Consider the following 57,671-nt stretch of genomic DNA (forward strand, 5'->3'; position numbering starts at 1 on the left):
CGGCCGACTGGTCGCCGTAGCGGATGTTCACGCCCGCTTTGGCGTAGGCGGTGCGGCGGTGTTCCAGGGCGGCGTTGTAGAGCTGCCGGTGGTCCTCCAGGCACGCGGCGAGCGCCGCCGCCTGTCGAGTGGTGGGGCGCAGCAGAAACTTGAACGACCTGCGCACACCCACCTCCCCTCACGTTCGGTAACGATAACACCACGATCTCGGCCGACGTCGGTAAAACCGGGAAGGGCATCCATGATGCGCGGACCTGACAGGTCAGGGCACGCTCGGGCCTGGGCGGCCCTCCCGCCCCCGATTCCCCCCTCGCCTGAAGGCGACGGTCCCCTGGGGAGGATCTGATGGACGCGGGCCGCGGTCCTGGCGGATCCGTCCGCCGGTGGTGCCCTGCGGCGCCTCCTGGCCGTAGGGTGTCGGCAGGTCGCACGGCGATATGCGTGCATAACGGGATGTACCGGATTCGATAGGGGTCAGCTCGATGCGTCGCGCCCGCCGACTGCTACTGATCATCGGCGCCGCCGTGGTCCTGATGGGCGTCTGCGGCGCCGGTGCGCTCTACGCGTTCCAGGTGAGCCTCGACGGCGACATCACCCGCCTGCCCAGCGCGCTGCCCACCGACGAGTCCGAACGGCCCCCGCCCGAGCCCGGCGTCGGGGAGAACTGGCTGCTGGTCGGGACCGACACCCGCTCCGAGGAGACCACGACCGGCGAGGACGCGCAGGGGGAACTCTGGCGGCCGGGGCAGCAGCGCACCGACACGATCATGCTGATCCACCTCTCCGAGGGCCGCAATCTCGTCTCCGTGGTCTCCATCCCCCGGGACTCGTGGGTCACCGTCCCGGGGAAGGGCAAGGCGAAGATCAACGCCGCCTTCTCCTGGGGCGGTCCCGCCCTGCTGATCAGAACCGTCGAGAAGCTCACCGGCGTCCGCATCGACCACTACGCCGCGATCGACTTCCGGGGGTTCGCCGCGGCCGTCGACGCGATCGGCGGGGTCGACGTCGACATCGCCGAGACGGTCCACGACCCCTACCGCAAGGTCACCTGGAAGGCCGGCAGCCAGCATCTCAACGGGGAGAAGGCACTGCTCTTCGTCCGCCAGCGCGCCAACCTCCCGGGAGGCGACCTCGACCGGATCAAGCGCCAGCAGGCGCTGCTGAACTCCATCGCCGACAAGGTGCTCAGCGCCGAGACGCTCACCAACCCCGTCAAGGTCAACGACCTGCTGCGCGCCCTGACCAAGGCCTTCAGCGTCGACGCGGGGGTCACCACGGGCATGCTCAGGTCCCGGATGCTCGACCTGGCCGGTCTCGACTCCCTCGACTACGTCACGATGCCGGTGGAGGGCACCGGCACGAGGAACCGCCAGAGCGTCGTCCTGCTGGACATGCCCGAGGTCCGCGCGCTCAGCGCGGCGATCCAGGACGACCGCATCGACGACTACGTCCGGGAGCACGACAGCGGCAACGCGGTGGACACGGTGCGCTGACCGCCCGCGCCCCGGACGGCCTTTCGGCGCGGCGGAACGCGGGCCGGGGGCGGACGCGGCTCCCGTCAGGACGCCGACCGGGTCGCGCTCCGACCGGGCCGCGAACCGGTCAGGCCCCGGACCCCGGCCCGTCATCGGACTCCGGATCCGCGTCGGTCGCCACGTAGCCGATCACCTCGCGCAGCTTCTCCACCGGTACGGCCCCGCGGCGCAGCAGCCTGGGCACGGCCGTGGTCAGGTCGAGGATCGTGGACGGGACCGAGTCCGCGCAGGGGCCCCCGTCGAGATAGACCGAGACCGCGTCGCCGAGCTGCTTCTCGGCCTCCTCCGCCGTGGTGGCGGCGGGGGCGCCGGAGCGGTTGGCGCTGGAGACGGCCATCGGGCCGGTGTCCTTGAGCAGGTCCAAGGCGACCGCGTGCAGCGGCATCCGGAGCGCGACGGTGCCCTTGGTCTCGCCCAGGTCCCACGAGAGCGACCGGTTCACCCGGCAGATCAGCGTGAGCGGGCCGGGCCAGAAGGAGTCGACGAGGTCCTGGCCGTACGGCCCCAGGTTCTCCACCAGCGCGTTCGCCGCGCGCACGGTGCCGACGAGGACGGGCACCGGCATGTCCCGGCCGCGTCCCTTCGCCTCCAGCAGGAGGTTCACCGCGGACGGGGTGAAGGCGTCGGCCCCGATGCCGTAGACGGTGTCCGTCGGGAGCACCACCAGCTCGCCGCGCCGTACGGCCGATGCCGCGTCGGTCAGGCCCGCCGCCCTCTGCTCGGCGTCGGCGCAGTCATAGCGTCTGCTCACGGCGTTCCTTCCTGTTCCCGGCCGGGATCCTACTCCTGGCCGAAACGAGCGGTGACGAAGCGGTCCCTGCGGGCGAGGTCCTGCCGGCTGCGCACGTCGCGCCAGCCGTTCTCCTCGGAGAAGATCAGATAGACCGGGGTGCCCTGCTCGTCGGCGTGCTCCACGGCGACGAACCCGCCCGGCCGGAGCAGCCTGCGCGCGGTCCGCTCCACCGCCCTGACCTCGTCGAGGCCGTCGCGGCCGGAGCCGAACAGGGCGCGGTGCGGGTCGTAGTCGCGCACCTCGGGGTCACGCGGGATCGCGCCCGGCGGGATGTAGGGCGGGTTGGACACCACCAGGTCCACCTGGCCGTCGAGCTCGGGCAGCGCGTCGGCGAGGTCCTCGGGGTGCAGGTGCACCCGGCCCTGTCCCTGCTCCAGGATGTTGCGCTTGGCCCACCGGTAGGCGTCCGGGTCGACCTCGACCGCGTGCACGGTGGCCAGGGCGACCTCCTGGGCGATGGACAGCGCGATCGCGCCGGAGCCGGTGCCGAGGTCCACCACGACCGGGGAGGCGACGTCCATCTCCTGCAGCCGCTCGATGGCCCAGCCCGTCATCACCTCGGTCTCCGGGCGCGGCACGAAGACGCCGGGCCCGACCTCCAGGGACAGGTAGCGGAAGTACGCCCGCCCGGTGATGTGCTGGAGCGGTTCGCGGGCCTCGCGCCGGGCGACGCCCTCCCAGAAGAGCGCGTCGAAGTCCGCGTCGGCCACGGTGTGCAGCTCGCTGCGCCGTACGCCGTGGACATAGGCGGCGATCTCCTCGGCGTCGGTGCGCGGCGACGGCACACCTGCCTCGGCGAGCCGGGCGGTGGCGAGGGCGATCTCGTCCAGCAGAAAGGTCATGGCGGGGGTTCTAGGCGTGGGCGGCGAGCTTCTCCGCCATCTCGGCGTCGAGCAGGGACTGGATGACGGCCGACAGGTCCCCGTCCAGCACCTGGTCGAGGTTGTAGGCCTTGAAGCCGGTGCGGTGGTCGGAGATGCGGTTCTCGGGGAAGTTGTAGGTGCGGATGCGCTCGGAGCGGTCGACCGTGCGGATCTGCGACTTGCGCTCGGCCATCGCCGCGGCGTTGGCCTCCTCCTCGGCGATGGCCTGCAGGCGGGCCCGGAGGATGCGCATGGCCGACTCCTTGTTCTGGAGCTGGCTCTTCTCGTTCTGGCAGGAGGCGACCACCCCGGTCGGGATGTGCGTGATGCGCACCGCCGAGTCGGTGGTGTTGACGCTCTGGCCGCCGGGGCCGCTGGAGCGGTAGACGTCGATGCGCAGGTCGTTCGGGTCGATCTGGACGTCGACCTCCTCGGCCTCCGGGTAGACCAGGACGCCCGCCGCGCTGGTGTGGATGCGGCCCTGCGACTCGGTGACCGGCACGCGCTGCACGCGGTGCACGCCGCCCTCGAACTTCAGCCTGGACCAGACGCCCTCGTCGCCCCTGGCCTTCACCGCGACCGTGACGTCCTTGTAGCCGCCGAGGTCGGAGTGGGTCATGTCGATGATCTCGGTCTTCCAGCCGACCCGCTCCGCGTAGCGGAGGTACATCCGCAGGAGGTCGCCGGCGAACAGCGCCGACTCCTCGCCGCCCTCACCCGCCTTGATCTCCATGATGATGTCCTTGTCATCGTTGGGATCGCGCGGGACGAGCAGGTGGCGGAGCCTCTCCTCCAGCTCGGGGATCCTCGCCTCGAGCTCCTTGGCCTCCTCGGCGAAGGCCTCGTCCTCGGACGCCAGCTCCCTGGCGGTGGCCAGGTCGCTCCGGACGCCCTCGAGCTCCCGGTGGGTGTTGATGATCGGGGTCAGTTCGGCGTAGCGCCTGCCGAACGTGCGCGCCTGCGTCGGGTGCGCGTGCACGGTGGGGTCGCCGAGCTTGAGTTCCAGCTCCGCATACTCACTGAGCAGCTCGTCGAGGTTCACCGCACGTCCTTCTTCCTTCTGGAAAACCCTCGGCCGCGGAAGGCCGCTGGCAGAGCCCGCCTCTTCACCACGAACGCCGACCCGGGCGCACCCTCCGCGAACGGTGGGTGGTTCCGAGCCGGCGTCGGGAGCTGGGCTACTTGCCCGTGGCCTTCTTGCCGAAGCGCTTCTCGAAGCGGGCGACCCGGCCGCCGGTGTCCAGGATCTTCTGCTTGCCCGTGTAGAACGGGTGGCAGGCCGAGCACACGTCGGCGTGGATCGCGCCGTTCTTGGCGGTGCTGCGGGTGGTGAAGGTGTTGCCGCAGGTGCAGGTCACCTGGGTGGTGACGTACTCCGGGTGAATGTCGGGCTTCATGACTGTCGTCCTCTCCAAGGCGCGGTCGCCGGGTCGCCAGGGTCCACCCCCGCGGAGGCGGGGAGAACACACTGAGGTGCGAGTGGGCGGGAACCGGAACCGCTGCGGTTCGGCTACCAGTGTGCCAGATCCTTCAACCATCCCAGGCCACAAGACATTCCCCCGCCCGTCCCGCCCCTCCCGGGGAGAGCGGGAGGGAGGAGGTCCTGCGACGCCGGACGCCCCGGCCCCCGCCTGCGGGAGGGATCCGGGGCGTCCGCCGTACGGCGCGCGGGGTCAGTCGCGGTCGGAGCTGACCGTCGTCTTCTGCACCTGGAGCAGGAACTCCGCGTTGGACTTGGTCTCCTTCATCTTCTCCAGGAGGAGCTCCAGAGCCTGCTGCATGTCCAGCGCGTGCAGCACCCGCCGCAGCTTCCAGACGATCTGCAGCTCGTCCTTGCCCATGAGGATCTCCTCCTTGCGGGTGCCGGACGCGTCGACGTCCACCGCGGGGAAGATCCGCTTGTCCGCGAGGGCCCGGTTGAGCTTGAGCTCGGCGTTGCCGGTGCCCTTGAACTCCTCGAAGATGACCTCGTCCATCTTGGAGCCGGTCTCGACCAGCGCCGTGGCGAGGATCGTCAGCGAGCCGCCGTTCTCGATGTTGCGGGCGGCGCCGAAGAAGCGCTTCGGCGGGTAGAGCGCCGTGGAGTCGACACCACCGGACAGGATCCGGCCCGAGGCCGGGGCCGCGAGGTTGTAGGCCCGGCCCAGACGGGTGATCGAGTCGAGCAGCACGACGACGTCGTGGCCCAGCTCCACCAGCCGCTTGGCGCGCTCGATGGCGAGCTCGGCGACCGTGGTGTGGTCCTCGGCGGGACGGTCGAAGGTCGAGTGGATGACCTCGCCCTTCACCGACCGCTGCATGTCGGTGACCTCTTCCGGACGCTCGTCGACGAGGACGACCATCAGGTGGCACTCGGGGTTGTTCCGGGTGATCGCGTTGGCGATCGCCTGGAGCACCATCGTCTTGCCGGCCTTGGGCGGGGAGACGATGAGACCGCGCTGGCCCTTGCCGATCGGGGCCACCATGTCGATGATCCGGGTCGTCAGGATGTTCGGCTCGGTCTCCAGGCGCAGGCGCTCCTGCGGGTAGAGCGGCGTGAGCTTGTTGAAGTCGGGCCGCTGGCGGGCCTGCTCCGGGTCCATGCCGTTGACCGTGTCGAGGCGGACGAGCGCGTTGAACTTCTCCCGGCGCTCGCCGTCGCGCGGCTGGCGGACGGCGCCGGTGACGACGTCGCCCTTGCGCAGGCCGTTGCGGCGGATCTGGGCCAGCGACACGTAGACGTCGTTGGAACCGGGCAGGTAGCCGCTGGTCCGGACGAACGCGTAGTTGTCGAGGATGTCCAGGATGCCGGCGATCGGGATGAGGACGTCGTCCTCGCCGACCACGGGCTCGCCGCCGCCCTCGAAGCGGTCGCGACCGCGGCGGTTGCGCTCCCGGAACCGGCCGCGGCGCCCGCGGCGGTCGTCGTCCTCGCCGATGCCGTGCTGGTCGGTGCGGCCCTGCGGGCCGCGGTTCTGGTCACCGCCGCGCTCACCGCGCTGCTCGCGGTCTCCACGCTCGACGCGGTCCCCGCGCTGCTCACGCTCGCCGCGCTCGCCGCGCTCTCCACGGCTCTGCCCCGCGTCGGCGGCGCGCTGGTCACCGCGGCCTTCACCGCGGCCTTCACTGCGCTCACGGCGGCTCTCACCGCGCTCGCCGCGCTCACGGCGACGCTCGCCGCGCTCACGGCGGCTCTCGCCGCGCTCGGCGCGGCCCTCGGTCTGACCGGTCTCGGCCGGCGCCTCCACCGCGGGAGCGGCGGCGGCCACCGGCTCGGGTGCGGTGACGGGCTGCTCGGCCACGGGCTCGGCCGGGGCGGCGGAGGCACGGGAACGTTCCCTGCGGCTGCGCGCGGGGCGCTCGGCGGCCGGTTCCGCGGCGGCGGGAGCCGGAGCCGCGGGGGCGGCGGGCGCGGCGGCGCTCTCCGCCGTCACGCCCTGCTTCTCCTGAATGGCCGCGATCAACTGGCTCTTGCGCATCCGCCCGGTCCCGCTGATGCCGAGGCCGGAGGCCATCGCCTGAAGCTCGGGCAGCACCATGGCGGACAGGCCGGTGCCGGAGCGACGACGCGGCGACTTCGCCGCGGCGCGGGTGGGGGTGTCGCCGGCCGCGGGCTGTGCGCCGTTCGCGTCGGAGAGGAGTTCGGTGGTGTCGCTCACTAATGGGTCCTTCCCAGGGGTCGGGCGTGGCCATGATCAGCCAATCGTCCCGGTGGTGCGATCGATCCGGTGGGACAGACCGGGTCAGGTTGCACGTTGTGGTCCTGTCGCGATCCTGTTGCGATCCTGTTGCGATCCTCGACGGCCCGGGAGGGCCGTCGCCACTGTCGGAGAAGGGCACATCCACGCACCCGCCATCGAGACCCGCCGACGGTGAGGCGCGGAGGACACCCCCCGGATTGCTACCGGCAACCAGATGTCGAGGTGTTTCGAACGCGCATGTCCCCTAAAACGCCGCCTCTCCTTGCCCCGCTCGAATGTGGACCATTCGGAGGCGGCGGATTCGGGGAAGCCACTGCGGCGTTCACGCCTCGTGGAACGGGACGTGAGGCAACGATGTGTGGCTGACAAGCACGCACCCAGCACGGGGGCATCTGGTGCGGCTATCAGCCTAACATCACCAGCGCACACAGCTATTCCCTGAAGGCCGAAGAGGCATCAACGTGTCTCGGGAGAAACAACGCACGCACCGCGGGTTTCGACATCCAGTGGCCGGATGTGCCAGTCATTACCCACTTCTGGTGCGATCAAATCCTGCTTATCCCCCGTGGAAAACGCAAGGACCGTGGGACCCGCGCCCGAGACGACCGCGGGGATCCCGAGCGCGCGCAGCCGCGCCACCAGCTCCGCCGTCCGCGGCATCGCGGGAGCCCGGTAGCCCTGGTGCAGCCGGTCCTCCGTCCCGGCCAGCAGCAGTTCGCGCTCCGGCCGCCCGGTCAGCGCCGCGACCAGCAGCGCGGCCCGCCCGGCGTTCGCCGACGCGTCGGCGTGCGGCACGCTCGCGGGCAGCAGTCCCCTCGCCGTCTCCGTGGCCAGGCGGTGCTCCGGGACGAGGACCACGGGCCGTACGCCGGCGTGCGGGAGCAGTTTCGCCATACGCGGAACACCCGACGGCTCCGTCCAGGCGACCGTGAGCCCGCCGGCCAGGCAGGGCCCCACGTTGTCGGGATGCCCCTCGATCTCGGTGGCGAGGGCGAACACGTCGTCGTCGGTGAACTCCGGGGGGCTCCCCGGCGGGGCCGGCGCCGTACCGTCCGGACGCGGAGCCGCGGCGTACGGCGCGGCGGCCAGGGCCCGGGCCGCGAGGATCCCGGCGCAGATCGCCGCGGAGGACGAGCCCAGCCCGCGCGCGTGCGGGATCCGGTTGACGCAGCGCAGCCGGATGCCGGCGGGGCGGGGCAGGCCCATCCTGTCGAAGGTCCTCCGCATCGTCGCGACGATGAGATGGCCGCCGTCGAGGGGGACCTCGCCCGCGCCCTCACCCTCGACGGAGACCTCGGCGGTCTCGGCCGCGCCGCCTGGGGAGGGTTCGTAGAGGGTGGCCTCCACCTCGTCGTGGAGGGCCAGGGCCAACCCCAGCGTGTCGAATCCGGGGCCGAGGTTGGCCGAGGTCGCCGGAACCCGGACGACCACCGTGCTGTCGGTCATGCGTTCCCTTGTCGAGGAGCCGGTGGGATCAGGCGAGTTCGAGGGCGCTCGCGGCGGCGTGGGCGTCGATCGGGATCGTGATCGGGGTCGGCGCGCCGGAGATGGCCCAGTCGGGGTCCTTGAGCCCGTTGCCCGTCACCGTGCAGACGATGCGCAGGCCGGGCTCGACCAGCCCCTGCTGGCAGGCCTGGAGCAGACCGGCCACGCTGGCCGCGGAGGCGAGCTCGACGAACACGCCCTCCTCCTGCGCCAGCAGCTTGTAGGCGGCCGCGATCTGGCGGTCCGTGACGGCCTGGATGACGCCGCCGGACTCGTCCCGCGCGGCCTCGGCGAGCTTCCAGGAGGCGGGGTTGCCGATGCGGATCGCGGTGGCGATCGTGTGCGGGTGGGTCACCGGGGCACCGTTGACGATCGGCGCCGAGCCGCTGGCCTGGAAGCCGAGCATCCGGGGCGTCCTGGTGGCGGTGCCGTCGGCGGCGTACTCGGTGTAGCCCATCCAGTAGGCGGAGATGTTGCCGGCGTTGCCGACCGGGATGCAGTGGACGTCGGGCGCGTCGCCGAGGGCGTCCACGATCTCGAAGGCCGCGGTCTTCTGTCCCTGCAGCCGGAACGGGTTCACCGAGTTGACCAGCGCGATCGGGTAGTTCTCCGAGAGCTTCCTGGTCATCTCCAGGCAGTCGTCGAAGGAGCCCTCGACCTGCAGCAGCCGCGCCCCGTGGACCAGCGCCTGCGCCAGCTTGCCCATGGCGATCTTGCCCCGGGGCACGAGCACCGCGCAGGTCAGGCCCGCGCGGACGGCGTAGGCCGCGGCGGAGGCGCTGGTGTTGCCGGTGGAGGCGCAGATGACGGCCTTCGCGCCGTCTTCGACGGCCTTGCTGATGGCCATGGTCATGCCGCGGTCCTTGAAGCTGCCCGTCGGGTTCAGCCCTTCGACCTTCAGGTAGACCTCGCAGCCGGTCAGCGCCGAGACCCTGTGCGCCGGGACGAGCGGCGTGCCGCCCTCCAGGAGCGTCACGACGGGCGTCTCCTCGGTGACCGGAAGACGGTCACGGTATTCCTCGATGAGGCCACGCCATGCCCTGGTCATGATTGCTCCTCCCGCACGCGGCTTCACCGCGCGCGCCCTACCTGCGGTGTTGGGCAACGAGTCTACGGGCAACCGCCTGACCCCCGGGATGCCGCGTCCACCAAGTGGACAACGGCCCCCCTCGATGCGGCCTCCCGCCAGGAGACACCGGGGAACGGCGGGTAGGGTCGACAGGGCTTGACAGACGGAACCCCGGACGATCTGACAAGGAGCGCAGCTGTCATGACGGGCGGAGCGGCGATCGGCCTGCCCCCGATCCGGCACAACGACTACTCGCCTCTGGACCCCCCCGGGCTCGGCGGCTGGGAGCCGTCCCTTCCGGTGAGCGTGGTCATCCCCGCGCGCGGCGGGCAGCACCGGCTGGACCTGGTCCTCGCAGCCCTGGCGGCGCAGAGCTACCCGGACCACCTCATGGAGGTGATCGTCGTCGACGACGGCAGCGAGCCGCCGCTGCGGCTGCCGGAGATCGCCCCCGCGGACACCCGGATCGTCGCGGCGGACCCCGGGGGGTGGGGCATCGCGCACGCGGTCAACTCCGGGGCGGCCAGGGCGGACGGCCTCGTGCTGCAGCGGCTGGACTCCGACATGGTCGTCTGCCGCGAGCACATCGAGGCGCTGGCCCGCTGGCACCACCTGAGCGACCACGTGGTCGCCATCGGCGCGAAGAAGTTCGTCGAGGAGCCGCCGGCGACGCCCGCGCGGGTCCACGAGGCGGTGCGCGGCGGCTCCCTGGGGGACGTCTTCGACCTGTCCGCGGCGGTGCCCAGCTCCACCGAGGAGACCATCGCCCGGCTCGACGGCCTGCGGGCCAGCCGCAACCCGTACCACGTGTGCACCGGTCCGACGGTGTCGATGCGGCGGGAGGTCTTCCACGCCGCGGGCGGGCTCGACCCCGCCGTGCCGAGGGGGGAGGACACCGAGTTCGCCTACCGGCTGGCCCAGCACGGCGTGGTGTTCGTCCCCGACATGGCCGCCCAGGCGGTGCACCTCGGGCTGCCCGCGCAGCGCCTCGACCGGGACCGGGCCCTGCGCCTGGTCTCCCCCTACCTCGCCCACCGGATCCCGCTCCGCCGGGATCTGCGCAAGGACCGGGAGAGGCGCTGGCTGGTGCCGTACGTCGAGGTGGTGCTGCACGTGGACGGCGCGGCCGAGGAGCAGGTGCGCCGGGCGGTGGGCGCGGTGCTGTCCGGGTCGGTCGGCGACGTGGCGGTCGCGCTGGTCGCCCCGTGGCCGGAGCCGGACGGGGAGCGCCGCCCGGTGCCCGACGGCCCGGACTTCGAGCTGCTGCTGATGCGCGAGCACTTCGCCCACGACGAGCGGGTGCGGACGGTCACCGGCGTCTCCCCCACTCCGGCGCCGGTCCCGTTCCGCTACACCGGTCCGGTCGCACTCCCGCCGGGCCCCCGGACCCTGGAGAAGATGATCGGCGCGCTCCAGCGGGACCGGCTGGGGATGCTCACCGTCGACCTGGGCGCCGACGGCACGGCGGTCCTGGAGCGGACCGAGGCGCTGGGCCGGGCCCTGCTGCTCGGGGCCGGCGACCCGGCCGCCGTGGCCGCCTCGGTGCGGGCGACCCACGGCGCGGGGCGGGGCGAGCGCACCGAGTTCTGGCCGCCTACGCAGGCGGACCCGGGCGGGGCCGGAGCCGCCCCGGCGAAGGCCCCGGCTCCGTCCCCGGCGAAGGCCCCGGCCCGGTCCCCGGCGGCGGCCCGGGAGAGACCGCTCCAGGGCCGGGACGGGGCGCGGAGGCCGGAGGCGGACGGCCGGAGGCCGGAGGCGGACGGCCGGAGGCCGGAGCCGGGCGGTCGCGGTCCCGCGGAGCCGTCCCTCCGGAAGGCGCGTGCGCTGCTCTCCCGCCTGCGCACCGTGATCGGCCAGGATTAGCGGTCGCGGGAACGCCCGGCCGGAGGCGGGTCGTGCGGGCTCCGGCCGGGTAGGCGGGCGGCGGCCGCCCGGGCGAGGACGACGACGCCCCGGCGGCCCCGTCACCGGCGGCGGATCGCCCGCTTCACCGACGTCAGCAGGCTGTACTGGACGACCTTCCGGGAGGCCGCCAGCTCCTTGCGGAGCGATCCGACCTCGCGTCTCAGCTCCACCGCGCTCTTCCGCCAGCGGCCGGCCTCCTCCCGCCACTCGGCCACCTTGGCGCGGAGGCGTTCAGCCTGCCGGGCCTGCTTCTCCGCCTCGGCCCTGGCCCGGTAGGCGCTCCGGCGGCCCGTCGGCGGCCGCGCCTCGGAGGTGAACCCGCAGGTCTCGCCGTCCGTCCAGAGCGTGCCGAAGACGTCCTCCACCGCGTCGTCGAGGTCCTCCCCCTCCGCGCGGACGACCTCCGCCCGGGCGAACGCCGCGGTCCGCTCCAGCCGGGCCGCGACGATCCCGCCGCCGGGCTCCCGCGGGGGCCCCCCGTCCTCCGCCAGGAGCACCGCGACCAGGCCGTACTCCCCCTCCTCGGCCAGGTCGATCAGGCCGGCCAGGGCGTCCTCCTCCGGCACCCAGCCCGCGGGCAGCCGGAGCCGGTACGGCACCGCGCCCCACGAGGCGGGCGCCGTGCGCACCCGGGGCTCATGGGCGTAGTGACCGCGGATCAGCACCAGGTCGAGGTCGGGGTTGGTGAGCGGGGCCCGCCCCTCGTCCCGGACGCGGTCCCAGGGGCCCTCTATCGTCACCGCGACGTCGGGGACGGTGCCCGCGAGCACGGCGTCCACCGTGGCGCGGACGTCGTCGTAGGAGAGGCCCGCCTCCCCCGTTCCCGGGGGCTCGACGACCACCTCGACGTAGGGGACCTTCCACTGGCGGGCCGGGTGGGAGCGGAGCCAGCGGTAGGTGGGGATGCGGTCGGCGACGAACGCGTGGCTGACCCGGTCGACCGGGGCCTTGTCCCGCATCCGCATGGTCGGGCCCAGATGGAAGGCGCGGGCCCGGGGTTCGGGGACGAAGACCGCGCCCGCCTGCGCCAGCCGGTAGCCCATCTCGGTGTCCTGGCCGAGGATGAGGTCGGTGTCCATCGGCCCGGCGCGGTCCAGCAGCGCGGCGGAGACCGAGGTGGCGCCGCCCACGTGCAGGCTGAACGCGCGACCCGGCCGGTCGGTGAGACCGCCGGTGGACTCGATGAGGTCCACCAGCCAGGCGTGCGGCTCGGCGGGCTCGAAGAGCGCGGCCAGGTCACCGGCCGCGGCGACCTCCTCGGGGGTGGGCCGCGGGGCCGGGCTGAAGCGGATGTAGCCGGTCACCGAGAGGTACGGCGCGGCGTGGTGCCAGCGCATGTGGGCCTCGACGGAGTGCCGGTCCAGGACCACGTCGGAGTCCAGCCAGTGGATCACGTCTCCGCCCGCCTCGCGGAGCCCGGCGTTGCGCGCGTGGGCCCGGCCCGGGGTGGGGCAGACCACCAGCCGGGTGTTCTCCGGCCGGAGGGCGGGCAGGCGCAGGGGCGGCTCGCTGCCGTTGTCCACCACGACGACCTCGGTGAGACCGGCGGGGTAGGTCTGCCCGGCCAGCCCGGCGAGCGCCAGGTCGAGCTTGTCCTGGCTCCCGTAGGCGGGGACGACGACGCTGACCCGCAGCGACGGCGTCCAGGCTCCGGACTCGGGCAGGACGAGACCGCGGTAGTCGTTCCCCCTGATCCGGGGGACCTTCCGGGGGGTCACGGCGCCAGGATCCGGCTCGGCCGGAAGCCGCGCCACTGGTTCGACGCGACCCGCAGGAAGTGGGCGAGGGGCAGCCGCCAGGTGTGCCGGGCGCTCGCCCCGCGGCGCAGCATGTAGCCCAGGCCGTGGGTCCGGTAGATGCGCGCCCCGGCGGCGTGCGCGGCCTTCAGGAAGGCCGCGTCCACCCCCCGGGGCAGGCCGGGGAAGCCGCCGGTCTCGCGGAAGCGGTCGCGCTCCAGCAGGATCGTGCCTCCGGCCACGTGGTCGGACCAGACCTCGCTGGTGTAGTCGGTGCGCCGGATCGTCACGTTCAGAGGCTCCAGGTAGAAGAACTCGGCCGCCGTCCCCACGATCTCCGCCCCGGAGTAGGAGAGGGCCAGGAGGAGGTCCGACAGGTGGTCGGGACCGTACCAGTCGTCGTCGTCCCACTTGGCGACGTAGTCGCCGCCCGCCGCCGACGCCGCCAGGTTGAGCACGTCTCCGAACGGCGTGGCGGCGTCGGCCTCGACCACCGTGACGGGCAGCGGGCAGGCCTCGACCGCCCGCCGTACCGCCTCGTGGGCCGCGGGGAAGCCGTGCAGGCCCAGCAGGACCTCGGCCCGCACCCCGCGCTGCCGGGCGAGCTGGCCGAGTGCGGACTCCAGCAGGCCGGGACGCATGCTGGCCATCACGACGCTGACCGTCGGCGCCCCGGGCGGGGCCCCTCCTCCCCGGCGGGCCAGGCCGTGGCGGCGCAACCGCACGCTGTGCTCCTCGCGGCGCAGGGCCGCCGTGCAGTGCGGCGTGTCCCGCGGGGGTTCGGCGAGCCAGTCGCCGTCGGCGAGGAGGTTCGCGAGCGCGGGATCGGCCTGGATCACCCAGGCGGGGACCTCTCCGGCGTGGAGCGGGACTCCGGCGGCGGCGAGGTCCAGCAGCGGGGCCAGGACCGCGGAGGTGGCCGCGCCGCCCTCCGGGGCGGCATCCGGCCAGTGCACGCGCAGGCCGCGCAGGGAGTGCGGGCTCTCCGCCGGGACCGTCCACCGGCCGTGCTCCCAGTGCAGGTCCGCGACCCCGCCCGGCGGGTTCCGCACGAAGCCCGCCGGGGTCGGATCGGTCTCGCGCGCGCCGAGACCGATGACAGCTGTCATGAGGGGTTCCTGACTCGTTCGAATATACGCCGATCCATCAGCATACGGACGTCAATACTAGGCAAACCGGGTGACAGCTCCGGTGGCAGTCGTCAACTGTCCGCTATGTATATTTCCGTTGTGAAAATCGCACCCGAGGCGGTTCGGAGCGCCCTCGTGGTGCGGGCGGGCGGGCCCCGCCGCGACTGCGTCGTCGCCGTCTCCGTCTGGATCCCCGCCTCCGCGGTCGCGCTCGTTCTGCCGCGCTGGGCCGACCTCGACCCGTTCAGCGTCCGGGGCGCGGCGCTGCCTCTCGCCGCCGGTGCGCTCCTCCTCGCCCTCGCGGTCGGCGCGGCCGTGTCCCTGCGGCGGTCCCGGGACGCGGTGAGCACGGTGAGTTCCGCCGCCGCGGGCCTGCTCGCCGCCTGGGTGATGCTGACCCTGCGCAGCGCGCTCTACGGCACGCCGTACGGGTTCAGTCCCCTGGACGGGGACATGGGGCGGATGTCGGCGATGGCCACCCACTACAGCGTGGCCTGGGCGAACGGGGACCCCCTGGCCGTGGGGGCGCCCTCGGAGTACCCGCCGCTCCAGCCCTGGCTGATCGGGCGGGCCGCCGCGCTGCTCGGTCTGGAGCCGTGGCGCCTGCTCGGCACCGCGGAGATGCTGTTCCTGTCGTGCGCGGTGGTGCTCTCCTTCACGCTGTGGCGCCGGCTGGTCCCCGCGCCCGTCGCTCTGGCCGCCTCCGCGGCCGGACTGGTCGCGTTCCACGAGCCCGCGAAGGCGTTCGTGATCCTCACCGTCGCCGTGTTCGTGCCATGGGTCCTGCAGACCCTGTGGACGCCTCCGGCCGGGCGCCTGCCCTGGCCGCTTTCGGGGGTCGTCGCCGGCCTGATCCTGTGCACCTACCTGGGCCCGTTCATGCTCGGCGTGTTCGGGCTCGCCGCGCTCGCCGCGGCGGCCCTGCGACGGAGCGGGGACCGGCGGGGCGACGTCCTGCACATGATGAAGGTCGTCGCGGTGGCGGCCGCGGTCTCCGGCTGGTACCTGGTCCCCTACGCCTTCGTCCTGCTCACCCGGGGCGGCCAGACCGTGCAAGACCTCTATGTGAGCGCGGGGATGCTCGCCTTCCCGCCGCCCCTGGGGGAGGTCTCGCTCCTCGGCCTGCTCCAGGCGACGGGCCTCGCCGGCGCCCTGTGGTACCGCCGCACGGTGTGGTGGGCGGCCCCCATGCTCTGCCTGATCGGCGGCCTCTACCTCTACTGGGCCGTCATGGCGGCCCGGTTCGTGCTGACCGGCCACACCATGTTCTTCCACTACGTGCCGCGCGTGCTGGGGCCGGTCCTGGCGATCTGCGGGGTGCTCGCTCTGGCGCAGGCCGGCCCCGCGCTCGTCCGCCGGCTCGGACGCACCCCGCCGCACGGGCTCGGCACGGCGGCTCTGGTGATGTTCACCGCCTGGTGCGGTCTCACGCTCGGCCGGGCCTGGATGCCCAACGCCGACCGGACCGCCCCGAACCCCGCCGCCGTCGCCCACCAGCAGCCGTTCCCCGACGGCCGCAGTCCGCGGTTCGCCGCGCCGGAGCACATGCTCTCCGGCTTCCCCGCAGCGCGGGTCGCGCGGGCGGTGGGCACGAAGGCCCGGCCGGTGACGCTCTCCTGCGACGAGCGGCTCTTCGCCTTCCTGCCCTGGCGGGCGTATCTCGCCGTGGACCGGACCGCGGCCAACAGCATGGCCCGGTGGGACGACCGGTACGCCGAGGTGGGCCGGCTGGCCGCCGTCTCCGACCCCGGCGAGTTCGCCCGGCGTTCGGCGGCCATGCGGCACGGCTCGATCGACGTCTTCGTGCTGTGGGACGAGGGGGACGTCTGGTCGTGGAAGGATCTCCGGTTCCGCCCCGGCCAGTTCGGGGAGACGGCCTTCACCGTGACCCGCGGGCTGCCGGGAGGCCTGGTCGTGGCCGTACGGCACGGCACCGGCCGGTGACAGCGGGTCCTCGGCGGGTCTGCGTGCGGCTTCACTGACCACGAACAGGCATATAGGTCGTCTACTTACCTTAAAATCACCCTGACCCCACGTTTGACAACCACCTCGGGCGATTCAGTACGTCGCCGTCACCAGTCGTGAAAGGCCCGTTATGCGTTCTACGACGCCGCGCCGTCTCGCCATGATGGCCGCTGTCGCGGGGACCGCCGGAGTCCTGGTGCTGCTCGTGCTGGTCCGGCTCGGCGCCGTGGACGCGGTGTCCGCCCTCCAGATCGCCCTCTCCCTGGCCACGCTCGCCGCGCTCGGCCTGGCCCTGCTCTCCGTACGGCGCGCCGACGGCAAGGTCCTGCGGCTGGACCGCAAGGTCGCGGCGCTGCGGGAGCGGCTGGAGCCGGTGCCCGCCCGGCTCGACGAGTTCAAGGAGGTCCGGGCCGACCTGGCCCGGCTCACCGCGGCGATCGACCGCCTGGAGAAGTCGGTGCGCGAGCTGGAGGACCGGAGCGCCGTGGGGACCGCCGACGTCCTGACCTCGCTCGGTGAGGACAGGATCGAGGCGATGACCCGCAACTCGCTCCACACCGGCTTGCTCCTGGAGATCGGTTCCGAGCTCCGCGAGCGGGTCCTCCCGGAGCTCTGCCGTCTCTCCGACGGTCTCGCCCCGGCCCCCGACCCGGACCGCGCGCCCCGCCTGGAGCCCGGCACCGCCGACCGCGGGGCCCGCCGTGGATGACACCGCGGCGGAACGGCTCCCGCCCGGGACGGAACCGCTGCTGCGCGGGCTCCTCACCGGACCGGGGGAACTGCTCCTGTGCTCGACCGGATTCGACCGGGACCTCGGCGAGCTGGCCGCCCAGCGCCCGCAGACCACGGTGGCCGACCTCGACGCCGTCCCGACCGGCGCGGTCCTGAGCGAGGGCCCGGTCGCCCGGGTGGTCGTGCTCGCGCGCACGGTGACCGACCTGCGCCGGGCCGTGACCCTGAACACCCTGCTGCCCAAGGCCGCGCAGGTCACCGTCGCGGTGGCCGACACGCCGCCGCTGCGGCACGCTCCGCTCGCCGCCGCCTCACCGCACGCCAACTGGCGCACGCTCCAGGACTGGCGGATCAGCCGGACCGGTGACCGCTCCTGGACGGTGGAGGCCCGGTTCACCGCCCCCATGCAGGCCGGTCAGGTCCTGGTCGCCGCGGCCCGCGCCTTCACGCCCGGCCGGCCCGACACGATGCCCCAGCCGGTCGCCGCCCTCGCGGGAGCCGGGGCGGCGCACTGGCGCCCGGCCGACCCCAACGCCACACTGGCCGACGCCGACGGGCCGGTGCCCGCCAGGCACGCCGCACCCGGCTGCGATCTCGCGCTGCGGACCGTGGGCCCCGGATCGGGCAAGTGGTCCGACCCCGAGGTCCCGGCCATCGAACGCCCCGAAGCCGCGGTGACCGCCTGGACCCGCCTCGGCCGGCCGGGCGGCCACGGCGTGGGCTCGGACCTCGATCTGTCCGGTCCCTCGGCGGTCCCGCCGGTGGACGAACGCTCGGTGAACCCCGCGGGCTTCGCCGCCACGCCGGAGCTGGGCTTCGCCCGCCTCACCCAGCGGGAGGGCCGCTGGCAGGTCGTGCTCGACGGCGTCCGCATGGCGGCCTTCGCCTCCTCCGGCTGCGTCACCGACGCCGACGTCGCCCGGTTGCGGCCGCTGCGCGGGATCACCGTGGAGTGGCGGCCGGCCCACACCGGCCCGGTCGCCGCCGCCCGTGTCGTCGCCGGCCTGGCCGCCGCCGGCGTCCCGCTGTCCGGTCCGGCCGTTCCCGCCTGGGCTGCCTCGCTGCTCGGCGAACACCTCACCGAACTGGTCCGGGACGTCCGTCCCGAGGACCTGGCCGACGACCTCCGGCGGCAGGAGCACAGCATCGCGCTCCGCCGCTGCGCGCTGCGCGTCCACGGCAACCGCGCCCGCTGGGCGGAGTTCGCCGTCCGGGCCGGGCTCCCCGCCGCCGCGCCGCCCCGGGTGTCGGTGCTGCTGGCGACCCGCAGGCCGCACATGGTGGACTTCGCCCTCTCGCAGGTCGCCCGCCAGCGCGGCGTCGACCTCGAACTCGTCCTGGCCCTGCACGGCGTCCCCGCGGACCTCCCCGAGGTCGTCAGGGCGGTCGCCGGCTTCCCGCACCCCGTGACCGTGTACGAGGCCGACCCGGCCCTGCCGTTCGGCGCGGTGCTCAACGAGGCCGCCGCGCGCGCCTCCGGGGTGTTCCTCAGCAAGATGGACGACGACGACTGGTACGGTCCCGACCACCTGGCCGACCTGCACCTCGCCCACCTCTACACCGGTGCCGACCTGACCGGCGCCCCCGCCGAGATCGTCTACCTGGAGCAGATCGACGCCACGGTGCAGCGCCGGTGGAACACCGAGACCTGGCAGGACTTCGTGGCGGGCGGCACCCTCTTCCTGCCCAGGAACGTCTTCGAGGGCGTGGGCGGTTTCCGGCCCGTCGGGCTCACCGAGGACGGCCAGCTGCTGGAGGCCGTCCGGCAGGCGGGCGGCCGGATCTACCAGGCCCACGGGCTCGGTTACATCCTGCGCCGGCAGGCCTCCTCCGGGCACACCTGGAAGGCGCCGGTCAACACCTTCCTCGACCACCGGACGGTACGGCAGTGGCGGGGCTTCCACGCCGGCCGGCTCATGGAACTGGACGGTCCCCGATGACCGCGGGAACGACCGGCGGGCAGCCGCGCGTCCGGCTCAACGACCACGGTCCGCTCACCCCCGCCGGGCTCGGCGCCTGGACGCCGACCAGGACCGTCAGCGTGGTCGTCCCCGCCTACCGGTGCCAGGAGACGCTCGACCTGACGCTCGCGGCCCTCGCCGGGCAGAGCTACCCCGCGCACCTGACCGAGGTGATCGTGGTGGACGACGGCGGCGGACCCGCCCTGCGGATCGGGGAGATCGCCCCCGAGCGCACCCGGATCGTCCCCAGCCGCCCCGGAGGCTGGGGCCGCGCCTGGGCCTGCCAGACCGGAGCCGACGCGGCCGAGGGCGAGGTGATCCACTGGCTCGACGCCGACATGGTCCCCTTCCGCGAGCACGTGGAGGCCCAGCTCCGCTGGCACCACCTCGCCGACTACCTGGTGGTGCTCGGCTCCCTGCGGTTCACCGACGTGTCCGCGGGCCTGCCCTCGGCGGCCGAGGTCCACGCGGCGGTCGCGGGCGGCCGGGTGGAGGAGCTCTTCCCTCCGGAGACCACCGAGCCGCACGACTGGGTGGAGGAGTTCCTCGCCCGCACGGACGATCTGCGGGACTGCCCGATCGACGCCTACAACGTGCACTGCGGGGCCACCGCCTCGGTCTCCGCCCGGCTGCTGCGGGCGGCCGGGGGCATGGACACCTCCCTGGTGCTCGGCGAGGACACCGAGCTCGGCTACCGGCTCGCCCAGCAGGGGGCCGTGTTCGTCCCGGAGCGCGAGGCCCGGAGCCGGCACCTCGGGCTGCACACCGTCGGCACGCGCGAGGCGGAGGTCAAGCGGCACAACTGGCCCCTGATCGCCGAACGGGTGCCCGAGCTGCGCTGGCTGCGCACCCACCCCACCCGCCGCAGGCTGGTGCCGTACGTGGACGTGGTGGTGGACGTCGCCGGCGCGCGCTACGAGGACGTGCGCGCGACGGTCGACGGCGTGCTGGCCTCCACGCTGCCGGACCTCGCCGTGACGCTCGTCGGCCCGTGGAGCGCCCTGACCGCCGAGCGCCGTTCCCCGCTCGACGACCCGCTGCTGGATCTGCGGCTGGCCCGCGGCACCTACGAGCACGACGGCAGGGTCGCCTTCACGGAGGACCCGGGCGAGGACTCCGCTCCCGCGATGTTCCGCCTCCGCCTGCCCGCGGGCTGGGTGCCCGGCCCGGACACCCTGCGGAACCTGACGGCCGACGCGGACACCGACTGTGCCGGCGTGGTCGACGTCGTCCTGGACGGGCACGGTGACCTCGTGGCGGCCCGGCTGGAGCGGACCGCCGCGATGACGCGCGCGCGGTTCCTCGCCGCGGCGGACGAGGACCTCGACGACGTGGTCCACCAGACCTTCGGCGCCCGGTGGACCAGTGGTGAGATGTGGGGGTTCCTCCCCGCTTCCGCGGCCGGCGCGCCGAGCACCTCCCGCTCGAACGCCGAGCTCACCCGGTTGCGGAACGAGGCCGAGAAGTGGAAGGCCCAGGCCGCCCGGTGGAAGGGCGAGGCGGCCCGGTGGAAGGCCGAGGCCGCCGGGCGCAAGAAGGACGCCGCGGAGTGGAAGGCCGAGGCGACCCGGTGGCGCCGGTCGGCCGTGCAGTGGCGGCGGGAGCTCTCCCAGCTGCGCAGGGCACGGTACCGCTGGCGGCGCCGGCTCGCCGAGCGCGCCCCGTTCCTCCGCACGGTCAGGAAGACCCTGATCCGGCCCCAGGACTCCGATGATCGCTGAGATCCGCGCCACGATCGACGAGGTGCTCACCCCCGGCCGCCTGTCGAGCGCGGTCGTGGCCTGCGCGGGTTTCCTCCGGCCCGCCGAGGCCGTCGGCCCGCAGCCCGCCGCCCGCGTGGTGGACCTCGACCACCCGGCGGACCCCGACCACCCGGCGGACCCCGACCGCCCGGCGGACCCCGACCGCCGGGCGGATCCCGCCACGCCGGCGGCGTCCCCCGGTGTGGTGGAGGGGATCGCGCTGATCCTCAGGACGCCCGCGGACCTGCGCCGGGTCGCGGAGCCGGCGTCCCGGCTGCCCTCGGCCCGGCGGCTGGTGGTGCACGTCGTGGAGGCTCCGGAGTGGTGGCACCTGCGGACCCCGGGCGAGGGCGGCTTCGCCGTGCGCGCCCTGGACTCCCTCCGGCTCGCCAGGCACGGCGAGACCGGCTGGATCGCCGAGATGCACTTCCACGCGGCGGTCCCGCCCGCCGGCGTGCTCGCGTCGATGGCGGGGCCCCTCCGGCCCGGCTCCGCCGGAGCACCCGGACCGGCGGAGCCGGACGACCGACCCGGAGCACCGGCCGCACGGACGGGCGGGCCGGCCGCACGGCCCGCGCGGGTGCGCGAGCGGCCGGTCCGGCCGGTCCGCCCCGTGGACGAGCTGTCGGTCAACCCTGTCGGCTTCCTGGGCGGGCCGGAACTGGGCACCGCGGATCTCCTGCGGCGCGGCGGCCGCTGGGAGGCCGTGCTCGACGGCGCCCCGGTGGTCGTGTTCCCGGAGCCCTCGGGCCGGGTCACCGAGGTGGAGGTGGCCCGGTTGCGCCCGCTGCGCGCGGTCCGCGTCGACTGGACCGCGCAGGGCGGGCGGCCGCCGCGGGGAGCCGGACGGGCGGATGCCGGACCGGGTCTCCCGGACGGGCACGGCGGGCACGGCCTGGCGGACGGGCACGGCGGGCACGGCCTGGCGGACGGGCACGGCGGGCACGGCCTGGCCGGCGAGAGCGAGGGGCACGGCCTGGCGGACCTCGTCGTGGCCCTGGCCGCCGCCGGGGTGCCGCTGCTCGTCTCCCGGATCCCCGCCGAGGTCCGTCCCGTGCTCGGGGAGGACCTGGCCCTCCTGCTGGAGAGCGCCACCCCGGAGCTGCTCGCCGACGATCTGCGGCGCGAGGAGCACAGTGTCGGGTTGCGCCGCCGGGCGCTGCTGGCCCACGGCCGCCGTGCCCGGGCGTCCCGGCCGAGGATCTCGGTGCTGCTGGCGACCCGGCGGCCGGAGATGGTGGGCTTCGCGTTCTCCCAGATCGCCCGCCAGCGCCTGGTCGACGCCGAGGTCGTCCTCGCCGCCCACGGTTTCTCCGCCGCCGACGCGCTCCGCGGCGTGCCCGGGGCCGGGCCGTACCCGGTGACCGCCGTCGAGGCGGACGCGGCGGTGCCCTTCGGCGAGGTGCTCAACCGGGCGGTGTCCCGGGCGGGCGGCGACTACCTGGCCAAGTGGGACGACGACGACTGGTACGGCCCGCACCACCTGGCCGACATGCACCTGGCCCGCGTCTACACCGGTGCGGAGGTCACCGGCACGTCCGCCGAGCTGTTCTATCTGGAGGAGCTCGACACGACCGTCCGGCACCGCTGGGCCTGTGAGACCTGGGAGGACTTCGTCTCCGGCGGCACGATCTTCATGCCCCGGGACACGTTCGAGGCGGTGGGGGGGTTCCGGCCCGTCGCGCGGACGGTCGACGGGCAGTTCCTCGAGGCGGTGCGCCGGGCCGGCGGGCGGATCTACCAGACCCACGGCCTCGGCTTCCTGATCCGGAGGGGCCGGCCCGACCGGCACACCTGGCAGGAGGGGACGGACTGGTTCCTGGAGCAGGCGGTCGAGCGGTGGGAGGGGTTCCGCCCTCCCGCCACCGTCACCGGCTGACGGGCGCCGGGACCGGGCTCCGCGACGTCACCCAGCGGGCAGCGGCCCGGGACCGGCTGACGGGCGCCGGGCCCCGCGACGTCACTCCGCGGGCAGCGGTCCGGGCTTGCCGCCGATCGCCTGGTCCATGGTCCTGACCACGGTGCCGCGGATCCTGCGCTTCTCCAGCCAGCCGAGGAACTCCTCCAGCCGTTCCGGGCTGGTCGAGTACGTGCCGCAGTCGTCGCAGACCATGTGGAAGATGAGAGGGACCAGGCCGCCGCCGGCCTTCTCCGCGTCGACGACCTGCTGCCGCATGTGCCGTACCAGCGTGTCGTCGCGGACCGAACTCGGCGCGCGGACCGCCCAGCGGTCCGCCGGGGGCAGGCTCTCCGCGCCGGGGCAGGCGGAGCAGTTCCAGTGCTTGAGGCCGGTGACCCCCCGGGCCGCGTTGTAGCCGCAGAACTCGGCCGTCTTCTTGGCGTCGGCGTTCAGCGCGCCGAAGGGGTAGGCGAGGGTGGTGACCCGGTGGCCCATCTTCATCAGGGCGCGGCGGTCGTCGCAGATCTGCGCGCGCTGCTCGGCGGGCAGGAGCTCGTTGAGCCGGACGTGGCTCAGCGTGTGACCGCCGATCTCGTGGCCCGCCCGGGCGATGGCGGCCAGCCGGCGCTCGGTCAGCTTGCCGTCGAAGCCGATGGTCCCGCTGTTGACGTAGAACGTCCCCCGCATGCCGTGCTTCTCGAGCATGCGCGCGGCCGCCGCGTGGGTGGCGTCCCCGTCGTCGAAGGTGAGGGCGACGATCGTCCTCGGCTTCTCGGGTTTCTTCGGGGCGGCGGCCGCCTGGGCCGGCATGCCGGGAGAGACGAGCAGGGCCAGCGCGGTCAGGGCCCCTGCGAGGCGGCCGGGGATCTTCACGATGCGACGTTCCTTCGGGGGAGGCTCGCGCAGGCGGCCGGCCCCGGGAAGGCCGGACCGTCCTGGCGGGAAACGGACCGGAGATACAGAAAAGCACCTTACCGACACATGGCGCCTATTTGGCCGTTTCCATACTCGACACGCATACGACGCCCGGATGACCGCCTGTCCGCGCAAGCCCTCCGGTGGGCGCGCGGCACGGGAGCGGCGCCCGCCGGAGGACTTCCGGGTGGACGGTCAGGAGGCGTCCTCGCCCTCGACCCGCATGACGCTCACCACGTCGCGGACGATGTCCAGCTCCCGCAGGCCCTCGATCGTCGCCGACAGGGCGGCGTCGCTGGCCCGGTGCGTGACCAGGACGAGCTGGGCGTCGGCGCCGAGCCCTTCCTGCCGGACGGTCTGGATGGAGACGTCCTGTTTGGCGAACATGTCGGCGACCCGGGCGAGCACGCCCGGCTTGTCGGCGACGTCCAGGGAGACGTGGTAGCGCGTGACGGTCTCGCCCATCGGGTGGACCGCCAGGTCGGCGTAGGTCGACTCCTCCGGGCCGCGCGTGCCGGCCAGCAGGTTGCGGCCCACCGCCACGATGTCGCCGAGCACCGCGCTGGCCGTCGGCGCGCCGCCGGCGCCCGCGCCGTAGAACATCAGCTGCCCGGCGGACTCCGCCTCGACGAAGACCGCGTTGTAGGCCTCGCGGACCCCGGCCAGCGGGTGGGTCCGGGGGATCATCGCCGGGTGCACCCGGACACCGAAGGAGCGGCCGTCCTCCGAGCGGGCGCAGATCGCCAGCAGCTTGATGACGTAGCCCATCTCCCTGGCGCTGGCCACGTCCGCCGCGCTGATCTCGGTGATGCCCTCGCGGTGCACGTCGGCGGCGGTGACCCGGCTGTGGAACGCGATCCCGGCCAGGATCGCGGCCTTGGCCGCGGCGTCGAAGCCCTCGACGTCGGCGGTGGGGTCGGCCTCGGCGTAGCCCAGGGCCTGGGCCTCCTCCAGCGCGTCGGAGAACGAGGCGCCCGAGGAGTCCATCTTGTCGAGGATGTAGTTCGTGGTGCCGTTGACGATGCCGAGCACCCGGTGCACGTGGTCGCCGGCCAGGGACTCGCGCAGCGGCCGGATCAGCGGGATCGCGCCCGCGACGGCCGCCTCGAAGTACAGGTCGGCGCCGCCGGCCCGGGCCGCGGCGTGGACCGTCGCGCCGTCCTCGGCGAGCAGCGCCTTGTTCGCGGTGACGACCGACTTGCCGGCCCCCATCGCGGCGAGGATGAGCGAGCGCGCCGGCTCGATGCCGCCGATCACCTCCACCACGATGTCCACGTCGTCGCGCGTCACCAGGGCCTCGGCGTCGGTGGTGATCAGCGCGGGGTCCACGTCGACGTCCCGCGCCCGGCCCGGCCTGCGCACGGCCACGCCCGCGAGCTCCAGCGGCGCGCCGATCCGGGCGGCGAGGTCGTCGGCCTGCTCCCGCATCAGCCGGATCACCTGGGAGCCGACGACGCCGCAGCCGAGCAGCGCGACCTTCAGTTTCTTCCCGGGAACCTGGTTCACAGCTGTCCTCTCAGCAAGTCGTCCTCGGTCTCCCGCTGGACGATCACACGGGACGCCCCGCCCGCGACCGCGACCACGGCCGGCTTGGGGAGGTAGTTGTAGTTGCTGGCCAGCGAGCGGCAGTAGGCGCCGGTGCCGGCCACGGCGATCAGGTCGCCGGGGGCGAGGTCCTGCGGCAACCACAGGTCGCGGACCACCATGTCGCCGCTCTCGCAGTGCTTGCCGACCAGGCGCGAGAGCATCGGCGCCGCGTCGCTCGCCCGGGAGGCCAGGCGGGCGGTGTAGTCGGCGCCGTAGAGGGCGGTGCGCACGTTGTCGCTCATGCCGCCGTCGACGCTGACGTAGGTGCGCAGACCCTCGACGTCCTTGATCGTGCCGACCTCGTAGAGGGTCACGCCCGCGATCGCCGCGATGGACCGGCCCGGCTCGACCGTGAGCCGGGGGACCGGCAGGTGCGCGGCCTGCGCCACCCTGGTGACGATCTCGCGCAGGCTGTCGGCGATCTCCTTGACGTCGAGCGTCTCGTCGCCCTCGACGTAGGCGACGCCGTACCCGCCGCCGAGGTCGAGCTCGGGCAGGACGACGCCGTGCTCCTGCTGGATCTGCACCATGAGCTTGGCCAGGCGGGTCGCGGCCACCTCGAACCCGGCGGTGTCGGTGATCTGCGACCCGATGTGGGAGTGCAGGCCCACCAGCTCCAGCTGGGGCAGGGCGAGGATGCGGCGGGCGGCCTCGGCGGCGGCGCCGCTGCTCAGCGAGAGGCCGAACTTCTGGTCGTCGTGGGCGGTGGCGATGAACTCGTGGGTGTGCGCCTCCACGCCCACGGTGACCCGGATCAGGACCTTGGGCCGCACGCCGTGCCGCTCGGCGAGGAAGCCCAGCCGGGCGATCTCCTCGAAGGAGTCGACCACGACGTGCCCGACGCCGGCCTGGACGGCCCGCTCCAGCTCGGCGGGCGACTTGTTGTTGCCGTGCATCGTGATCCGCTCGGGCGGGAAGCCGACGCTCAGCGCGACGGCGAGCTCGCCCGCGCTGCACACGTCGAGGCCCAGGCCCTCCTGCATGACCCAGCGGGCGGCCTCGCGGCACAGGAACGCCTTGCCCGCGTAGTGGACCTCGCCGCCCTCGAACGCGGACCGGTATTCGCGGCAGCGGGAGCGGAAGTCCTCCTCGTCCACCACGTAGAGCGGCGTGCCGTACTGCTCGGCCAGGTCCCTGACGTCCACGCCGCCGATCGTGATCGAGCCGTCGGCGCGGCTGGACGTTCGCGGCCAGATCGTCGGGTCGAGCGTGTTGAGGTCGGCGGGCGCCTGCGGCGGGCGGTCCTCGGGAAGGATCTCGGCGTGCCGGTCACCGGCGGGGTGGACGAATCGACTCACCCAAAAGAGGCTATCGGACCCGCTGATCCGGATGAGACGCCTGCTCACCTGTCGAGACGGAATCGCCCGCGGAAACGCGAACTTTTCAGGCGTTCATCCGTTCTCGCCGCAGATTTTGGCGCCTCGGACGGATCCGAGTCCTCAGGAGACCTCTTCGGCCGGGGCCTTCCAGGTGTTGCACCCGGCGATCGTGCCCTGCTGCTGCCCGCGGAGCATCCAGCGGGCGCCGCTGGCGCCGGACCCGTGCGACTGGCGGGCCGCGTCCGCGCCGGCGTCCGCCTCGTCAGGCTCCGCGGCCGCACCGCGGCGCAGGTCGTTCAGCAGGTACGGGTGGACGTTGCGCAGCGCCGCCGCGGCCAGGCAGTCGGCCTGCAGCTCCAGGCGCCGGGACCACGCCTCGTCGAAGACCTCCGAGCCGTTCTGGTCGGCGATCCCGGTGATCTGCTGGACGTGGTGGGCGTACTCGTGGGCGAGGGTGAACATCATCGGGAAGGCGTCGCGCTCCTCGCCGTCGTCCTCCACCAGGACGTTGACGATGCGGTCCCGCGAGCAGTAGATGCCGGCCCAGTCGAAGTCGTCGATCCCGCAGGCCGCCTCCTCAGGAGTGGCGACCAGCCGCGTCTCCGCGGGCGGCTCGTAGTCGAAGCCGGCCGACTCCAGGGTGGCGCTCCACATGCGGTCCAGGCAGCCCGCCATCGTGTTCAGCGTCGCCTCCGGGTCGGCGTCGAGGTCCTTCGGCAGGCCGGGGCAGCGGCCGCCGACCGGGCCGGTCTTCTCGTAGAGCAGGTGGGTGGCCACGGCCGAGCGGGCCGAGCCGGGCGCGGTCCCGATCAGCTCCCGCAGGTCGTCGCGCAGGTAGAACAGCGCGCCGAGCAGGAGGGCGAAGACGAGGAGGACGGGCAGCGTCCGCCGGAGCACGCCGGGCCGCGACGCGCCGTGAGGGGACCAGTCGCGCGGACCGCTCACCACTTCTCCTCGATACGTTTTCGGATGATTCATCACAATCTATCTGGTGGAGCCACTCCGACCGCCGCCATCGCCTCCGCCAGCACCTCCCGCACGGCCCCCGCCAGCCGCACCCGCGCCACGTGCAGCGCCGACGCCTCCCCGTCCCCCCGCGGCAGCGCCGGAGCCCGCTCGAACGCGTCGTGGTAGGCCAGCGCCAGCCGCTCCGCGTAGGCCGCCCACCCGGGATCCCGGCTCACCCGCCTGCCCGGCGCCTCGGCCAGCGCCCTGAGCACCGCCCGGTCCCACCGGCCCGCCAGGAGCTCCGGCCGGAACTCCCCCGCCACGCCCAGCTCCGCCGCCCAGCGCCGTACGGCGACCGCCCGCGCGTGCGCGTAGCCGACGACGAACCCGGGGTTGTCCCAGGTGCCCGGCGACCACGGCGCCCCCGGGGGCGACGGCTCCCGGGGTTCCGGGGGGCCCGGGGCTCCCCGGAACCCCGCCACGTCCCCGGACCGGCCCGCACCGGACCGCACCGGATCGGGAGGGACCACACCGGACCGCACCGGATCGGGCGGCACCGCACCGGGCGGCACCGGATCGGGAAGGACCGCGCCGGCCTCCCCGACCAGCTCGCCGGGGACCGCCACGACGATCTCCAGGAACCCGCCGGGCCGTACCCGGACCGCCTCGACCCCCGGCAGCGCGCGCAGCCGCAGGGCCAGCTCCCCGGCCACCTCGTCGGCCCGCTCCCCGTGGCGCAGCGCGGCCGTCGAGACGTACAGCGCCTCCCGCTCCCACGTCCCCCGCGGGACCGGCGGCGCCCCGAGCACCTCGGCGAGCCGGCCGGGCGTCACGGTCAGACCAGCGCGTGCGGCTCGGCGGGGCCGTACTCGACCAGCCGGGCCGAGCCGAGCAGGTCGGCGTCGTGGTCGCGCAGGCAGACGTACCCGTAGCGGTCGGCGGAGAAGACCTTGACCCCGTCGGTGCGGCACTGCCGCATCAGGACCTCGTCCCAGCCCTCGGACAGGTCGGCGAAGCCGAGGGAGCGCAGCACGTTCCTGCGGCCCAGCAGGGTGGCCCCGGTCACCTCGGGCAGGTAGGAGTACTCGGCGTCGGGACGGCGCAGCACGGTCGCGCCGACGTCGCGCAGATGGGCGTGGTAGGCCGCCTTGCCGGCGATGTCGGCGGTGGTGAACGTGAAGACCCGGGCGAGGTCGGCCAGGTAGTGCTCGCCGTAGGAGTCCCGGGCGTCCATGACGGCCACCAGGTCGCCCTCGCACAGGTCCAGGGCCCGGTCGAGCAGGGCGCCGGTGGTGAGCTCCGGGTCGGCGCGGCGGACCACCACGCCCACGTGCCCGCCCAGCACCGCGCGGGCGCGCCGCTCCGCCTCCTCGGCCGCCCCCTCGTCCTCGGACTGCGAGAGCAGCACCAGCTGGACGACGCCCTGCTGCGGCGCGAGGAGGGCCAGCGCGCGCTCGGGGTCGCCCCGGTCGAGCATGATCACCGAGATGCCCAGGGTCGGCCGGGCGCTCGGCAGGCCGACCGCGTCGAGCAGGTCGTCGACCTTGTCGGTCATCGTGCCGGAGGCGTAGGCCTGCCGGAGCGCGGCGTGCGTCCTGCGCCCGTCGGGCTCACCGCCCTCGGGCGCGCCGATCGGCGTGCCGCAGGCGGCCAGCTCGGCCAGCCGCCACGTCTCGGTGCCGGGCGGGCAGTCCACGGCCTTCGGCCAGCGGTAGGAGGTGAGCACGTCCGGGTAGGACAGGTGGCCGGGGAGCAGCTCGTCCAGGGAGAGCACCCGGTCGAACCGGCCGGAGGCCAGCGGCAGGGGGTTGTGCACCCGGGGCTGGACCGCGAACGGCAGCAGGCCCAGGGAGGGCGCCCGGCGGCCGGGCTCCGGCTCCGCCGAGGCCAGCACGGCGCCCCACGCCTGGACCGACGCCGTCCGCGCGGTGACGATGTGCTCGAACAGTCCGGCCGCGGCGGCCAGGTCGGCGACCTCTCCCCCGGTGTGCCAGAAGACCGTGCGGATGCCCCGCTCGGCGCACCAGGCCAGCAGCGCGCGCAGCCCCTCACCGGGCTCGCGCAGCTCCTCGGCCCACGGCCCCTGCGTGACCGACTCCACCAGCAGCAGGTGCGGCACCTCGGCGGCCAGCACGCGGGCGAAGTCCCGGGGGGTGAACCCGGTGCTCTGCCGCCACTCGTAGCGCAGCAGCGCCTCGGCGTGCGGGTCGGCGACGACGGCGGCGGTCAGGTGCGGGCGGGTGTTCGGGCCGGTGGGGACGCGGAAGGGCTTGAGCCGGAACGACGCGCCGTCCAGCGTCCTGGTGGACGTGGTGGCCTGGAAGGCCGCGCCGGGCGGCGCCGGCCTGGAGTGGTCGCGGGGCTCGGGGACCGGCTGCCGCTTGGGGGCCGCCGGACGCTGGGCGGGCCTGGCGGCGCCGCGCAGGCCGCGGGCCAGCCGCACCGGGTTGCTCTTGCCGGTCTTGATCGCGTCACCGATCCGGGACCAGCGCGCCACCTGCACCGACGAGAGCTTCCACCGGGCCACCTCGGTCTGGTAGCGCTGCTCGGCCAGCTCCCTGCGCAGCGCCGCCTCCGCGGCCCCGGCCTCGGCCAGCCGCTCCTCCGCCTCGGTCAGCCGCTCCCGGACGTCGCGCAGCTCCCCGACCGCGCGCTCGGCGTCGGCGATCCTCGCCTGGGCCGCGTCGAGCAGGCGGGCCAGCTCCGCGGCCCGTTCCGCCTGGGCCATGGCCTCCCGCAACGCCTGCCGCGTGCTCTCGAGTCGCTCGCTCGCCACGTCGTCCTCCGATTCCTGAGCCGGGCGAAAGGATACCCTTTGGTCAATCCCGACACAGAGGAGTCAGCACGGTGCAGTGGCCGACGTTCAATGTGAGGCCGTACGTCTGCGGCGGCGTCGGCCGGCTCGACGAGGCCGTCCTGGCCGCCCTGCGCGAGGCCGGGCCGCGGGTACGGCCGGCGCTGCGGACCGCCGAGGCGGCGCTGTTCAGCTCCTCGCCGCTGCCGCCCTACCACCGGGGCCCCGAGCCCGGGCGCGAGAGCGCCGGGCAGGGGGGCACCGGGCGGGAGACCGCCGGAGGCGGGGACCCGGCGCGCGCGGACGCCGCACGCGAGGACTCGGCGCGGGCGGACTCGGGCACCTGGGCGTTCGCCTGGGGGGAGCGCCGGCCGTCCGGACCCGCGCCGTGGATCACCGTGGCCGAGACCTACGAGACGCCCGGCCTGATCGACGACGGCGACCGGGTCACGCTGCACGCCGGCGGCCTGGGGCTGGTGGACGTCTACTACGTCTCCGTCGGCGGGGCCGTCTACTTCTCCTCGCTGCTGGAGCCGCTGCTGGCGCTGGCGCGCACGCCGTACGAGGTCGACTGGGACGCCTGGGCGGCGATCGTCCAGCTCACCTTCCCGCTCCGCGACGACACCCCGTACGCGCAGGTCAAGCGGCTGGCCGGGAGCAGCGCGCTGGTCTTCGGCAAGGGGTCGGGGCGGATCGCGGTCGAGCGGCGGCTGCCCCGCTGGCTGCGCGAGGAGCCGTTCGAGGCGGGCCGCAGCGCCGGGGAGATCCTGGAGATCCTGCACGAGGTCTACAAGGAGTTCGACTCCCGGCCGCTGCTGGTTCCGGTCAGCGGCGGCTACGACTCGCGGCTGCTCTGCTCGGTGGCGGTGGCCCGGGGCGCGGACGTGGAGTCGTGGACGACCAGCCCGGACGACGGCACCGACACCGACATCGCCTTCGCCCGCGCGATCACCCGCGAGCTCGGCGTGCGGCACCGGGTGATCCCCCAGGACCCCGCCGCCTACCCCGCCGACGCGCTGGCCGTCGCCCGCAGGCTGGAGTTCCTCACCCCGCACCACGCCTGGTACGCCCCCTTCGCCCGTGAGGTGCACCGCGCCGGGCGGACCCTGGTGGACGGCCTGGCCGGCGGGCCGCTGCTGAAGAACTTCATGGTCAGCGGGGCCGCGCTGGAGGCCTCCGGCCAGGCCGAGCGCAAGGCCGCGCTGCTCGGCTCGCTCGCGCTGGGCGCGCCCTCGGTGCCGTTCCTGTCGGAGCGGGCGGCGGAGTGGATCTCCGACTCGGTCCGCACGGCGTTCGCCCAGTCGACCTCCATGCTCAACGGCCACCGGGCCGAACTGCCGCTGTCGGTCCTGCACACCCGCACCGCCCGGGGCATCGCCCGCTCCCCCGTCAACCTGGTCGGCCCCGAGGTCTCGTTCGCGGCGCCGTTCATGCATCCGGACTTCTTCGACGCCGCGCTCTCGGTGGGCGTCGCCCGCAAGGACAAGGGCCGGTTCTATCGGGAGGTCCTGCACGCCGCCAACCCGCGCGTGGCCGCGCTGCCCTCGACCAACGTGGTCAAGCAGCCGCTCCAGCGGATCCCGCTCCGGTCGGCCGCCGCGCCGGCCCGCGCCTACGGCCACACGATGCTGACCCGGGTCGCGCGGGCCGTGCCGTCGCTGCTCTCCGAGCACCTGCACTCCGTGGTCGCCGAGGGCCCGGACGCGCTGGCCCGCTTCAACGGCTGGAACGACCGGTTCTGGGTGCGGAGCCTGGTCCTGTTCGGCGCCTGGCTCGACGACCGCGCCGACCGCCTCGGCGGTCTCACCCCGCCGTGGGAGGGCTGATCTTCCCGGAGAAGACGACGGGATCCGGGCCGGGTTCAGTCCCGGAGCGGGTTGCGGACCGTCAGTTCCGGAAAGCGGCTGAAGTCCCGGTCCATGCTCCACAGCTCACGGACCCCGTGCGCCGCGCAGAGTGCGGCGATCCGCGCGTCGTGGACCAGCGGGCCGGTCACCTTGCCCGTCTCGAGCGACGTGCGGAGCACCTGCCAGTGGTTCTCCGCCTCGCCGAGGAGCACGAGGGACGGCGATCCCAGCCAGGCGTCGATCTGGGCGATCGCGTCCGCCGTGCTGCTGGGCGGGGCGTACACCCGCGGATGGGTCACGATCGAGAAGAACTCGTGAACACACGGCCAGGGGATCGCCCACGCCGCCCGGCCCTCGGCCAGCGCCTTCACCTTCGGCGCGGCGCGAGCATGGAACTCGCTGTCCCTGCGGTGGGCGTGGACCAGGATGTTCGTGTCGACCGCGATCACAGACGGTCACCGTAGGCGAGTGCCCGCACGTCCTCCCAGGAGGCGTCGCGGAGCTGCGGCTGCAGGCCCCGCCCGCCCACGGAGGCGTCGGGCAGCGTGTACCCCTCCTTCTCCGCGCGACGGGCGAGGACGGAGCGCAATCCCTCCTCGACCAGAGCCCGCAGCGTGGTCCCCTCGCTCCGGGCGAGCCGCCGGGCTTCGTGGAGCAGTCCGTCGGAGATATCGACAGTCGTCTTCATATGGCCGGCCATACCCATGAAGCAATACTCCCATACTTCTTTACCCTATGAAGATGTAAGGACACGGAGAGCGATTAACGTCTCCGGTATCAGGGGCGCCGGGCCGTACCGGCGGGACGGGCTCCCGGCATCCGGCGGCCGGGGGTGGGCCGGCCGGGGACCGTTCCACCTGCGGTGTTTCCCCAAGGAAACGCCAGGTGACAGGGCGATTACGTGGCTTCGGCACGGGTTCGGGGCCGGCGGTCCGGACGGAGATTCCGATCGGGCTTCCCACGATCCACTCGGCTGGTAGTGTTCGCCGCAGAAAGCGCTACAACGGCTGGCACCGAACCACGAATTCGGTCCGGCCGGGGGCAGGGAGCTCGTGGGGATGACGGCTCCCGCCGGCGCGGTCACCAAACATCATTCAGCCGGGGCACCCGGTGACTTCGTCCTGCCCTTCCTCATTGTGAGCGAGTACATGATGAACGCATCCCCCTGCCCGGATTCGGTCTCCGAGGACTTCGTCTCCGCCGATCCGCAGTGGTACAAGCGAGCCGTCTTCTACGAGGTGCTGGTCCGGGGGTTCAAGGACTCCAACGGAGACGGCACCGGAGACATCCGCGGCCTGATCGAGAAGCTGGACTACCTGCAGTGGCTCGGCGTGGACTGCCTGTGGCTGCTCCCGCTGTACGAGTCGCCGCTCCGCGACGGCGGCTACGACATCTCCGACTACATGAAGATCCTTCCCGACTTCGGCGATCTGGCCGACTTCGTGGAGCTGGTGGAGGAGGCCCACAAGCGGGGCCTGCGGGTCATCACCGACCTGGTGATGAACCACACCAGCGACCGGCACCCGTGGTTCCAGGCCTCCCGGCACGACCCCGAGGGCCCCTACGGGGACTTCTACGTCTGGTCCGACGACCCGACCGGCTACCCCGACGCGCCGATCATCTTCGTCGGCGCCGAGGAGTCCAACTGGACCTACGACCCGGTCCGCAGGCAGTACTACTGGCACCGCTTCTTCCACCACCAGCCGGACCTGAACTACGAGAACCCGGCGGTCCAGGAGGCCATGCTGGAGGTGCTGCGGTTCTGGCTGGACCTGGGCATCGACGGCTTCCGGCTGGACGCGGTGCCGTACCTGTTCGAGCGCGAGGGCACCGCCTGCTCCGGCCTGCCGGAGACCCACGCCTACCTGAGGAAGGTCCGCGCCGAGGTGGACCGCCTCTACCCGGACCGGGTGCTGCTGGCCGAGGCCAACGGCTGGCCCGAGGACGTGGTCGAGTACTTCGGCGACCCGGCCGTCGGCGGCGACGAGTGCCACATGGCCTTCCACTTCCCGCTGATGCCGCGCATCTTCATGGCGGTGCGGCGGGGCAGCCGCGAGCCGATCTCCGAGATCATGTCGCGGACGCCGAAGCTCCCGGACAGCGGCCAGTGGGGCATCTTCCTGCGCAACCACGACGAGCTGACCCTGGAGACGGTCACCGAGGAAGAGCGCGACTACATGCACGCCGAGTACGCCAAGGACCCGCGCATGCGGGCCTACCTCGGCATCCGGCGCCGCCTGGCCCCGCTGCTGGAGAACGAGCGCGACCAGATCGAGCTGTTCACCGCGCTGCTGCTCTCCCTGCCGGGCTCGCCGGTCATGTACTACGGCGACGAGATCGGCATGGGCGACAACATCTGGCTGGAGGACCGCGACGCGGTCCGCACCCCGATGCAGTGGAGCCCGGACCGCAACGCGGGCTTCTCCACCGCCGACCCGGGCCGGCTCTACCTCCCGGCCGTCATGGACCCGATCTACGGCTACCAGGCGGTCAACGTGGAGGCGCAGCAGAAGAGCGGCTCGTCGCTGCTGCACTTCACCCGGAACATGCTGCGGATCCGCAAGCACCACCCGGTCTTCGGCACCGGCGAGTACATCGAGCTGTGGTCGGACAACCCCGCGGTGCTGACCTTCCTGCGCGAGGACGCCGACGACGTCATGCTCTGCGTCAACAACCTGTCGAAGTACCCGCAGCCGGTCCAGCTGGACCTGCGGCGCTTCGAGGGCATGACCCCGGTCGAGGCCCGCGGCGGGGTGCCCTTCCCCGTCATCGGCGAACTGCCGTACCTGCTCACCCTGCCGGGCCACGGCTTCTACTGGTTCTCCATCGGCCGGCGCTGAGCAGGCACTCAGCAGGCACTCAGCAGGCACGGTCCCGGGCGGCTCCCACGAGGCGCCCCCGGGACCCGCATCCCTTTCACCGGGCGGCTCCCACACGGGGCCGCCCGGTGCCGTCTCCGCGCCTGGCGGCGCCCGGTTCATCGGCATGGCGTCGCCCGGTGCGGGCGTCCGCCCGGCGGCCGCCTCCGGCGCCGGCCCGCCTACCGGGCCGTGACCGGGACCTGCGCGCGGGCCGCCCGGCGGGCCGGGATCAGGGTCACCAGCAGGCCCGCGCCGATCGCCGCGAGCGCCGCGACGGCGAGGACCGAGGCGGACGGGGTGCGGCCGATGCCCGCGCCGACGCCGCTGGTGTGGCCCTGCAGGTCGATCAGGCCGCCGACCACCGAGGCCCCGGCGGCCGTGCCCGCCGCCACGCCCAGCACGACCAGCAGCCCGGTCCCGGTGACCAGCGTCGCGGCCACCTGCCGGGGGGTGAGGCCCATGGCCTTGAGCACCGCCAGGTCGGAGGCGTGGTCGCGCAGGCCCAGGGCGCCGGCGGTGAGCAGGTTGGCCAGGCCCAGCAGCGCCAGCACGGCGGTCAGCGCCACGATCACCACCCGGATGACCGCGAGCCGCTCGGCCGGGTTGACCGTCCGCCGCACCTCCAGGGCCTCGCCGGAGGCGGCCAGCAGCCGGGCCCGGACCGCCTCGGCGTCGGCCCCGTCGGCCAGCACCAGCCGGTGGAACTGGGGCGGCAGGGCGTCCTTGGCGGCCAGGGTGTCCAGCCCGGTGGAGAGCACCTCGCCGTCCTGGTCGGGCTCCACCACCCGCCCGACGATGCGCACGATCAGCGGCGTGCCGCCGACGGTCATCCGGACCCGGTCGCCGATCCGCACGCCCAGCAGGTCGAGCAGGCCCTGCCCGGCGACGGCCTCGCCCCGCGCGGCGAACATCCGCCCCTCGGCGACCACCAGGGGGTACGGCGCCGTGGACGTGCCGAGCGCGCGGACCAGCACGCTCCTGGTCTGCCTGGGCTCCAGCGCCGAGACCTCGCTGCCCGGGTGGACGGAGCGCACCTCCGGGTCGGCCCGGGCGATGCGGGCGGCCTCGGTGGCCGTGAGCCGGCCCGGGTGGACGGTGAGGGCGGCGGCCTGGCCGACCCGCTCGGGGCGGCGCAGGAAGTCGTCGAGGGTGGCCCAGCAGCCGAGGCCGATGGTGATCATCATCATCGGCACGGCCAGGCCGACGATGCTCAGGAACGCGGGGGTGCGGCGGGTGAAGGCGTCGCGGGTGCCCAGCACGAGCGCGGGCGGGAGCCGTACCAGCAGGGCGAGCTTGGCCAGCCGCGACAGGCGGCCCCGGGGCGGGGCGGCCGGGGCGGCGGGGATCGGCGGAGTGCGGCCCCCTCGCCAGGCGGGCAGCGCCGCCGCCACCAGGACCACCGCGGCGGTCCCTGCCGCGATGGCGAGCAGCGGCAGCGGCGAGAGCGGCGGGAACGGCAGGCCGTCCAGGGTGAGCGCCGCGGCGAGCTGCCCGCCCGCCACGCCGAGGGCGATGCCGGCCAGCCCGAGTGCCCCGTGCTCGGTCACCAGCAGGGCGACGACCTGGCCCCGGGTGTAGCCGAGGGACTTGAGCGTGGCGATGTCGCGCGTCTGGGCGAGCACCCGGCCGCCCGTCACGTTGGCGACGGCCAGCGCGGCGGCGACCAGCCCGGCCACGCCGAAGAGCCCCAGCAGCAGGCCGAGCAGCCGGTTGTCCAGCTCCATGGAGGCGCGGACCTCGCGCCAGGTGGACATGCGGCGGATCTGCTCGTCGAGCAGCGTGACGGCGCCGTGCACGGCCGGCAGCGTGTCCTCGCCGTCGGCGAGGCGCAGCCCGGTGACCACCTCCCGGCGGCCGGGGGCGGGCTCGATCCGGGTGAGGGTCTCCGGCAGGGTCCAGGCCAGACCGGGCGTCCACTCGGGGTAGAAGCCCTGGTCGGCGGTCTCGGCGAGCCCCACCACGACCAGGGGGTGGGCGGAGCCGCTGAGCGCGGTGACCGGGAAGGGGTCGCCGACCCGCAGGTCCAGCGCCTCGGCGAAGGAGCGCTCGACGACCGCCCCGCCGGCGTCGCCCGCGCGCAGCCACCGCCCCTCGCGGACGAGCGGCGCGGCCGTCTCCGGCGGCACGGTGGTCGCCTCGCGCAGCGCGACCGGCGACTTGCGGCCGCCCAGGGTGAGCGTCACCGGCGCCGTCCGGTACGGCCCCGCCACCCGCACCACGCCGGGCAGGCTCCGCAGGGCCGCCAGGTCCGGGGCCTCGCCGGTGTGGATCCACACGTGCGCGCCCCGCGTCCGCTCGAACAGCCCGCGCCAGGGGTTGGTGCCGTCCTCCAGCAGGGTCGCCGCGGCGACCAGCGCGGCGACGATCCCGGCCACCGACAGGACGGTGAGCAGCGCCTGCCCGCGCCGCGCCCGCAGGTCGGCCCGGAGCCAGCGGGCCGACGCCCGCACGGTGTCCACGGCGGCTAACCCCGCAGCTCCACCACGTCGCCGACGCCGCCCCGGGGGCGGCGCCGGGACACCGGGAGGGCCCCGTCGTCGACGATCTGGCCGTCGAGGAGGGAGACCACCCGGTCGGCGAGGCCCGCCACCCGGGCGTCGTGGGTGACCAGGACGATCGTCTGGCCGTCGCGGTGGACCTGGCCGAGCAGCCTCAGCACGTCGCGGGTGTTGCGGCTGTCCAGGTTGCCGGTGGGCTCGTCGGCCAGCAGCAGCCGGGGGCGGTTGGCCAGCGCGCGGGCCAGCGCCACGCGCTGCTGCTCGCCGCCCGCGAGCTGGGCGGGGGCCGCGCCGGCCCGGTCGGCGAGGCCGAGCGCGCCGAGGAGCTGCTCGCGGCGCTCGCGCGCCTCGCGGGGGGACGCCCCGGCGAGCAGCGCGGGCAGCTCGACGTTGTCGGCCACGGTCATGTTGGCCACCAGGTTGAAGAACTGGAAGACGAAACCGACCTTCCTGCGGCGGAGCAGCGCCCAGGCGCTCTCGCCCAGCGTGTCGGCCCGCTCGCCGTCCAGCCAGATCTCGCCGCTGGTCCGGACGTCCAGGCCGCCGAGCATGTGCACCAGCGTGGACTTGCCGGAGCCCGAGGGGCCCATGATCGCGACGAACTCTCCGGGCTCCACCCGCAGGTCCACGCCCCGCACGGCGGGGACCGGCACGCCTCCGTCCTGGTAGATCTTGACGAGGTTGACGGTGCTGATCACAGGGGGGGTGTCCATCAACCGCTCCGGTTCAACTGAGGTCCTCCTGGCAGCGTTCGAGCCAGTCGAGGTCGGCCTGCAGGTGCAGCATGGCGCCCTCGATCAGCAGGAGCGCGACGTGGTTGTCCGGATCGGTCCGCTCGGCGAGCTCGTTCAGGTCGCGCATGAGCGAAAGGTAGTGGCGGCGCTGCCGGTTGATCAACGCCATCCGGTCGGCGATGCCGGTCATCGGGGCCAGGACGAGCTTCATGAAGAACTCGTCGCGGACCCGCGGCCCCTCGGTGGGCTCGTCCACCCAGTCGTCCAGGGCCTCCCGGCCGGCGGCCGTCAGGTAGTAGACCTTCTTGTTCGGCCGGTTGGACTGCTCGACGTCCACCGCCCTGACCAGCCCGTCCTTCTCCAGGCGGCCGAGCGTGACGTAGATCTGGCCGATGTTCGGCGAAGGATAGGCGCTGCCGAAGGTCTGCTCCAGCGCCTGTTTGAGTTCGTAGCCGTGGGCAGGTTCCTTCGCGAGGAGCGCCAGCAGGAACGGCCGCACGCCCACCTCCTCGTCGTGCCCGCGTTATGCGAGCGTTACGGACTCATCCGTTGACGTTCACATTAGCGCTGTGCATAACATGAATGCATCTACCTAACACGTATGTAACCCCGCCGAAATCCGGAGGTCACAGGTGAACCGCCTGGTCCCGTTCGCCCTCACCGCGCTGCTGCTGGCGGGGTGCACGGCGGGGGCGGGCGGGCAGGAGCCTCCCCTGCGGGAGGGCGGGACGGGCCCCTTCACCCTGGTGACGGGGCGCGACACCACCGGTTACCTGCGTCCCCTGCTCGACCGGTGGAACCGTTCCCGTCCCGCCGAGCGGGTCACCCTGCTGGAGCTCCCCGAGGCGGCCGACGAGCAGCGCGCCCAGATGGTCGCCAACCTCCAGGCCAGGAGCGACCGCTACGACGTGCTCGGTCTCGACGTGGTCTGGACGGCGGAGTTCGCCGACGCCGGCTGGATCGTGCCGCTGGAGCGGAGCATGTTCCCGCTCGACCGGTTCCTCCCGCCGGTCGTGGACACCGCCGTCTACCGCGGCAAGCTCTGGGCGGTGCCGTACACCAGCAACGCCGGGCTGCTCTACTACCGCAAGGACCTCCTCGCCAAGGAGGGCCTCGCCCCGCCCAGGACCTGGGCGGAGCTGCGCGAGCAGGCGCGGGCGCTGCACGAGGAGTACGGCGTCGGCGGCTACGCCGGGCAGTTCCTCGCCTACGAGGGGCTGACCGTCAACTTCGCCGAGGCCGTGCAGTCCGCGGGCGGCGGGCCGATCCTCAGCCCGGACGGCACGCGGGTCACCATGGACGCCGCCGGGGCGAAGGCCGGGCTCGACTTCCTGGTCGGCGGGCTCCGGGAGGGGTGGATCCCCAAGGAGTCGCTCTCCTACAAGGAGGAGGAGTCGCGGCTGGCCTTCCAGGAGGGCCGGCTGGCCTTCGCCCGCAACTGGCCGCCCGCCTACGGCCCGGCCACCCAGTCGGAGATCGCGGGGAAGTTCGCGGTCACCCGGCTGCCGGGCCTGGACGGGCCGGGCTCCAGCACGCTGGGCGGGACCAACCTCGCGCTCAGCGCGTTCTCCAAGCGGCAGAAGTCGGCGGCGGAGTTCATCCGCTACTTCACCGGGCTGGAGAACCAGCGGCGGGTGCTCACCGACGGCTCGTTCCCGCCCGTGTGGACCGAGCTGTACGACGACCCCGCCCTCATCAGGCGCTTCCCCTACCTGCCGGTCCTGAAGGAGAGCATCCTCTCCGCCAGGCCCCGGCCGGTGAGCGCCAACTACGACCAGGTGAGCCTGGCGATCGCCGGTGCGGTCTCAGGCGCGCTCACCCCGCCCTTCGAGGAGTCGAGCGACGACGTCGTCGCCTCCCTGAAGGGCCAGCTGAACGAGATCATCAGGGCTCCCTGAATCCGGGGGCGATCCTCCCGGCGAGCCGTCATCCCCATCTCGTCGTCATCCGAAGTCGTCCAAACCTCGGGGGTTTGAGAACAACAGGAGGTCTTCTCACCATGCGCAGAACCATCATCACCGCGACGACCGCGGGGCTCGCCCTCGCGCTCGCCGCGTGCGGCGGCTCCACCGACACCAACGGCACCGCCGGCTCCACCACCGCTCCCGCCGCGAGCGGCGGGGCCTCCTCCGCCCCCGCGGCGGCCAAGACCCTGGAGGGGGTGACCATCGAGGTCGCCGCCAAGTGGACCGGCCCGGAGCAGGCCAACTTCCAGAAGGTGCTGGACGCCTTCCAGGCCAAGACCGGCGCCAAGGTCACCTACTCCTCCACCGGCGAGGACACCGGCGCCTACCTCGGCCCGCGCATCCAGGGCGGCAGCCCGCCGGACGTCGCGATCCTGCCCCAGCCCGGCCTGGTCCAGCAGTACGCCGACGCCAAGTCGCTCAAGCCGCTCACCCCTGAGGTGATCAAGCAGATCGACGAGAACTACACCCCGTACTGGAAGGAGCTCGGCTCGGCCGACGGCCAGGTGTACGGCGTGCTGGTCAAGGCCGCGCACAAGTCGCTGGTCTGGTACCGCGACCAGGCCTTCGCCGACGCCGGGGTGCAGCCCCCGGCCACCTGGGACGAGCTGGTGAAGGCCGCCCAGACGGTCGCCGACTCCGGCACCCCGCCGATCTCGCTGTGCGGGGCGTCCGGCTGGACCCTCACCGACCTGTTCGAGAACGTCTACCTGTCCAGCGCGGGCCCGGAGAACTACACCAAGCTCTCCAAGCACGAGATCCCGTGGACCGACCCGAGCGTGACCACCGCGCTGGAGAAGATCGCCCAGCTCACCGGGAAGAAGGAGTTCCTGCTCGGCGGCACCTCCGGCGCGCTGCAGACCGACTTCCCGACCTGCGTGACCCAGGTCTACGGCCAGGACAAGGCGGCGATGGTCATCGAGGCCGACTTCGTCGGCACCACGGCCGAGGAGTCGGGCGCCAAGCTCGGCGAGGAGGCCAAGTACTTCCCGTTCCCGAAGGCCGGCGAGACCGCGCCGGTCGTGCTGGGCGGCGACATCGCGGTGGCGCTGAAGGACTCCAAGGGCGCCATGGCGCTGCTGGAGTACCTCGCCTCCACCGAGGGCGGCGAGGTCTGGGCCAAGCTCCCCGGCTACCTGTCCCCCAACCGCAACGTCTCCCCCGACAACTACCCGAGCGAGCTGACCAAGCAGCTCGCGCAGACGATCATCTCCGCGGGTGAGTCGGTCCGCTACGACATGTCCGACCTGGCGCCCAGCGCCTTCGGCGGCACCGACGGCAAGGGCGAGTGGAAGCTCCTGCAGGACTTCGTACGCGACCCGTCGAAGATCAAGGAGATCCAGAAGAGCCTCGAGGCCGAGGCCGCCAAGGCCTGGAAGTAGAGGGGGCAGGCCGTGACCGACCGGTTGGACGGCCCGCCGGACCCCCGCGGCGACGACGGCGACGCCGTCGCCGCGGGGTCCTCCCCCGGCCCCCGCACCCCCTCCGCCGAATCCGCTCCGGACTCCACCGCCGGAACCACCTCGGACTCCACCGCGAAATCCGCCGGAACCACCTCGGGAACCGGCACCGGGGCCACCCCGGACTCCACCGCGGAATCCGCCACCGGGCCCGCCGCCCCGTCCGCGGTCCCGTCCGTCGCCACCGCGGGACCGGCCGCACCGGCTGCGGCGGGCACCCCGAAGGCCCCCCGGCTGGGACCCTCGCCGGTCATGGCGGTCCTGTTCCTGCTGCCGGGCGTGGTGCTGCTCGGCGCGATGGTGATCTACCCGATCGTCTACTCCGCCTTCCGGAGCCTCTACGACGCCGGCGGCGAGACCTTCGTCGGCGCCGAGAACTACGCGACGATCTTCCAGGACGCCTCGACCCTGACCACCATCAGGAACAACCTGATCTGGGTCGTGGTCGCCCCGCTCCTGGTCACCACGCTGGGGCTGATCTTCGCGGTGCTGACCGAGCGGATCCGCTGGGCGACCGCGTTCAAGCTGATCGTGTTCATGCCGATGGCCGTCTCCCTGATGGCCTCCGGCGTCATCTTCCGCCTGGTCTACGAGCAGGACCCGGACCGCGGCGTGGCCAACGCCGTCCTCAGCTCGGTCCGCGGCGTCTTCGGCTCCGGTGAGAGCTATCCCGACGCCCGGCCGAGGGAGAACGACCAGTCCCCGGTCACCGCCGCCCAGGGCGCCGTGGTGACCAAGGGGGCCGCGAAGCCCGGCCAGGCCGTTCTGCTGCCCCTGGTCGGCGTGAAACCCGCCGACCTCGCCTCGGCCGCGACCGCCCGCCCCGCCTCGCCGGGCCCCGGCGAGCTGGCCGGGACCGTGTGGTTCGACTTCACCCAGGGCGGCGGCGGGCAGGCCAACCAGGTGGACGGCACGGAGAAGGGCCTGGCGGGCATGACCGTCGAGGCGGTCCGGGGCGGCCCCGGCGGCGAGGTCGCGGCCACGGCCGTCACCGAGGCCGACGGGACCTTCCGCCTCACCGGCCTCTCCCCGGGCGACTACACCGTCCGGCTCCCGCGGTCGAACTTCGAGGCCTCCTTCAACGGCCTGTCCTGGCTCGGCCCGGCGCTGATCACCCCGGCGATCATCGGCGCGTTCGTCTGGGTCTGGGCCGGGTTCGCCATGGTGCTGATCGCGGCGGGCCTGTCCGCCATCCCGCGGGACGCGCTGGAGGCCGCCCGCATCGACGGGGCGACCGAGTGGCAGGTGTTCCGCAGGATCACCGTCCCGCTGCTCTCCCCGGTGCTGCTCGTCGTGTTCGTCACGATGATCATCAACACGCTGAAGGTCTTCGACCTGGTCTTCGTCATCGCACCCGGATCGGTGCAGCCGCAGGCCAACGTGATCGCGCTGGAGATGTGGCGGGTCTCGTTCGGCGGCGGCGGGAACCAGGGGCTGGGCAGCGCGCTGGCCATCTTCCTGCTGGTCCTCGTCCTGCCCTTCATGATCCTCAACATCCGGCGGTTCAGGAGGGACAACCAGTGACGACGACCTCCGCTCTCGGCGCGCCGCCCCGCGGCGTCCTGGGCCGGATCGCCGACCGGGTCGGCGGCGGCCTGGTCCAGGCGGTGCTGGTGGTGATCGGCGTGTTCTGGCTGGTCCCCACCCTGGGCCTGTTCGTGGTCTCCATCCGGCAGGAGACCGCCAACAACTCCAGCGGCTGGTGGACCGCGTTCACCAAGCCGGCCGAGTTCACCCTGCGCAACTACGCCGACCTGCTGGCCACCGGCTTCACCTCGTCGTTCTGGAACACCGTGGCCATCACGGTGCCCACCACGGTCCTGGTGATCGGCATCGCGGCCATGGCCGCCTACGCGTTCGCCTGGATGCAGTTCCCCGGCCGGGACGCGCTCTTCCTGGTGGTGGTCGGCCTGCTGGTCGTGCCGATCCAGATCGCGCTCATCCCGATCGCGAAGCTGTACGGCGGGCTCGGCATCTTCGGCTCCATCCCCGGCGTGGTGCTCTTCCACGTCGCCTTCGGGCTCCCCTTCGCCATCTTCCTGCTCCGCAACTTCTTCGCGGGCATCCCCGGCTCGCTGCTGGAGGCGGCGCGGATGGACGGCGCGGGCGAGTGGAAGATCTTCTCGACCGTGGTGTTCCCGCTGGCCAAGCCGGCGGTCGCCTCGCTCGGCATCTTCCAGTTCCTCTGGGTCTGGAACGACCTGCTCGTCGCGCTGGTCTTCGCCAACACCGAGAACCAGCCGATGACCAAGGCCCTCCAGTCCCAGATGCGGCAGTTCGGGACCAATGTCGACATCCTGGCCCCGGGCGCCTTCCTCTCGCTGATCATTCCGTTGATCCTGTTCTTCGCCTTCCAGCGGTACTTCGTCCAGGGAATGATGGCGGGTTCCGTGAAGTAGGGGAGGCGATCCGAGGGGGGCAGACCCGGTGCGGTCCGCGGCATGGCGCCGCGGACCGCACCGGGCCTCACGGCCTCGCGCCGGAGGGCCCCGCCGGACGGGCTCCTCGGGCCGGACCGGGTTCCGTGGTCCCGCGCCGGAGGAGCCGCACGCCTGCGGCGCGATGTCGCCCGGATTGTCGGCGGATCCGGATAGGGTGCCGCCCATGGCCGCACGTCCTTTGAACGAACTCGTGGAAGCCGGGTGGGCCCAGGCCCTCGAACCCGTCGCAGGCAAGATCGCCGAAATGGGCGACTTCCTCCGGAAAGAGGTCGCCGAGGGCAGGCAGTACCTCCCCTCGGGGGAGCACGTCCTGCGTGCCTTCAAACAGCCCTTCGACCAGGTAAAGGTGCTGATCGTCGGTCAGGACCCCTACCCGACGCCGGGCCATCCGATCGGCCTGAGCTTCTCGGTCGCGGCCGACGTGCGGCCCGTCCCAGGCAGCCTGCGCAACATCTACAAGGAGCTCACCGAGGACCTCGGCCTGCCGATGCCGAGCAACGGCGATCTGACCCCGTGGGCCGAGCACGGCGTGCTCCTGCTCAACAGGGTGCTCACCGTCATGCCCGGCAAGCCCGCCTCGCACCGCGGCAAGGGCTGGGAGGAGGTCACCGAGCAGGCCATCAAGGCGCTGGTCGCACGCGACCGGCCGATGGTGGCGATCCTGTGGGGCCGCGACGCCCGCTCGCTCGCGCCGATGCTCGGCGACGTGCCGCGCATCGAGTCGGCCCACCCGAGCCCGCTCTCGGCCCGCAGCGGCTTCTTCGGCTCCCGGCCGTTCAGCCGCGCCAACCAGCTGCTGGAGCAGCAGGGCGCCGACCCGGTGGACTGGAAGCTCCCTTAACCTCCCCCGGGCCGATGGGGCCTCGGCGGGGCACTAGGATTCTTCATCATGAGTGATGAATCTGGCACCGAGCGCTACCTGCGTCTGACGGTCGAGCTGACGGTGGAGGTGCTCGACATCGGAGCCCTCCAGGCCGCCGCGCTGAAGGAGATCAACGACCCCGAGACCGACCTCGACGACGACGAGCGCAAGGAGCAGGCGGAGATGGTCTCCGCCGACGACAGCGGTGCCACGGCGCTGCAGTGGCTGATCGAGCCAGACCACGTCCTGGGGCTGATCGAGCACGTCGAGCAGATCGAGCCCCGCGAGGCCGTGCTGAGCGTCGAGCCCTCCGACGGCCCGTCCGACGAGGAAGACGACGATCACGACCACGACGGTCACGGCCACGGCCACGGCCACGGCCACGGCCACTGAGGTCTGACCCAGAGAGCAGGTGAGAGGGGGGCCGCACCCGTCCGGATGCGGCCCCCCCTTCCGTACGCCGCGGAGCGCCGATCAGCCCGTCAGCACGTCCTCGCGGCGGGCCTCCAGGGAGTCGCGCCGCCGGGCCAGCTCGCCGCAGCGGGCGGCCAGGGCGTCCACCGTGCCGCTCACCCACCGGGCCGTCTCGGCGACGGCCTCGCCGGTGCGGGCGATCCGCTGGTGCTTGAACGCGTCGGTGACGATGTTGTCGAAGAACATGTCGGCGAACCAGCGGGTGTCCACCTCGGGCAGCACCGGGGCGGCGTGCACCCCGACGTCGGCGAGCTCGCGGGCGAAGGCGTCCAGCGCGCGCTGGGCGTGCCAGGCGGCCTCGTCGGCGTTGCGCAGGTGGCCGTGCTCCACCATGTCGGCGAAGGTGCCGCCGCCCAGCATGTCCCAGACGGAGGCGCCGCGCGCGCCGCCGAGGCAGCGCAGGACCTGCCCGACCGCCTCCGCGGCGGCGGTCCCCGCCCGGTGGGCCTCCTCGTGCTCCCGCAGGTCGGCGGCGGTCTCGGCGAGCTCGCGGGCGATCCGGGAGAGCTCGCCTCCGCGCGGGTCGCCCGACGCCATCAGGCGGCGCTCCTTGCGCTCCAGCAGCGCGCCGTACTCCTGCGGGGCCGAGCCGACCTCGGCCAGGCCGCTCTCCACCGCCGCCCGGTCGGACCGCAGCCAGCCGAGCCGGGCCCGCTGCCCCTCGATGCGCTGCCGTACGGCCTGCGCCTCGGCCCGCTCCCTGGCGAGTCTCTCCTCCCGGGAGCCGGTGAGCCCGGACAGGAACGCGGTGAAGCCGCCCTCCAGCCGGGAGACGTCCTCCTCCTCCTCGGCGAGCCGGATCTCCAGGTCGCCGAGGAGCGCCTCGACCTCCTGGATCTGCGCGGCCACGGCCCGGCGCTGCCCGGTCAGTCGTTCCAGCCGCCGCACCCGCTCGCGGGCGGTGCGCAGGTCGTCGTCAAGGGTGTCGAAGGAGGTCACACCTGTAGCGACGTCCGAAAAGGGGAAATCGTTCCGTCCGCGCGCTCAGCGCTTGCGGCCGACCCCGCCCCAGCCGAGGATCGCCATGCGCTCCAGCACGTTGGGCGCGATGAAGGCGTCGTTGTCCAGGAGCTCGAAGTCGCCGAAGAAGCGCTTGATCTCCTCGACGGTCCGCGGGGCCACGCCCGAGTTGGCCCGGGAGTAGACGTCCTTCATCTTGTCGGTGTCCTCGGCCCGGCGCTCGGTCATCGACAGGTGGGTGACCACCAGGAAGCTGCCGGGCGCCATCATCTCCCGCAGCTTGGCGACCTCGGCGTAGGGGTCGTCGAGGAAGTGCAGGATCGCCACCAGGAGCACGGCCACCGGCTCGTCGGGTTTGATCAGGCCCGTGCCGACCGCCCGCTCCCAGATCTCCCCGGGGGCCCGCAGGTCGCCCTCGACCATGGCGACCGTGGGGGTGTTGGCGAGCAGCGCCCTGCCGTGCACGCAGACGACGGGGTCGTTGTCGACGTAGACGGTGCGCGCCTCGGGCGTGGCCGCGTGCGCCACCTCGTGCACGTTCTTCCGGGTGGGCAGGCCGGCGCCGATGTCGACGAACTGGCGGACGCCCTGCTCCGCCGCGAGGTGGCGGACCACGTTGCCGAGGAACTCGCGGTTCATCCGGACGCCGTCGCGCGACTCGGGGAAGGCCTTGAGGATCTGCTCGGCCGCCGCGCGGTCGACGGCGAAGTTGTCCTTGCCGCCGAGCATGAAGTCGTAGATCCGGGCGACGTTGGCCGTGCTCACATCGATCCCGTAGGGGTTCCGATCGCTCATCGCAGCCGCCTCACCCTGCTGTCCCACTCGCCGCGGACCGGCATTTCCGTAGATCGTAGCCGAGACTCCGCCGGCGCGGAGGCCACTGTGGACATTGCTTTCTTTACTGACTTAGGGCACAAAAGCCTCAGTCATTCCCGTTCGCTCACCCGGCACCGGCATCCCCCGGTGACCGCGGCCCGAAGAGACCTGTGGGGAACGGGCCCGGGCCCCACCTGGCAAGCTGGGCCGGAGAGGTCGTGAGGAGATGGGTGGGCAGATGACCGCCGAGGACGGGCCGGACTACGGCATCGGAGCCGTCGCGCGCCGGCTCGGCGTGCCCGCCCCCACGCTGCGCACCTGGAACCTGCGGTACGGCGTCGGCCCCAGTCGCCGGAGTCCCGGCGGCCACCGGCGCTACGACACGGCGGACCTGCGGCGCCTGGAGGAGATGAACCGGCTGATCCGGTCAGGGGTCCCGGCCGCCGACGCCGCCAGGCACGTCCTGGAGGCCCGATCCGGCCCCGCGTCCGCCCGGCCCGCGACCGGTGGCGAGGAGGTCCCGGCGACCGGTCCGGAGGGCGGCCCGCAGGTCCCGACCCCGGCGATGCTGACCCGCGCCGCCGTCGCACTGGACGGCGAGGCCGTGTCCGACTGGATCGGCGCGGCCCTGGCCCGGCACGGCGTCCTGTGGACCTGGGAGCGGCTGGTGCTGCCGGTGTTCGCGGCGGTCTCCAGGCGCCAGCTGGAGACCGGGGCGGCCGTCGAGGTCGAGCACCTGTTCTCCGACCGGCTGGCCGCCGCGCTGGCCCCGCTGACCAGGCGGCCCCGGACGCCGGTCAACGAGCGGCCGGTGCTGCTCGCCTGCGCCGAGGAGGAGCAGCACAGCCTGCCGCTGCACGCCCTGGCCGCCGTACTGTCCCTGGACCACGGGGTCGAGACGCGCCTGCTGGGCGCGCGCACGCCGTACTCCGCGCTGGCGGACGCGATGCGCCGGCTGGGTCCGGCGGTGGTGTTCGTCTGGTCCCACCAGGCCTCGACCGGCGACCCCTCGCCGCTCGCCGCGCTCCCCTCGCTCCGCCCTCCGGCCCGCGTCCTGGCGGGCGGCCCGGGATGGCGCGACGGGCTGCCGCCGTCCGTCCCGCACGTCACGTCCTTCCGCGACGCCCTCACCCGGATCTCCGCCGCCCTGCAGCCCTCCCCCGGCCCTCGCTGATCCCGCCCGGCCCTCATTTGCGATCACACCGCCCGGAGGCGTATGAATAAGTTTTGAATAGGTTATCTCGGAAGGAAGGCCGCCATGACGGTAGAGATCACCAGCAGGACCGCGGACACGGGCGCGGACACCGGCGCGGACACGGGCGCGGGCGCGAGCCTCAACGCCCGCTTCACCGCCGGCGACGAGGCGGCGCTGGAGGAGTGCCTGCGGGCGCACACCGCCCTCATCCGCTCCTACCTGCGCAAGTACGTGCCGCCGCAGGAGGTGGAGGACGTGCAGCAGATCGTCTTCGCGGAGGTGTGGCGCTCCCGGCACCGCTTCGACCCGCTCCGGAGCCTGCCCGCCTGGCTGCTCGGCATCGCGCACAAGCGGGCGGTGGACCACCTGCGGGTGCGCAGGCTGCACACCGTCCCGCTGGAGAGCGCTGCCGAGCCGGCCGGTCCCGCCGAGGCGGCCGACGGCGACGGCCTGGCCGACCGGGACGAGATGCGCCGCGCCCTGGCCGAGCTGCCCGCACCCCAGCGCGAGGCGATCGAGCTGGCCTACTACGGCGAGCTGACCCAGCGCGAGATCTCCGAGCGGCTGGGCGTGCCGCTGGGCACCGTCAAGGCTCGCACCGCCCGGGGCCTGTGCAGGCTCTCGGACATCCTTACCCCGGTCGCGGCATGAACCCCGGCCTCAGCGGCAGGAACCAGATATGGACATAAATCCCATAACCACCACGAATCACTACCAGGAGGACGAGGTCCGGCCGCGTGTCGCGGTCTCCAGTTGCCTGATCGGCGAGATGGTGCGCTTCAACGGCGGCCACAGCCGCGACAGGTTCCTCAGCGGGGAGCTGGACCCCTACGTCGACTGGGTGCCGATCTGCCCGGAGATCGCGATCGGCCTGGGCGCCCCGCGCGAGACCCTCCGCCTGGAGCGCTCCCCCGAAGGGCCGCACCTGGTGACCAGGAAGACCGGGCGCGACCTCACCGAGGAGATGACGGACCTGGCCGCCGAACGGGCGCGCACCCTCGACGTGGACGGTTACGTCTTCAAGTCGAAGAGTCCCAGTTGCGGGATCCACGGCATCCCGGTCTACGCGGGCACCGCCGCCGTGGACCGCCGGAGCCGCGGCGTGTTCGCCGGCCGCATCCTCGACGCCCACCCGCTGCTGCCGGTGGAGGACGAGGGACGGCTGCACGACCCGCTGATCCGTGAGACCTTCGTCGAGCGGATCTTCGCGAACGCCCGGCTCCGGGCCCTGCTGGAGAGCGACTGGCACCCGCGCGACCTGGTCGCCTTCCACGCCCGCCACAAGATGCAGATCCTCTCCCACGACCCGGACGTCTACCGCGAGACCGGCCGGATCGTGGCCCACGCCGGCGTGCTCGGCCGCGCGGAACTGGCCGCGCGGTACGCCGAGGCCTTCCGCACCGCCTTCGTCAGGAAGGCCAGCGTCGGCCGCCACGTCAACGTGCTCCAGCACTGCGCCGGCATGATGAGCGACCTGCTGGACCCGGTCCGGCGGACCGACCTGGCCGAGGTCATCGCCTCCTACCAGGCCGGCCTGGTGGCGCTCAGCGTGCCGCTGGCCCTGCTCCGCCACAACGCGCGCGGCGCGGCCGCCTCCTACGTCAGGGACCAGACGTACTTCGCGCCGTTCCCCGAACGGCTCCGGCTGCGGAACCACGTTCCCGCGTGAGCCCGCGGTCCGGCCACCACATCCACCGGCCCACGTCCAGGGTCAGCGCGGTGAGCAGGACCGAGCGGACCACGAAGGTGTCGAGCAGGACGCCGAACGCGACGACGAAGCCCAGCTCCGCCAGGACGACCAGCGGCAGCACGCCCAGCACCGCGAAGGTGGCCGCGAGCACCACGCCCGCCGAGGTGATCACCCCTCCGGTGGCGGACAGGCCGGCGAGAGCCGCCTCGCGGGTGCCGCGCACCGCCGCCTCCTCCCGGATCCGGGTGATCAGGAAGATGTTGTAGTCGACGCCGACCGCCACCAGGAAGACGAAGGCCAGCAGCGGCACCCCGGTGTCCACGGCGGCGAAGCCGAACAGTTCCGTGAAGACCAGGCCGCTCACCCCGAGCGCCGCCGCGAAGGACAGCACCACGGTGGCCATCAGCAGCAGCGGCGCGACCAGCGCGCGCAGCAGGATCACCAGGATCACCAGGACGACCCCCAGGATCAGCGGGACGACCACCCGCAGGTCCCGCTCGGAGGAGAGCTTCCCGTCCAGGTTGACCGCCGCCGTGCCGCCGATCAGCGCGCCGGGGATCTCCCGGAGCCGCTCGACCGTCTCGTAGGCGGCGGGGCTGTCCGGCGCGTCCTTCAGCGTGCCGCGCAGCAGGACCCGCCCGTCCACCGTCTCGGGTCCGGCCCCCGGCCGCTCTCCGCCGGTCTCTCCCCCGGCGTCCCCTTCGCCCGGCCGCCCGCCGGGCTCCCCCGCCTCCGGCCGCCCGGCCCCCGCGTCCCGGCCGCCGATCCGCTCCACGCCCGGGTCCGCGGCCACAGCCGACGCGATCCGCCCGGCCTCGCCGGAGGGGGCGAGCACCAGCAGCGATCCCTCCTGGCCGGTGCCGAAGCGCCGGTCCAGGACCTCCGCGCCGCGCACCGACTCGGGCGCCGTGCGGTAGGCATCGGCCTCGGCCAGCGGGCCGACCGTGGTCAGCGGCAGCGTCAGCGCCATGGCGCCCAGGACCGCGGCGGTGCCGATCCAGACGACGCGGGGCCGGCGGGCGATCACCCGGCCGACCCGGTCCCAGAGACCGGACCCGCCCTCGGCCGCACCGCCGTACACGGGGACCTTCGGCCAGAACACACCGCGGGGGAAGACCACGAGCAGCGCGGGCAGCAGGGTGAGCATGGCGGCGAGCGCGCAGACCACACCGACCGCGCAGACCGGGCCGAGCCCGCGGGTGGCGTTCTGGTCGGCCACCAGCAGGCAGCAGAGCCCGGCCACCACGGTGGCGGCGCTGGCCGCGATGGCCGGGGTGGCCCGCCGCAGCGCGAGGTCCATCGCCTCGTGGCGGTCCTCGTGTACGGCGAGCTCCTCGCGGTAGCGGGCGACCAGCAGCAGCGCGTAGTCGGTGGCGATGCCGAACACCAGCACCAGCAGGATGCCGCCGCTCTGCCCGCTCACGGTCAGGTCGGCGTACTCAGCCAGCAGGTAGTTTCCCGCCCGGGAGCAGGCGAGCGCCACGCCCGCCGAGAAGAACGGGATCAGCCAGAGCAGCGGGCTGCGGTAGGTGACGAGCAGCACCAGGACGACCACGGCCGAGGTCGCCGCCAGCAGCGTCGCGTCGATCGACCCGAAGACCTCGATCGCGTCGGCGCTCTGCCCGGCCGGGCCGGTGACGTACGCCCGGTCGCCGGTGATCTCGCGGATCCGGTCGACCGCCGCGGTGAGCACGTCGTAGTCGCTCCCGTCGAGCGGCACCACCACCTGCACGGCCCCGCCGCCGGGGGCCGGGACCGGCGGCGACACCTGCCCGGCGACCCCCTCCAGCCCGGCGAACCGCTCCGCGTCGGCGGCGGCCTCCGCCGGCGGCCTGCCCTCGTAGACCACGATCGCCGGGACCCGGTCACCCGCCGCGGAGGCACGCTGCGCGTTCTGCACCGCGGTGGACTCGGCCTCGGCGGGCAGGAACGACGCCGGGTCGTTGCGCTGCACCTCCTCCAGCCGGCCGCCGAGCACGCCCGCCCCGGCCGCGACGAGCAGCCAGATCACCAGGACCACCCATTTGCCCCTGCGCCCGCACACCGCCGCGCTCAAGCCCCGCACCGCGCCCGCCTTCCGGAAGGAACCGCCACCGTAGTGGGAACCGCCACCGTTCACACGGGCTTCTTCGCCGCCGCGGCCGTCCGCGGTTGCAGCCCCGGGAACGGACCGTCCGGGACGGCCCTCCCCCACGAGGGATCGGTTACACCACCGGCACCGCCGGACGCCGGAGGGGCACCGTCTTTCGGAAGCGGAGCGGACCTCCGCATGTCCACCGTCTGGTTATGGCCGTGCTCCCCCTCATCATGGACCGCTCATCGCCGACCGGTTCAATAAGGGCTCATCTGATCCAGCACCTTGGCAGCGAGCGCCAGGAACTGCTCGGCCTTCACCAGGTCCTGCACGACATCGTCGGGAGTGATCTGCGGAGTTTCAGGGCGAGGGTATTCGGCGCTGTTGCGACGGCGACGCATCCGATCGAAGGAGCGGAGCGCCTGGCCCAGGGGCGGATCCAACTGGGCGGTAACCGCGTCGAGTACCGCGAGGTGCCCGCCCCGGCTGGTGGCACGGAGTCCCTGGTTCTCCAGGATCGACGCGAGCGCTTTCCTGGAGGCGTCGTAGAGAAGCTGGTAGGCGCCGGTGGGATCCGTCTCGAACCCGCTGCGAGCGAATTCGATATGCCGCTCGGCCTGCGCCAGCAGGGTGTCGGCGTGTTCTCGGCTCGGCGGCACCCGTTCCAGCTGACCCGAGGCCAGCATCTCGTCGATCCGGCCACGCCCTTGCATCCACCTCATGAAGTGCTCCGTTTCCGAATCAGGGGGTAGAGGGGCCTGCTGCGCAGAGACGTCACGAACGGATCTTCCGGACCTGCGGCCCACGACGCAGGTGAGATCCGGCTGATGTTCACCTCACGGCCGAGGGATCGTTCCGCCGCCCGCGCCGCGTCGTACAGCTCGTCCTCGTCCGCGGTTCCCACCACGAGGACATCGACGTCGCGAGGGAGCGGCCCCGCCTGGTTCGCGTACCGGGCGGCCCAGGAACCGTAGACATAGGCCTCGTCGATGCCGGAGATCGGCTGGAGGAGAGGTGGCAGGACGGCTGCCGGTCCGAAGGTCACCGCCAGCAGATCAGTGAGCGGCTTCGCAACGATCGTGTCCGTGTCGGCCCTGATGAGCCGGAGGTTTCCGTGTCGTCTTTCCGAGGTCAGTCCTGCGGCGGCGAACCGGTTCGCCTCGCGGCTCACCGTCGCCTGGGACGCACCTGTTCGCTGGGCGAGCTCGGTCGTCGAATATTCCTGCTCCGGATGGAGGTAGAGCCAGGCCAGCAGTTCGCCGACGGCACCGGACCGGAACAGCGGAAGCAGGAGAGGAGGGTGCTCTCTCATAAATGAATAGTACTATGCATCTATGGCATAGACATCACTCTGAGTTGTCGCTTCAATCCGGTCCGTGCCGGATGTTGGCTTGCGTGGCCAGGACAATCCCATCGGGGATGGCTCGGAACGGTGCCGTCAGCTCTCGTCGAGGGCGACGAGGATGGCCGCCGCGGTCATCTCCAGCCAGGAGATCGTGTCCGTGGCCTCCGCGGCCGTGATGCTCCGCCTGCCGGTCGGCGCGGCGGGGTCGCGGTCGGACTCGTGGGCGATCCTGTTCCGGCGGGCGGTGATCGCCTTCAGCTTCTGGACCACCGTCTCGCCGGTGATCTGCCGGCCGTCGGTCCGCTGCTCGGTCAGGACCTTCGCCACCTTCGGCCAGAGCTTGACCTTGCTGACGTGCGAGAACCCCTGCTGGATCCGGTCGGGGTTCTGGTAGGAGACATAGCCGAGCGTCGCCTCCAGGTGCTCGCGGAACGCCTCGCCCAGCGATGCCTCGTGGTGGTGGATCCGCTCGAACAGCTCCATCGGGATCTGCAGCCTGTTGAACCGGTCCGGCCGCTCCACACCGGGCTGCTGCGCCAGCCGTACGGCACGGCTGTAGATCTCCTGGTGCACCCAGTGGTCGAGCGCCGCCACGGCCTGCACCCAGGCGGCCCGGTAGATGTCGCCGATGTCGAAGGCGCCGACCTTGAGCTGCTCCAGCCGGCGCCCGCCGTTCACCAGGTCGCGGGCGTATTCGAGGTTGCGGTGGAACTCCTGGAAGGCTTCGGTGGGAGGCATGCGGGGTTCCTCGGCTCGGGGACTCGGGACGGGCACGCCGAGCCGAGGATACGCCGCCTATTGATCTTCGCTCAACGGACTTCCGGAATCCCGCTGAGATGCCCGGCTCTGCAGGGCCTCGGCGATGGCGGCGAACTCGCTCAGCGCCGCCTCCAGGTCCTCGACGATCTCCTGCGCGATGATCTCGGGCGGCTGGAGCGCGTCGGCGTCCTCCAGACTCGGGTCCTTGAGCCAGAAGATGTCCAGGTTGCACTTGTCCCGCGCGACGAGCTCCTCGTAGGAGAACCGGCGGAACGGCCCGTTCGGCCCGGTGTCCACCCGCTCGGTACGGTCCCCGCCCGGCAGGTAGCGGTCCACGAAGTCCTGCAGGTGCTCACGGCGGAGCGGGTTCTGCTTGAGCGTGAAGTGCTGCCCGGTGCGGAAGTCGTAGACCCACAGGTGCTTCGTCCAGGGCTCCTCGGCGGCCGGCTTCCGGTCGAAGAAGAGCACGTTGGCCTTGACGCCGCCCGCGTAGAAGATGCCGGTGGGCAGCCGGAGCAGCGTGTGCACGTCGTACTCCTTGAGCAGCCTGCGGCGGATGCCCTCCCCCGCGCCGCCCTCGAAGAGCACGTTGTCGGGGACGACCACGGCGGCCCGGCCCGACATCGCCATCAGCCGGGCGATGTGCTGGACGAAGTTGAGCTGCTTGTTGGTGGTGGTCTCCCAGAAGTCCTGCCGGTCGTAGGCGATGTCGTCCCGGGTCGCCTTGCCGTCCATGCCGATCACGGTGATCGCGGACTTCTTGCCGAACGGCGGGTTGGCCAGCACCAGGGAGGCGTGCGTGGACGGCGGGGCCGCCAGCCCGTCGCGCACCTCGATGGGCGATGCGCCGTTCGCCCGGCACATGCCGTGCAGCAGCATGTTCATCGCGGCGAGCCGGGCCGTGCCGTCCACCAGCTCGACCCCCCGGAACGCCTCGCCGTGCGTCAGGCGGCGGCGCTGGCCGGGCGTCAGGCTCCCGTGGTGCCTGCGGATGTAGTCGTTGGCAGCGAGCAGGAAGCCGCCGGTGCCGCAGGCCGGGTCGATGATCGTGTCGTCCGGGGTCGGCCGCACGCAGTCGACCATGGCGGTGATCAGCGACCGGGGCGTGAAGTACTGCCCCGCGCCGGACTTGACGTCGGTGGCGCTCCGGGCGAGGAGCTGCTCGTAGGCGTCGCCCTTGACGTCGGTGCCCTGCCGCCCCCAGGTCTCGTTGTCCATGAGGTCGACGATCAGCTTCTTGAGCAGCGCGGGGTCCTGCACCTTGTTCTGCGCCTTGCGGAAGACCACCCCGAGGGTGCCCTCCTCCTTGGCCAGCTCGGTGAGGAAGTGCCGGTAGGTGTTCTCCAGCTTGTCGCCGCTCTGCGCCTTCAGCGCGTCCCAGCTGATCCCCTCCGGGAGGATCCGCTCGCCGCCGAGGGCGGCGGGCAGCTTGGCCCGCTCGTCGGCCATCTTGAGGAAAAGCAGGTAGGTGAGCTGCTCGACGTAGTCGATCGCGGAGACGCCGGCGTCGCGGAGCACGTCGCAGTAGCTCCACATCTTGTCCGCGAGCCGCCGCGCCTCCACCTGCCGCGCCGCCTCGGCCGCCCGCTCCGCCGCCTCGTTCTCGGGCACGGTCGTGGTCACAGCAGTTCTCCTTGCTCATATCCGGTCGGTGCGGGGGTGGCGGCCGGCCATGCGGTACGGCCCGCGTCCGGCGGGGCCTCGGTGGCCCGGGGGACGGCAAGGCCCGCGTCCGGGGCCGTGGAGGTCGTACGGCTCCCGCCCGGCGGGGCCGCGACGTCCTCGGACGCCTTGGGGTTCTTGGGAGCGGTACGGCGGGCATGCGCGGCCTTGGGCTGGGCGGCATGCTCGGCCCTGATCCCGGCCAGCAGCTCGGCGGCGGGTTCGTCGGACGGGTCCTGCGGGACCAATCTGCCCGCGAATGCTTCTCTCAACAGAGCCCGACGAAGCAGCTCCGTTCGCCGGATCGCACTCACCACCTCACCCTTCAGCCGTGAAGCGTTATCGAGACCTGCTTCAATCCTTGCCGCAATCAGATCTTGTTCTTCCCGGGGAACGATGGGAATTCTGACCGAGAGAAGCGCCTTCTGAGAGATGTTTCTCATCGAATCCTTCGTACCCGTCGCCCGAGCCGATATCTGATCGCGAACGAAGGGCGAGGACAGAAGCTGGATGAGCCACTCTTTCGACACGTCGGGGCGCACGCACAGGCGAAGGCTCTTGTCACTCAAGAGCAGACGAGGACGACACTCTCTTACAAGAACCGGAGCACCCACATATTCTGCCGTATTCGCCCTGCTCACCAAGATATCGCCGGGAACGACCTCATATCGGGGGTCAAATTCTTTCCCAGGAGGGACGGCCTTATTCTCGCCCTCCCGGAACTCTCCCCAGGTCATCGCACTAACCTTGATCACGCCCCACTCGTCATCAGCGGCATGACGCGGCTCGCAAGCGTAGGATTTTCCGGCCTCGATTCCCTCAAGAACATCTTCAAGGGTGCCCCAACGCCAGCCTGGCAGCAGCTCCACACCTCCACCGACATAGGGTCCAAAGAATTCTACCGACCGAATCTTCCTGACGAGTTTAGCGACTCCATGCAGTGCATCGTTCAAATAATTACGAGCGACATCCAGTTTAGAGAGATGGTCTTCCAGAGAGGCAACGATCCGTTTCTGCTCGACCAATGGAGGCACCTGAACACGGATTTCTCTGAGTGAGGGCTGTGAGATGTTCCGCATGGAGTCCTTCGTACCTGTCGCACGGCATGAAATCTCTCCACGGATCGACGGCGAACTAAGCAGAAGCGCCAACCATCGGCGATCGACGTGCGACGACGGGACGAGGCGAAGGCTCTTGTCACTCAGCAGCAAACGAGGTCGACACGAACCGACCAGAACGGAAGCGCCCACATACTCTTGAGTGTTAGCCCGACTGAGGAGGATGTCTCCCGGCTTGATCTCATACGCGGGGTCGAACCCAACCCCCGACGGAATCGCCTTGTTCTCCTCTTCGCGGAAACTTCCCCAGGTCATGGCGCTGACCTTGATGATCCCCCACTCATCGGCATCGGCTCTGCGAGGTTCACAGGTGAAGGATTTCCCGGCCTCGATACGGAGGAGAAGATCCCCCAGAGTCGCCTGTTCCCAGCCAGGGGGGAGGTCCGTCACGCGGTCAGCTCCTCGTTGAGTTCGTCAAGGATCGTCTCGGCCCGGTCGCCGAAGGCGTCGGCGAAGCCGTACACGCCGCCGCGCTGGTCGAACGGCATGCCGTGCAGGTCCTCGACGGTGACCTCGACGCTGGTGGCGATGACGTCCACGATGTTGTCGAGGTACCAGCGCTGCTCCGGGGTGAAGGTTACGCCAGCCTGCTCCTGCTTCGCACGCCAGTCGGCGTAGCGCTCCTCGATGATCGAGCGGAAGGGCCGGATCTTCTGGTCGACGCCGAGTTCACGGCGGAGCAGGGAGACCAGGTCCGTCACGGCGGCCTCGCCCTTCCCCAAGGACGGAGCCTCGCCTATCTCCGCGTACGACCGCCAGAGGAAGTCGACGTCGTAGACGTTCGGCAGCCGCCTGACCCGGTTGGCCAGGTCCTCCAGCTGCCCGTACGACAGCCTCGGCCCACTGCCGTGG

At 72.9% G+C, this 57,671-nt stretch carries 48 protein-coding genes (1 of these 48 running past the window's edge); 18 read left to right on the plus strand and 30 right to left on the minus strand.

Features of this window, described 5'->3' with window-relative positions; translation table 11 throughout:
• Nucleotides 1–172 (minus strand): helix-turn-helix domain-containing protein (locus IEZ06_RS27725; RefSeq protein ID WP_189239628.1); only part of this gene is annotated, 172 nt, incomplete at its 3' end.
• 310 nt (nt 173–482) lie between these two features.
• Between IEZ06_RS27725 and IEZ06_RS27730 the strand changes: the two genes are divergently transcribed.
• Nucleotides 483–1,493 (plus strand): LCP family protein, encoded by a 1,011-nt coding sequence (locus tag IEZ06_RS27730; RefSeq protein ID WP_189239629.1) that lies wholly within the window; start codon nt 483–485, stop codon nt 1,491–1,493.
• Between the two features lie 109 nt (nt 1,494–1,602).
• Here the strand turns inward: IEZ06_RS27730 and IEZ06_RS27735 are convergent, their stop codons facing one another.
• The 7 genes from IEZ06_RS27735 to thrC all read right to left on the minus strand — a co-directional run bounded on the left by IEZ06_RS27735 (nt 1,603) and on the right by thrC (nt 9,404).
• Nucleotides 1,603–2,286, minus strand: a complete 684-nt coding sequence (locus IEZ06_RS27735; RefSeq protein WP_189239630.1) for an L-threonylcarbamoyladenylate synthase — start codon at nt 2,284–2,286, stop codon at nt 1,603–1,605.
• 29 nt (nt 2,287–2,315) lie between these two features.
• Complete coding sequence (gene prmC, locus IEZ06_RS27740; protein ID WP_189239631.1) at nt 2,316–3,170, minus strand: peptide chain release factor N(5)-glutamine methyltransferase; 855 nt, start codon at nt 3,168–3,170, stop codon at nt 2,316–2,318.
• 10 nt (nt 3,171–3,180) lie between these two features.
• Complete coding sequence (prfA, locus tag IEZ06_RS27745; RefSeq protein ID WP_068894821.1) at nt 3,181–4,233, minus strand: peptide chain release factor 1; 1,053 nt, start codon at nt 4,231–4,233, stop codon at nt 3,181–3,183.
• Between the two features lie 136 nt (nt 4,234–4,369).
• Nucleotides 4,370–4,588, minus strand: coding sequence for a 50S ribosomal protein L31 (rpmE, locus tag IEZ06_RS27750; protein ID WP_068894819.1), 219 nt, complete (start codon nt 4,586–4,588; stop codon nt 4,370–4,372).
• 276 nt (nt 4,589–4,864) lie between these two features.
• Nucleotides 4,865–6,829 carry a transcription termination factor Rho gene (gene rho / locus IEZ06_RS27755; protein WP_189239632.1) on the minus strand — a complete coding sequence of 655 codons (1,965 nt, stop codon included), beginning with the start codon at nt 6,827–6,829 and terminating at the stop codon, nt 4,865–4,867.
• A gap of 498 nt (nt 6,830–7,327) precedes the next feature.
• Nucleotides 7,328–8,317, minus strand: a complete 990-nt coding sequence (locus tag IEZ06_RS27760; RefSeq protein ID WP_189239633.1) for a homoserine kinase — start codon at nt 8,315–8,317, stop codon at nt 7,328–7,330.
• 28 nt (nt 8,318–8,345) lie between these two features.
• Entirely contained in the window at nt 8,346–9,404 is a 1,059-nt protein-coding gene (gene thrC / locus IEZ06_RS27765) for a threonine synthase (protein ID WP_189239634.1), read from the minus strand.
• 222 nt (nt 9,405–9,626) lie between these two features.
• Between thrC and IEZ06_RS37335 the strand changes: the two genes are divergently transcribed.
• The gene (locus IEZ06_RS37335; protein ID WP_189239635.1) at nt 9,627–11,288 is read left to right on the plus strand and encodes a glycosyltransferase; all 1,662 of its coding nucleotides are present in this window, start codon (nt 9,627–9,629) and stop codon (nt 11,286–11,288) included.
• Nucleotides 11,289–11,389: 101 nt separating this feature from the next.
• Here the strand turns inward: IEZ06_RS37335 and IEZ06_RS27775 are convergent, their stop codons facing one another.
• Both IEZ06_RS27775 and IEZ06_RS27780 read right to left on the minus strand, forming a co-directional pair.
• Nucleotides 11,390–13,048, minus strand: a complete 1,659-nt coding sequence (locus IEZ06_RS27775; RefSeq protein WP_229798777.1) for a glycosyltransferase family 2 protein — start codon at nt 13,046–13,048, stop codon at nt 11,390–11,392.
• Nucleotides 13,045–14,175 (minus strand): glycosyltransferase, encoded by a 1,131-nt coding sequence (locus IEZ06_RS27780; RefSeq protein WP_189239636.1) that lies wholly within the window; start codon nt 14,173–14,175, stop codon nt 13,045–13,047. Before IEZ06_RS27780 ends, IEZ06_RS27775 begins: the two co-directional genes overlap by 4 nt.
• A 120-nt stretch (nt 14,176–14,295) precedes the next feature.
• Here IEZ06_RS27780 and IEZ06_RS27785 point away from each other — a divergent pair, with 120 nt between their 5' ends.
• From IEZ06_RS27785 to IEZ06_RS27805, 5 genes are all read left to right on the plus strand, one after another.
• A complete protein-coding gene (locus IEZ06_RS27785; RefSeq protein ID WP_189239637.1) occupies nt 14,296–16,140 on the plus strand; it encodes an arabinofuranosyltransferase in 1,845 nt (614 codons plus the stop codon).
• A 181-nt stretch (nt 16,141–16,321) separates the two neighbouring features.
• Complete coding sequence (locus IEZ06_RS27790) at nt 16,322–16,870, plus strand: hypothetical protein (RefSeq protein WP_189239638.1); 549 nt, start codon at nt 16,322–16,324, stop codon at nt 16,868–16,870.
• Nucleotides 16,863–18,833 (plus strand): glycosyltransferase family 2 protein, encoded by a 1,971-nt coding sequence (locus tag IEZ06_RS27795; RefSeq protein ID WP_189239639.1) that lies wholly within the window; start codon nt 16,863–16,865, stop codon nt 18,831–18,833. Before IEZ06_RS27790 ends, IEZ06_RS27795 begins: the two co-directional genes overlap by 8 nt.
• Nucleotides 18,830–20,575 carry a glycosyltransferase family 2 protein gene (locus tag IEZ06_RS27800; protein WP_189239640.1) on the plus strand — a complete coding sequence of 582 codons (1,746 nt, stop codon included), beginning with the start codon at nt 18,830–18,832 and terminating at the stop codon, nt 20,573–20,575. The genes IEZ06_RS27795 and IEZ06_RS27800 overlap by 4 nt, the downstream gene beginning before the upstream one ends.
• Entirely contained in the window at nt 20,565–22,475 is a 1,911-nt protein-coding gene (locus tag IEZ06_RS27805) for a hypothetical protein (RefSeq protein WP_189239641.1), read from the plus strand. The genes IEZ06_RS27800 and IEZ06_RS27805 overlap by 11 nt, the downstream gene beginning before the upstream one ends.
• Before the next feature lie 81 nt (nt 22,476–22,556).
• On the opposite strand, the gene IEZ06_RS27810 is transcribed toward IEZ06_RS27805, so the two are convergent.
• The 6 genes from IEZ06_RS27810 to IEZ06_RS27835 form a co-directional block, all read right to left on the minus strand.
• Nucleotides 22,557–23,369, minus strand: a complete 813-nt coding sequence (locus IEZ06_RS27810; protein ID WP_189239642.1) for a polysaccharide deacetylase family protein — start codon at nt 23,367–23,369, stop codon at nt 22,557–22,559.
• A gap of 237 nt (nt 23,370–23,606) precedes the next feature.
• On the minus strand, nt 23,607–24,917 hold the full coding sequence (locus tag IEZ06_RS27815; protein WP_189239643.1) for a homoserine dehydrogenase: 1,311 nt from the start codon (nt 24,915–24,917) through the stop codon (nt 23,607–23,609).
• Nucleotides 24,914–26,296 (minus strand): diaminopimelate decarboxylase, encoded by a 1,383-nt coding sequence (gene lysA / locus IEZ06_RS27820; RefSeq protein WP_189239644.1) that lies wholly within the window; start codon nt 26,294–26,296, stop codon nt 24,914–24,916. Before lysA ends, IEZ06_RS27815 begins: the two co-directional genes overlap by 4 nt.
• A gap of 141 nt (nt 26,297–26,437) precedes the next feature.
• Nucleotides 26,438–27,262 carry a neutral zinc metallopeptidase gene (locus tag IEZ06_RS27825; RefSeq protein ID WP_189239645.1) on the minus strand — a complete coding sequence of 275 codons (825 nt, stop codon included), beginning with the start codon at nt 27,260–27,262 and terminating at the stop codon, nt 26,438–26,440.
• A 32-nt stretch (nt 27,263–27,294) separates the two neighbouring features.
• Nucleotides 27,295–28,098: a DALR anticodon-binding domain-containing protein gene (locus IEZ06_RS27830; RefSeq protein WP_229798779.1), complete on the minus strand. Its 804-nt coding sequence runs from the start codon at nt 28,096–28,098 to the stop codon at nt 27,295–27,297.
• A 2-nt stretch (nt 28,099–28,100) separates the two neighbouring features.
• Nucleotides 28,101–30,041, minus strand: coding sequence for a CgeB family protein (locus tag IEZ06_RS27835; RefSeq protein WP_229798781.1), 1,941 nt, complete (start codon nt 30,039–30,041; stop codon nt 28,101–28,103).
• A gap of 71 nt (nt 30,042–30,112) precedes the next feature.
• Between IEZ06_RS27835 and IEZ06_RS27840 the strand changes: the two genes are divergently transcribed.
• Nucleotides 30,113–31,885 (plus strand): asparagine synthetase B family protein, encoded by a 1,773-nt coding sequence (locus IEZ06_RS27840; protein WP_229798783.1) that lies wholly within the window; start codon nt 30,113–30,115, stop codon nt 31,883–31,885.
• Nucleotides 31,886–31,920: 35 nt separating this feature from the next.
• Here the strand turns inward: IEZ06_RS27840 and IEZ06_RS27845 are convergent, their stop codons facing one another.
• Both IEZ06_RS27845 and IEZ06_RS27850 read right to left on the minus strand, forming a co-directional pair.
• On the minus strand, nt 31,921–32,355 hold the full coding sequence (locus tag IEZ06_RS27845; RefSeq protein WP_189239646.1) for a type II toxin-antitoxin system VapC family toxin: 435 nt from the start codon (nt 32,353–32,355) through the stop codon (nt 31,921–31,923).
• The gene (locus IEZ06_RS27850) at nt 32,352–32,594 is read right to left on the minus strand and encodes a type II toxin-antitoxin system VapB family antitoxin (protein ID WP_203872197.1); all 243 of its coding nucleotides are present in this window, start codon (nt 32,592–32,594) and stop codon (nt 32,352–32,354) included. Before IEZ06_RS27850 ends, IEZ06_RS27845 begins: the two co-directional genes overlap by 4 nt.
• A gap of 463 nt (nt 32,595–33,057) precedes the next feature.
• Between IEZ06_RS27850 and treS the strand changes: the two genes are divergently transcribed.
• The gene (treS, locus tag IEZ06_RS27855) at nt 33,058–34,746 is read left to right on the plus strand and encodes a maltose alpha-D-glucosyltransferase (protein ID WP_189239673.1); all 1,689 of its coding nucleotides are present in this window, start codon (nt 33,058–33,060) and stop codon (nt 34,744–34,746) included.
• Nucleotides 34,747–34,946: 200 nt separating this feature from the next.
• On the opposite strand, the gene IEZ06_RS27860 is transcribed toward treS, so the two are convergent.
• Genes IEZ06_RS27860 through IEZ06_RS27870 form a run of 3 tightly spaced genes read right to left on the minus strand, consistent with a single transcriptional unit; the run spans nt 34,947 to nt 38,498 of the window.
• Nucleotides 34,947–37,226 (minus strand): FtsX-like permease family protein, encoded by a 2,280-nt coding sequence (locus IEZ06_RS27860; protein ID WP_189239648.1) that lies wholly within the window; start codon nt 37,224–37,226, stop codon nt 34,947–34,949.
• A gap of 5 nt (nt 37,227–37,231) precedes the next feature.
• Nucleotides 37,232–37,978 (minus strand): ABC transporter ATP-binding protein, encoded by a 747-nt coding sequence (locus IEZ06_RS27865; protein WP_189239649.1) that lies wholly within the window; start codon nt 37,976–37,978, stop codon nt 37,232–37,234.
• A gap of 13 nt (nt 37,979–37,991) precedes the next feature.
• Nucleotides 37,992–38,498: a PadR family transcriptional regulator gene (locus IEZ06_RS27870; protein ID WP_189239650.1), complete on the minus strand. Its 507-nt coding sequence runs from the start codon at nt 38,496–38,498 to the stop codon at nt 37,992–37,994.
• Between the two features lie 133 nt (nt 38,499–38,631).
• On the opposite strand from IEZ06_RS27870, the gene IEZ06_RS27875 reads away from it, so the two are divergent.
• The 6 genes from IEZ06_RS27875 to IEZ06_RS27900 all read left to right on the plus strand — a co-directional run bounded on the left by IEZ06_RS27875 (nt 38,632) and on the right by IEZ06_RS27900 (nt 45,119).
• On the plus strand, nt 38,632–39,897 hold the full coding sequence (locus tag IEZ06_RS27875) for an ABC transporter substrate-binding protein (protein WP_189239651.1): 1,266 nt from the start codon (nt 38,632–38,634) through the stop codon (nt 39,895–39,897).
• 101 nt (nt 39,898–39,998) lie between these two features.
• Nucleotides 39,999–41,345 (plus strand): ABC transporter substrate-binding protein, encoded by a 1,347-nt coding sequence (locus tag IEZ06_RS27880; RefSeq protein WP_189239652.1) that lies wholly within the window; start codon nt 39,999–40,001, stop codon nt 41,343–41,345.
• A gap of 12 nt (nt 41,346–41,357) precedes the next feature.
• A complete protein-coding gene (locus tag IEZ06_RS27885) occupies nt 41,358–42,947 on the plus strand; it encodes an ABC transporter permease (RefSeq protein ID WP_229798785.1) in 1,590 nt (529 codons plus the stop codon).
• Nucleotides 42,944–43,822, plus strand: coding sequence for a carbohydrate ABC transporter permease (locus IEZ06_RS27890; RefSeq protein ID WP_068894776.1), 879 nt, complete (start codon nt 42,944–42,946; stop codon nt 43,820–43,822). Before IEZ06_RS27885 ends, IEZ06_RS27890 begins: the two co-directional genes overlap by 4 nt.
• Before the next feature lie 205 nt (nt 43,823–44,027).
• Nucleotides 44,028–44,705 carry a uracil-DNA glycosylase gene (locus IEZ06_RS27895; RefSeq protein WP_189239653.1) on the plus strand — a complete coding sequence of 226 codons (678 nt, stop codon included), beginning with the start codon at nt 44,028–44,030 and terminating at the stop codon, nt 44,703–44,705.
• Between the two features lie 48 nt (nt 44,706–44,753).
• Complete coding sequence (locus IEZ06_RS27900; RefSeq protein WP_189239654.1) at nt 44,754–45,119, plus strand: hypothetical protein; 366 nt, start codon at nt 44,754–44,756, stop codon at nt 45,117–45,119.
• 81 nt (nt 45,120–45,200) lie between these two features.
• Here IEZ06_RS27900 and IEZ06_RS27905 read toward each other — a convergent pair whose 3' ends face one another.
• Together IEZ06_RS27905 and IEZ06_RS27910 are read right to left on the minus strand one after the other, a co-directional pair.
• Nucleotides 45,201–46,139 (minus strand): hypothetical protein, encoded by a 939-nt coding sequence (locus IEZ06_RS27905; RefSeq protein WP_189239655.1) that lies wholly within the window; start codon nt 46,137–46,139, stop codon nt 45,201–45,203.
• A gap of 45 nt (nt 46,140–46,184) precedes the next feature.
• Entirely contained in the window at nt 46,185–46,955 is a 771-nt protein-coding gene (locus IEZ06_RS27910) for an SAM-dependent methyltransferase (protein WP_189239656.1), read from the minus strand.
• A 259-nt stretch (nt 46,956–47,214) separates the two neighbouring features.
• Between IEZ06_RS27910 and IEZ06_RS27915 the strand changes: the two genes are divergently transcribed.
• From IEZ06_RS27915 to IEZ06_RS27925, 3 genes are all read left to right on the plus strand, one after another.
• Complete coding sequence (locus IEZ06_RS27915) at nt 47,215–48,150, plus strand: MerR family transcriptional regulator (protein ID WP_229798787.1); 936 nt, start codon at nt 47,215–47,217, stop codon at nt 48,148–48,150.
• 84 nt (nt 48,151–48,234) lie between these two features.
• Nucleotides 48,235–48,822 (plus strand): RNA polymerase sigma factor, encoded by a 588-nt coding sequence (locus IEZ06_RS27920; RefSeq protein ID WP_189239658.1) that lies wholly within the window; start codon nt 48,235–48,237, stop codon nt 48,820–48,822.
• A 28-nt stretch (nt 48,823–48,850) separates the two neighbouring features.
• A complete protein-coding gene (locus IEZ06_RS27925; RefSeq protein WP_189239659.1) occupies nt 48,851–49,840 on the plus strand; it encodes a YbgA family protein in 990 nt (329 codons plus the stop codon).
• Here the strand turns inward: IEZ06_RS27925 and IEZ06_RS27930 are convergent.
• The 7 genes from IEZ06_RS27930 to IEZ06_RS27960 all read right to left on the minus strand — a co-directional run.
• Nucleotides 49,773–51,980 carry an MMPL family transporter gene (locus tag IEZ06_RS27930; protein WP_229798789.1) on the minus strand — a complete coding sequence of 736 codons (2,208 nt, stop codon included), beginning with the start codon at nt 51,978–51,980 and terminating at the stop codon, nt 49,773–49,775. The two genes, IEZ06_RS27925 and IEZ06_RS27930, sit on opposite strands and share 68 nt — an antisense overlap.
• A 212-nt stretch (nt 51,981–52,192) precedes the next feature.
• The gene (locus IEZ06_RS27935; protein WP_189239661.1) at nt 52,193–52,657 is read right to left on the minus strand and encodes a hypothetical protein; all 465 of its coding nucleotides are present in this window, start codon (nt 52,655–52,657) and stop codon (nt 52,193–52,195) included.
• Nucleotides 52,654–53,247 carry a MarR family transcriptional regulator gene (locus IEZ06_RS27940; RefSeq protein WP_189239662.1) on the minus strand — a complete coding sequence of 198 codons (594 nt, stop codon included), beginning with the start codon at nt 53,245–53,247 and terminating at the stop codon, nt 52,654–52,656. Before IEZ06_RS27940 ends, IEZ06_RS27935 begins: the two co-directional genes overlap by 4 nt.
• A gap of 126 nt (nt 53,248–53,373) precedes the next feature.
• A complete protein-coding gene (locus IEZ06_RS27945) occupies nt 53,374–54,018 on the minus strand; it encodes a hypothetical protein (RefSeq protein ID WP_189239663.1) in 645 nt (214 codons plus the stop codon).
• Nucleotides 54,019–54,075: 57 nt separating this feature from the next.
• On the minus strand, nt 54,076–55,662 hold the full coding sequence (locus IEZ06_RS27950; RefSeq protein ID WP_203872198.1) for a type I restriction-modification system subunit M: 1,587 nt from the start codon (nt 55,660–55,662) through the stop codon (nt 54,076–54,078).
• Nucleotides 55,659–57,209, minus strand: a complete 1,551-nt coding sequence (locus IEZ06_RS27955; protein WP_189239664.1) for a restriction endonuclease subunit S — start codon at nt 57,207–57,209, stop codon at nt 55,659–55,661. The genes IEZ06_RS27950 and IEZ06_RS27955 overlap by 4 nt, the downstream gene beginning before the upstream one ends.
• Nucleotides 57,206–57,671, minus strand: the end of a protein-coding gene (locus tag IEZ06_RS27960) for a DEAD/DEAH box helicase family protein (RefSeq protein ID WP_189239665.1). The gene runs 3,023 nt beyond the window's last position; the window shows 466 of its 3,489 coding nt (coding positions 3,024–3,489); its start codon lies beyond the right edge, outside the window — the gene reads right to left on this strand; the stop codon is at nt 57,206–57,208. The genes IEZ06_RS27955 and IEZ06_RS27960 overlap by 4 nt, the downstream gene beginning before the upstream one ends.

It is taken from the genome of Planomonospora antibiotica (genome assembly GCF_014647955.1).
In the GTDB taxonomy this organism is placed as follows: domain Bacteria; phylum Actinomycetota; class Actinomycetes; order Streptosporangiales; family Streptosporangiaceae; genus Planomonospora; species Planomonospora parontospora.

Excerpts from the sequence above, each read along its gene's own strand:
- IEZ06_RS27730 (WP_189239629.1), top strand. The coding sequence starts at position 483 with ATGCGTCGCGCCCGCCGACTGCTACTGATCATCGGCGCCGCCGTGGTC.
- prmC (WP_189239631.1), bottom strand. The coding sequence starts at position 3,170 with ATGACCTTTCTGCTGGACGAGATCGCCCTCGCCACCGCCCGGCTCGCC.
- rpmE (WP_068894819.1), bottom strand. The coding sequence starts at position 4,588 with ATGAAGCCCGACATTCACCCGGAGTACGTCACCACCCAGGTGACCTGC.
- IEZ06_RS27760 (WP_189239633.1), bottom strand. The coding sequence starts at position 8,317 with ATGACCGACAGCACGGTGGTCGTCCGGGTTCCGGCGACCTCGGCCAAC.
- thrC (WP_189239634.1), bottom strand. The coding sequence starts at position 9,404 with ATGACCAGGGCATGGCGTGGCCTCATCGAGGAATACCGTGACCGTCTT.
- IEZ06_RS37335 (WP_189239635.1), top strand. The coding sequence starts at position 9,627 with ATGACGGGCGGAGCGGCGATCGGCCTGCCCCCGATCCGGCACAACGAC.
- IEZ06_RS27780 (WP_189239636.1), bottom strand. The coding sequence starts at position 14,175 with ATGACAGCTGTCATCGGTCTCGGCGCGCGCGAGACCGATCCGACCCCG.
- IEZ06_RS27790 (WP_189239638.1), top strand. The coding sequence starts at position 16,322 with ATGATGGCCGCTGTCGCGGGGACCGCCGGAGTCCTGGTGCTGCTCGTG.
- IEZ06_RS27800 (WP_189239640.1), top strand. The coding sequence starts at position 18,830 with ATGACCGCGGGAACGACCGGCGGGCAGCCGCGCGTCCGGCTCAACGAC.
- IEZ06_RS27805 (WP_189239641.1), top strand. The coding sequence starts at position 20,565 with ATGATCGCTGAGATCCGCGCCACGATCGACGAGGTGCTCACCCCCGGC.
- IEZ06_RS27850 (WP_203872197.1), bottom strand. The coding sequence starts at position 32,594 with ATGAAGACGACTGTCGATATCTCCGACGGACTGCTCCACGAAGCCCGG.
- treS (WP_189239673.1), top strand. The coding sequence starts at position 33,058 with ATGAACGCATCCCCCTGCCCGGATTCGGTCTCCGAGGACTTCGTCTCC.
- IEZ06_RS27865 (WP_189239649.1), bottom strand. The coding sequence starts at position 37,978 with ATGGACACCCCCCCTGTGATCAGCACCGTCAACCTCGTCAAGATCTAC.
- IEZ06_RS27880 (WP_189239652.1), top strand. The coding sequence starts at position 39,999 with ATGCGCAGAACCATCATCACCGCGACGACCGCGGGGCTCGCCCTCGCG.
- IEZ06_RS27895 (WP_189239653.1), top strand. The coding sequence starts at position 44,028 with ATGGCCGCACGTCCTTTGAACGAACTCGTGGAAGCCGGGTGGGCCCAG.
- IEZ06_RS27900 (WP_189239654.1), top strand. The coding sequence starts at position 44,754 with ATGAGTGATGAATCTGGCACCGAGCGCTACCTGCGTCTGACGGTCGAG.
- IEZ06_RS27910 (WP_189239656.1), bottom strand. The coding sequence starts at position 46,955 with ATGAGCGATCGGAACCCCTACGGGATCGATGTGAGCACGGCCAACGTC.
- IEZ06_RS27915 (WP_229798787.1), top strand. The coding sequence starts at position 47,215 with ATGACCGCCGAGGACGGGCCGGACTACGGCATCGGAGCCGTCGCGCGC.
- IEZ06_RS27920 (WP_189239658.1), top strand. The coding sequence starts at position 48,235 with ATGACGGTAGAGATCACCAGCAGGACCGCGGACACGGGCGCGGACACC.
- IEZ06_RS27925 (WP_189239659.1), top strand. The coding sequence starts at position 48,851 with ATGGACATAAATCCCATAACCACCACGAATCACTACCAGGAGGACGAG.
- IEZ06_RS27935 (WP_189239661.1), bottom strand. The coding sequence starts at position 52,657 with ATGAGGTGGATGCAAGGGCGTGGCCGGATCGACGAGATGCTGGCCTCG.
- IEZ06_RS27940 (WP_189239662.1), bottom strand. The coding sequence starts at position 53,247 with ATGAGAGAGCACCCTCCTCTCCTGCTTCCGCTGTTCCGGTCCGGTGCC.
- IEZ06_RS27945 (WP_189239663.1), bottom strand. The coding sequence starts at position 54,018 with ATGCCTCCCACCGAAGCCTTCCAGGAGTTCCACCGCAACCTCGAATAC.